The organism is Burkholderia sp. BCC0397, assembly GCF_902832865.1.
Lineage (GTDB): Bacteria > Pseudomonadota > Gammaproteobacteria > Burkholderiales > Burkholderiaceae > Burkholderia.
In genome coordinates, this window is record NZ_CADFDL010000007.1 from 281009 (window position 1) to 335386 (window position 54378).

Consider the following 54378-nt stretch of genomic DNA (forward strand, 5'->3'; position numbering starts at 1 on the left):
CGGGAAATGAGTCGAAGTGGTCATCGAGGAGCCGTGTCGTGCGCGCGGCATGCGCCGCGCATCGGAAAAATCGGAACAGGAAGGGTCATTGTCGCGCAGGCCATGCCGGCAGCAGCGCATCGCGGCCGTTCTCGCGGATCAGCACGAGCGGATAGCCGAACGCGTCGCTCGCGCGCTCGGGCGTCAGCACGTCGTGCACGGGGCCGGCCCACGCATGGCCGCGGCCGTCGAGCAACAGCGCATGCGTCGCGAAACGCCGCGCGAGGTTCAGGTCGTGACACGAAAACATCACCGTGCGCGGGCCTGCCGCGAGCCACTCGGCCAGCGCGGTCAGGCAGTCGATCTGGTGATGCAGGTCGAGATGCGCGAGCGGTTCGTCGAGCAGCATCAGCGGCGCGTCCTGGCACAGCGTCGCGGCCAGCGCGACGCGCTGCCGCTCGCCGCCCGACAGCGACATCACGTCGCGCGACGCGAGCGCGGTCAGGTCGAACGTCGCGAGCGCGTCGCGCGCGGCCGTGCGGTCGCCGTCGCGCTCCCAGCCCCAGCCGCCGAGATACGGAAAGCGGTTCAGCAGCACCGTGTCGAACACGGTCGCGCTGAACGCATCGTGCAATTGCTGCGGCATCAGCGCGCGGCGCTGCGCGAGTTGCTCGGGGCGCCACGCGGCAAGCGGCCGGCCATCGATCTCGACGTGTCCGCCGGCCGGCGGCTGCAATCCCGCGAGCGTGGCGAGCAGCGTCGTCTTGCCCGCGCCGTTCGGGCCGGCGACGCACCAGATCTCGCCGGGGCGGAACGCCTGCGTGAAGCGGTCGAGCAGCGTGCGCGCGCCGGCCTTCAGCGTCAGATCGACGGCCATGTAGTGCATGTCGCCGGCAGCGGCGTGCGGTGCGGCGGTGCCCGTCATCGCATCGGCCTCCTCAGCAACATCCACAGGAACACCGGCACGCCGATCAACGCGGTCATCACGCCCACCGGCAATTGCGCGGGCGCGATCGCGGTGCGCGCGAGCAGGTCGGCCGCCATCACGCCGCCGCCGCCCGCGAGCATCGCGGCCGGCAGCAGCATCCGCTGGTCGTTGCCGAACGCGAGCCGCAACGCATGCGGCACGACGAGCCCGACGAAGCCGATCATGCCGGCCGTCGTCACGGCGGCCGCGGCGGCCAGCGACGCGACGAGATAGATCCGCACGCGCAGGCGCGCGACCGGCACGCCGAGTGCCTGTGCGGTCGCGTCGCCGCGCAGCAGCACGTTCAGTTGCGGCGCGGCCGGCAGCGCGACGCATGCGCTCAGCAACAGCGCGCCCCACGCGAACCACGGCGCCGTCGCGCCGTTCAGGTCGCCCGTCAGCCAGAAGATGATGCCGCGCAGCCGCGCGTCGGGCGCGAGCGACAGCAACAGCGTGACGAGCGCGCCCCACCCCGCCGCGATCACGACGCCGGTGAGCAGCAGCCGCGGCGATGCGTCGCGCGATTCGCCGCGCCACAGCTCGCGCCTTGCGAGACCGAGCACGAGTGCGACCGAGACGAGCGAACCGGCGAACGCCGACGCATCGACGAGCCACCATGCGCCGCCCGCGATCATCGCGACGAGCGCAAAGCCGGCCGCGCCGCCGGACACACCCAGCACGTACGGCTCCGCGAGCGGATTGCGCAGCAGCACCTGCAACAACGCGCCGGCCAGTGCGAGCAGCGCGCCGCACGCGAAACCCGCGAGCGCGCGCGGCACGCGCAGCGTCCGGACGATATCGGCAAACAGGCTATCGCCGCCGTGCGGCACGAGCGACGCAAGCGCTTGCCACGGCGACATCGGCACGCTGCCGATCGACAGCGACGCGACGAACAGCAGCGTGACCACCGCGGCCAGCGCGGCCCAGATCACGGCGGCGCGCGCGGCGCTCATGCCGCGCACGGCCGCGCGCACGACGCGCGGCGCATCCGCTTGCGGGAGCCGGCCGGGCGCGACAGGAGCGCGTGGCGGACGATTGGGGTCGGCATCGAAGAACATTCCGTGAAACATTGCGCGCCCCGCTTCCCCGCAGGCCGCGCGTCATGGAGCCCATGCGGGCTCCCCGTCTCGGCCGGTATCCGGGCTGGCGGCGGTCCGGCTCGCCTTCCCGCGCCATGACGCGCAGTGGCCCGCGCCCGCATGCGACCTGCACGCGAAACGCGCCCGAGCCGGCCTGCGTCACGCGACGCGGCCGCTTACCGTTGCGGGGGCAGCGCAGGTTGGCGCGCTCCTGGAGCCCGCACCCTGCTTCCCGTTTAACCGCGCGTCCTGCGCGCGAGCACCGAGGCGGCGCCAGTTTAGGAGCCGGTCGCACGAGCGTCAAGGAAGCGTCCGGACCCGCACGGGACGCGCTTATTCGCGGCAAGAAGCAGGGGTGTTACGACTGGAAACGTTACAGATGTCGGATTGCACGTTATTCCGCGCTAAAATGCTGGGTCTTTAGAGGACGCAGCAAATGCTCAACGAACTCGAAACTTTATCTCAAAATATTGGCCGTCTGATTTCGCTGAACAAGCGCTATCACTCGGAACGGCTCGCGCTCGAGGAGCAGGTCGCGCAATTGCGCGCGGAAGCGGACACGGTCCGCGCGGAACTCGCGCAGCTGCGCGACGAACGCAATGCGCTCGCGGCCGAGCGCGACACGCTGTCGGCGAAGATCGACGACGCCCAGGTGAAACTGAACGCGATTCTCGAAAAGCTGCCGCGCTCGAAGAGCGCGGAGCAAGCCGACAACCAGCTCGACCTGCTCGATGCGCAGGCGCGCACGGATGGCGATGACGCGGCCAGCCACGGAGAACATGCATGAGCACCAAGCAGATCGAAGTCTCGATTCTCGGTCAGCCCTATCGGCTCGCCTGTTCGGCCGAGACCGAAGCGGCACTGCTCGAAGCGGTCGCGCGCGTCGACGCCGAGATGTCGAAAATCCGCTCGAACAGCTCGGTGCGCGGCACCGATCGCATCGCTGTGATGGCGGCGCTGTCGCTTGCATCGGAATTGCTGCGGCTGCAAACGAGCGTGCGGCACGGTGAAGCATTTCCGGCGGAGGAAATCCGTCGTACAATGCACCAGATGAACGAACAGCTCGGCGCGGTGCTCGCACAGCACGAGACGCAGTAACGTTTTAATCGATACGTCGATTCCCCTTGATCTCGACGGTCAACGGTGGTCAAATTGGCGCATCGAAACACAGTTCAGTCAGCTTCCCTGCCTGGTTCGCCAAGGTCATATATTCCTTGAACCAATGCCATGTGCACGGTTGCGGAAATTTGTAGCACGGGCGCGCGCGTCACTCTGTCTGATGTACCCGAAGTGCTGCTAACTGCGACCAATTCTGAACCTCAGGTTCAGGATGCCGGCCTAGCGGCCAAGGCGGGGGCCTATCCAACGGCATCGGGCAAGTCCCGGTGCCGTTTTCTTTTTCAGGGTCTGTTTGCATGCGGAGCGCGCATGCAAACAGACGCTCACGCCTCTTTCTGCATCGATCACGATCCATGCAATACTGGCTGATGAAGTCCGAACCGGACGAAGCAAGCATCGACGATCTCGCCAACGCACCGCAGCGCTCGCTGCCGTGGACCGGCGTGCGCAACTATCAGGCGCGCAATTTCATGCGCGACACGATGAAGATCGGCGACGGCGTGCTGTTCTATCACTCGAGCTGCCCCGAGCCGGGCATCGCCGGCCTCGCCGAAGTATCGTCGACACCCTACCCCGATCCCACGCAGTTCGATCCGAAAAGCCCCTATTACGACCCGAAATCGACGCAGGAAACACCACGCTGGCTGCTCGTCGACGTGCGCTTCGTGAAGAAGTCGCCGCTCGTGCCGCTCGCCGCGCTGCGCGAGCACGACGAGCTCGCCGACATGCGCGTGCTCGCCCGCGGCAACCGGCTGTCGATCACGCCCGTCACGCGTGCGGAATGGCGATTCATCACTGAGAAGTTGATGAAGTAGGCGCGCGCCAAAGGTCAAATCCGGTCAGTACGCCTGCCGAAACGGAACTCGCGGCGCTTTCGCGCAGCCTAAGCAACCGCTGTCGGTCGATCGGGCCGGCTGTCGTTTTTTTCGCGCGGTACGCCCGCGTCGCGCACGCGTGATCCGCCTGCGCGCCCTCGCACAAGGAGCCAACAATGACCAAGAAATCCGCACTCGCGCTGTCGCTCGCCCTCGCCGCCGCCGTTCCCGTCGCGCTGACGCTCGCGTCGCCCGCCGCGCACGCCCAGGCGGCGAACCCGCACTTTCCGGAGCCGGCGGGTGTGCTGTCGCTGTCGTCGCAGGCCAGCGCCGACGTGCCGCAGGACATCATCCACATCACGCTGTTCTACGAGCAGCAGGCCAAGGATCCGGGCAGCCTCACCGCGCAGTTGAACCAGCGCGCGGACGCGGCCCTGTCGCAGGCGAAGGGCGCGTCGGGCGTCACCGCGCACACTGGCGCGTTCTCCGTGTATCCGAGCACCGATCGCGACGGGAAGATCTCCGCATGGCGCGGCCGCACCGAGGTCGCGCTCGAATCGCGCGATTTCGCCGCGGCGTCGAAGCTGGCAGGCCAGTTGTCGAACCTGATGCAGGTCGCGAACGTCGAGTTCTCGCTGTCGCCGGAAGCGCAGCGCGCGGCCGAGCAGAAGCTCACGACCGAAGCGATCAAGTCGTTCCGCGCCCGCGCGGACGAAGCCGCGAAGGCGTTCGGCTACGGCAGCTACACGATCCGCGACGTGAACGTCGGCAGCGGCCGCAACGTGCAGCCGTACCCGCGCATGATGGCGATGGCCGCGGCGCCGATGGACAGCGCGAAGATGAGCGCGCCGATCGCGGTCGAAGGCGGCAAGGCCACCGTAACGGTCACCGTCAACGGCTCCGTGCAGATGAAGTAACGCGCATCGCGCGACTGTCGGAAACGCAAAACGCCGGCCCGAGGGCCGGCGTTTTTTATGTCCATCCGGGTAGCCGATACACGCGCCGATCACGCGTACATCGATACCGCGTCATGCAGCCGCATTCGCGTTCGCCGCGCGGCGGCGATACGCCCAGACCAGCAAAGCGATACCCGCGAGGATCATCGGCAGCGACAGCCACTGCCCCATCGACAGGCCGAGCGCGAGCAGGCCGAGGAAGTCGTCGGGCTCGCGCGCGAACTCGACCGTGAAACGTGCGAGGCCATAACCGATCAGGAACAGCGCGGATATCGCGCCCATCGGCCGCGGCTTGCGCGCGAACAAGAACAGCACGAAGAACAGCGCGATCCCCTCGAGCGCGATTTCATAGAGCTGCGAAGGATGGCGCGGCAGCATCTGGTATTGCATGAACACGTCGGCGAGATGCCACTTCTCGATGAGCGCCGGATGTTTCGGCAGCCATGCCGCATCGTCGCGCATCGCGCCCGGGAACAGCATCGCCCACGGCGCCGCCGGATCGGTCACGCGGCCCCACAGTTCGCCGTTGATGAAGTTGCCGAGCCGGCCGGCTGCAAGCCCCGTCGGCACCATCGGCGCGACGAAATCGGTGACCTGCAGCCAGTGCCGCTTGCGCTGCCACGCGAACAGCATCATCGCGAGCGTCACGCCGAGAAAACCGCCGTGAAACGACATGCCGCCTTCCCACACCTTGAACACGTCGAGCGGATGCGAGAAGTAGAAATCGGCCTTGTAGAACAGCACATAGCCGAGCCGGCCGCCGAGCACGGTGCCGAGCACGCCGTAGAACATCATGTCGTCGATGTCCTTCGCGGTCCAGCCCTGCGCCGCGACATGCGGCAGCTTCAGGCGGATCCGGCCGACGACGATCGCCGCGATGAAGCCGACGAGATACATGAGGCCGTACCAGCGCACGGCCAGCGGCCCGAGATGGATCGCAACGGGGTCGAAATTCGGGTGAATGATCATGGGTTAGCGAAGAAGTTTTCGAATACGGTACGGCCGTCGCACGCGCGCAGCACCGCGCGTTGGACGGTGCCCGCGCGCCATCGTTCACGTCACGCGGCAAGCCCCTGCGCACGCACGACATCGATGAACCCGGCGAGCACGGGGCTCACGTCACCGGTGCGCCACACGAGGCCCGTCTCGACGACCGGTGCGTGACCAGCGAGCGGCCGGTAGACCACGCCGGTGCGCCGCAGGTTACGCAGCGATTGCGGCACCAGTGCGACGCCCATGCCGGCCGACACGAGGCTGACGATCGTCTGCATCTGGATCGCCTCCTGGCCGATGCGCGGAGTTTCCCCCGCCGCGCCGTAGCAGCCCGTAATGATGTCATAAAAGCCGGGCGCCAAACGGCGCGGAAAGATCACGAGCGGCAACGCGGCGATATCGGCGAGCTGTACGGGCTCGTCCTCGGGCGCATCGGGCGCCGCGCCCGCGGGCATCGCGACCACCAGCGGCTCGCGCACGACGGGCAGGTACGACAGCCCGGCCGCGTGACGCGGCGGCACGGGCGGAATCACGAGCCCCGCATCGATGCGGCCCGCGACGAGTTCGTCGATCTGCACGTCGCTCGTCGCTTCCGCGAGCTGCAGCAGCACCTGCGGATAGCGCGCGCCGAACGCGCGCAGCAACGACGGCAGCAACCCGTAATCGGCGGTCGACACGAATGCGAGCGACAGCGAGCCGGCTTCGCCGCGCGCGAGCCGCCGCGCCAGCGGCGGCAGCGCATCGGCCGACGCCAGCAGCCGACGCACGTCGGGCAGCAGCGCCGCGCCGACCGCCGTCAGCGCCACCGAGCGCTTGGTGCGCACGAACAGCGCGACGCCCAGCGTGTCTTCGAGCGCGCGGATCGCCTGCGACAGCGGCGGCTGCGTCATCGACAGGCGCTCGGCCGCGCGGCCGAAATGGCGCTCGTCGGCGACGGTCGCGAAATAGCGCCACTGGCGCAGGTCGGGGATCGGATCGGCCATGTTCAACTCATTCGCAAAACGACTTAATAGGCGACAAATAATATATTGGACATCCCAATCGGGAAACTCCATGCTTGTTCGATCCGAACCGGCGTGCCCCTCACGAGCGACGCCCCCACAACGATGGAGTCCCCCATGCCGTACAACCGTCGCTCGAAGCACATCACGCAAGGCGTGGCCCGTTCGCCGAACCGCTCGATGTATTACGCCCTCGGCTACCAGAAGGACGATTTCGACAAGCCGATGGTCGGCATCGCGAACGGCCATTCGACCATCACGCCGTGCAATTCCGGTTTGCAGCGCCTGTCGGACGCGGCCGTCGACGCCGTCAAGGCGGCCGGCGCGAACCCGCAGATCTTCGGCACGCCGACGATTTCGGACGGCATGTCGATGGGCACCGAAGGGATGAAGTACTCGCTCGTGTCGCGCGAAGTGATCGCCGATTGCATCGAGACCTGCGTGCAGGGCCAGTGGATGGACGGCGTGGTGGTGGTCGGCGGCTGCGACAAGAACATGCCCGGCGGCATGATCGCGCTCGCGCGCCTGAACGTGCCCGGCATCTACGTGTACGGCGGCACGATCCGCCCCGGCAACTGGAAAGGCCGCGACCTGACGATCGTGTCGTCGTTCGAGGCCGTCGGCGAATTCACCGCGGGCCGGATGTCGCAGGAGGATTTCGAAGGCGTCGAGAAAAACGCGTGTCCGACGTCGGGTTCGTGTGGCGGCATGTACACCGCGAACACGATGAGTTCGTCGTTCGAGGCGCTCGGGATGTCGCTGCTGTATTCGTCGACGATGGCGAACCCCGACCAGGAGAAAGTCGAGTCGGCCGCCGAATCGGCGCGCGTGCTGGTCGAGGCCGTGAAGCGCGACCTGAAGCCGCGCGACATCATCACGAAGGAATCGATCGAGAACGCGGTGTCGGTGATCATGGCCACCGGCGGCTCGACCAACGCGGTGCTGCACTATCTCGCGATCGCGCACGCGGCCGAGGTCGACTGGACGATCGACGACTTCGAGCGCATCCGCAAGCGCGTGCCGGTGATCTGCGACCTGAAGCCGTCGGGACAGTACGTCGCGACCGACCTGCACCGGGCCGGCGGGATTCCGCAGGTGCTGAAGATCCTGCTCGATGCGGGGCTGCTGCACGGCGACTGCATGACGATCACCGGCCGCACGATCGCCGACGAGCTGAAGGACGTGCCGAGTATGCCGCGCGCGGACCAGGACGTGATCTTCCCGATCGACCGCGCACTGTACAAGGAAGGCCACCTCGCGATCCTGAAGGGCAATCTCGCGGAAGACGGCGCGGTCGCGAAGATCACCGGCCTGAAGAACCCGGTGATCACGGGCCCGGCGCGCGTGTTCGACGACGAGCAGAGCGCGATGGACGCGATCCTCGGCGACCGGATCCGCGCGGGCGACATCCTCGTGCTGCGCTACCTCGGCCCGCAGGGCGGCCCCGGCATGCCGGAAATGCTCGCGCCGACTTCCGCGATCATCGGCAAGGGGCTCGGCGAATCGGTCGGCTTCATCACGGACGGCCGCTTCTCGGGCGGCACCTGGGGCATGGTGGTCGGCCACGTCGCGCCGGAGGCGTTCGTCGGCGGCACGATCGCACTGGTGCAGGAAGGCGATTCGATCACGATCGACGCGCACCGGCTGCTGCTGCAGCTGAACGTCGACGACGCGGAACTCGCACACCGCCGCGCCGCGTGGCAGCAGCCCGCGCCGCGCTATACGCGTGGGGTGCTCGCGAAATTCGCGGCGCTCGTCCGACCGGCGAACCAGGGGGCGGTCACGGGGTGATGCAGAGGCACCATGGCATGCGACCCCGATAACCGGGGCCGCCGGGGGAACGCGCAAAACGTGCTTCCCCTTTGCTTCTATAATGCGCGGACCATGAAGCCGGCCGTCCCCGCCGGCGGAGAACCGCATGAAACAGACGATATTGCGCGTGCTGCTCGCCACGCTGCTGACCGGCAGCGCGGCGGCGGTGCGCGCCGACCAGGCCGACGGGCTGGCGCTGGCGCAGCGCAAGAACTGCATGGCCTGCCACGCGATCGGCAAGCCGCTGATGGGTCCGTCGTTCCGCGACATCGCCGGCAAGTACGCGGCGCGCGGCGACGCCGGCGATTATCTGGCGCAATCGATCGTGAAAGGCAGCGTCGGCGTATGGGGCGGCGTGCCGATGCCCGCCAATACGCAACTGACGAGCACCGAGGCCCACACGCTCGCCCAGTGGGTGCTGTCGGTCCGCTGAAGCGGATACCTGCGCGACGCATCCACGTGGTGTGCAGGGCGTCGCAAGAGGACGGCCCTGTACTGACCAGCGCGCCTCCCCGGCGGCTTCGCAGGCGCTTACTGAAGCTGCATCCTCTTTTTCGCCAGCGCGAACGATTAATCGTTCAGCCGGAATGACCGGCGCGACGACGGGCGATCTCTTCATCGACCGCATCGCGCACCCAGTCCATCACCTCGGTTTCCAGCGCGAGTGCGACTTCGCGCGTGACCTGGCCGACCAGCCAGGCCGAATGCTCGTGCAGCGCATCGCGACAACGCGCTTCGATGGCCTCGCGCCCTGCCCCGGTCAGATAGTTCGTCACGCGATTGCGAAGCCGTTCGGCGATGTGCTGCGCATCTTCCGGCGTCAGCGCGACTGCGGCCTGCGCATCCGGCTGCGGCGTTGCGCTCGGCAGGGCCGCCTCCGGCATCGCCGTGTCGGGCGCGTGCGCGGCCGCTTCGTGCGCAATCGCGGCGAACGTGTGGTGCGGCAGGTCGTCGTCGACCAGCGACGAGCGCAGCGGCGCCGTCATCGCCGCCGCGTCTTCGGCGACCACGTGCTCCGCGGCGCCGGGTTCGGCCGGCGCATCGGTTTCGCCCGCAGCGGCGGCAGCCGTCGCCGCGTCGCCCGGCAGCTCGACGGCCGGCACATGCGGCGTCGGCACGGGTTCGACCACGACGGAATCGGGGTCGGCTTCGGTTTGATGGGATTCAGCCGGCGCCGCACCGGCGGCGGCCGGCGCGATCACGTCGGTGAGCACCGGAATCGCCGCGCTGTCGTGCGGCCGGGAGGCGTCGGACGCGGGCGAGCGCGCCGGCGCCGGCTTGCCCGGCACCAGCACATCGGTCAGCGTCGGGATCGAGGATGAATCGGCTTCTGTCACGGGAACACTCCGTCGACGGTTGCGGCTAGCCGCCCTGCTTGTAGTTGTTCAGCGCGTAGCCGCGGTCGCGGTAGAACCGGTAGCGGTCGCGGCCAGCGGCCAGCTCGTCCGGCGCATTGCCGACCACCTCGAGCAGGCGCTCGAAGCGGGCGAACTGCGCGGGCACGGTCGCGCCGAGGTTCAGCAGCACGTGATGATGCGGCGCGCGGTCGAGATCGGCGGCCAGCACGATCGGCGTGCCGGCTGCGTGCTCGCTGTCGACGCCGCAATGCGGGATGAAATCGAGCGGCGAGAACGTCCAGAGCCGCTCGTCGAGCGCGCGCAGGCGCGCGGGCTCGGCGAGCACGACGACCGGCTGCCCGGCCTGATAGGCCTTGCGCAGCAGCCGGCACGCGTACGCGAGCGAATCGCCGACGTTCGAGTGGAAATCGATCCGCGTCATTGCCCGCGCACCCGCAGCGTCGTCAGCCCCGCCATCACTGGCCGGCGCGGTCGATCAGGAACTGCGCGAGCAACGGCACCGGACGGCCCGTCGCGCCCTTCGCGGCACCGCCCTTCCATGCGGTGCCCGCGATGTCGAGGTGGGCCCACGGATAGCTGTCGGTGAAGCGTGACAGGAAGCACGCGGCCGTCACGGCGCCGGCCGGACGCCCGCCGATGTTCGCGAGATCCGCGAAATTCGACTTCAGCTGATCCTGGTACTCGTCGTCGAGCGGCATGCGCCATGCCGGATCGTTCGCCTCGCGCGACGCGTCGAGCAGTTCGCCCGCGAGCGCGTCGTTCGTCGAGAACAGCCCGCTGTTGTGACCGCCCAGCGCGATCACGCACGCGCCCGTCAGCGTCGCGACGTCGATCACGGCGGCCGGCTTGAAGCGCTCGGCATAGGTGAGTGCGTCGCACAGGATCAGGCGGCCTTCCGCGTCGGTGTTCAGCACCTCGATCGTCAGACCCTTCATGCTGGTGACGATGTCGCCCGGCTTCGTCGCGTTGCCGCCCGGCATGTTCTCGCAGGTCGGCACGATCGCGACGACGTTGATCTTCAGGCCCATTTCGGCGACCGCGCGGATCGTGCCGAGCACCGAGCCCGCGCCGCACATGTCGTACTTCATCTCGTCCATGCCCTCGCCCGGCTTCAGCGAGATGCCGCCCGTATCGAACGTGATGCCCTTGCCGACCAGCACGACCGGCGCGGCCTTCGCGGCGGCGCCCTGGTAGTGCAGCACGATGAATTGCGGCGGCTCGACCGACGCGCGCGCGACCGACAGGAACGACCCCATCTTCAGCGCCTGGATCTGCTTGAGCCCGAGGACTTCGGCCTTCAGGCCCCAATCCTTCGCGATCTTCTTCGCGGTGTTGCCGAGATAGGTCGGCGTGCAGACGTTGCCCGGCAGGTTGCCGAGGTCGCGGGTCAGATCCATCCCGTTCGCGAGCGCGACGGCCTGCTTGACCGCGACCTTCGCGGCCTTTTCGTCGGCCGGATCGACGCTGAACACGACGCGCTTGAGCGTGTGCGACGCCGGCTCCGGCTTGCTCTTCATCTGCGTGAAGCGGTAGGTCTCGTTGCGCAGCGCGAGGATCGCGGCACGCACGCCCCAGTCGGAGCTGCGCTCGTCGACCGGCAGTTGCGCGAGCGAGAACGTGACCTGGACGACCTTGGTCGCCAGCAGCGCGCGCCACGCGGCCGTCACGGCGTCGTTATAGGCTTTCTGATTGAAAGCATCCTGCTTGCCGAGCCCGACGAGCAGCACGCGCGACGCGCCGATGCCCGACACTTCGTGCAGGAACAGCGTCTTGCCGCGCTTGCCGTCCATGTCGCCGGCCTTCACCACGCGCGAGATCAGTCCCTTGGTGGCCGTGTCGATGTCGAGCGCCGCGCCCGACAGGGTCTGCGCCTCGAAGATGCCGAGCACGATGCAGTCGGACTTCCCGGTCAGGAACCCCTTGGCCTCGCCTTTGCTCCAATCACAGCCTTTTATGCTAAAGTCCATCGCGCTTGTCCTCGGATAAAATCTGGGCTAAGGATGAAAGCCGCAATTATCCGCTATTTTTCCCGTGGCGGCGCGAGCGCTCCACCACGCGTGCGCCGCCTCCCGCCCTCTTCTCATCAAGAATGATCTTCGAACGCTCCCTCCAGCGCGAGCTTGCGTATACGGCTGGCGCCGTGTTCATGGTGCTGCTCACGATCATGCTCACGACGATGATGATTCGCATCGTCGGCTACGCCGCGTCCGGCGAAATCGATCCGCGCGACGTGCTCGTGCTGATCGGCCTGACCGTGATCGGCTACCTCGCCGTGATGCTCGTCGTCACGCTGTTCGTGTCGATCCTGTTCGTGCTGACCCGGTGGTACCGGGACTCCGAAATGGTGGTGTGGCTCGCGTCGGGCGTGAGCCTCACGCGCCTCATCAAGCCGATCGGCGTGTTCGCCACGCCGATCATCCTGCTGATCACCTTCTTCGCGTTCGTCGGCTGGCCGTGGTCGAACCAGCAGAGCAAGATGATCCGCGCGCGCTTCCAGCAGCGCGACGAGATCTCGCTGCTCGCGCCCGGCCAGTTCCGCGAATCGGCCGCGAACCATCGCGTGTTCTTCATCGAGAAGATGTCGCCCGACCAGAGCAAGGTGCAGAACGTCTTCGTCACGTCGACGGAAAACGGCAAGCTCAACGTGGTCGTGTCGCAGACGGGCCATACGGAAACCTCGAAGGACGGCGATCGTTTCGTCGTCCTCGAAGACGGCCGCCGCTACGACGGCACGCCCGGCCAGCCGAACTTCAAGATCATGGAGTTCGAGCGCTACGGCGTGAAGATCACCAGCAAGCCGGTCGTCAACGTTCAGACCACCAACAGCACGCCCACGCCCGACCTGCTGCGCAACCCGACGCGCGACAACCTCGCGGAATTCGCGTGGCGCGCGGGGCTGCCGCTGATCGCGCTGAACCTGATGGTGCTCGGCATCCCGCTCGCGTACCAGAACCCGCGCCGCAGCCGCACGATCAACCTCGTGATGGCCGTGCTGATCTACCTCACGTACTCGAACCTGCTGAACGTCGTGCAGGCGCAGATCGAGCAGGGCAAGATGTCGTTCGGCGTGGGTCTCGTCGGGCTGCACGTGCTCGTCGCGGCGATCGTCGCGTTCATTTTCTGGTTGCGCGTGCGCAATCGTCCGTTGTTCACACGCGCGCTGTTCGGCCGCTCGGGAGCATGATCGATGCGGCTCTATGAAAAGTACTTCGCGCGGCAGATCTACATCACGTTCATCTTCATCCTGTTCGCGTTCTCTGGTCTGTTCTTCTTCTTCGACCTGATCAGCGAACTGAATTCGGTCGGACACGGCAACTACAAGTTCGGCTACGCGGTGCTGCGCGTCGCGCTGCAGACGCCGTCGCGCTTCTACGAGATCATCCCGGTCGCCGCGCTGATCAGTGCGATCTACGTGTTCGCGCAGATGGCCGCGAACTCGGAATTCACGATCTTCCGCGTGTCGGGCCTCGCGACCAACCAGGCGCTGCGCTCGCTGCTGAAGATCGGCGTGCCGCTCGTGATCGTCACCTACCTGATCGGCGAATTCGTCGGCCCGTACGCCGACCAGTTGTCCGAACGCGTGCGGCTGCAGGCGCTCGGCGCATCGGTGTCGTCGAACTTCCAGTCGGGCGTGTGGGTGAAGGACACGCTCGCGGCCCGCGAAAACGGCGAGCAGGTCACGCGCTTCGTCAACGTCGGCAGCCTGTCGCCCGACTCGACGATCAGCAACGTGCGCATCTACGAATTCGACTCGAAATTCCAGCTGCAAAACGTGCGGATCGCGCAAACCGGCCGCTACGAGCCGCCCGGCCACTGGCTGCTGAAGGGTGTCACCGAGACGGAGCTGACGCCGATCAAGCCGGTCAGCGGCCAGCCGGCCGATGCGCTGAACCCCGTGTACCGGTCGCAGCAGGTGTCGCTGCCCGAATACCGGCTGCGGTCCGACCTGACGCCGCAGATCCTGTCGGTGCTGCTCGTGTCGCCGGAGCGCATGTCGATCATCAACCTGTTCCGCTACATCCAGCACTTGCGCGAGAATCAGCAGGACACGCAGCGCTACGACATCGCGCTGTGGCGCAAGCTGCTGTATCCGTTCGCGGTGTTCGTGATGCTCGTGCTGTCGCTGCCGTTCGCGTACCTGCACACGCGGGCCGGCGTGGTCGGCGTGAAGGTGTTCGGCGGCATCATGCTCGGCATGAGCTTCCAGCTGCTCAACACGCTGTTCTCGCACATCGGTACGCTGAACACGTGGCCCGCGCCGCTCACCGCCGCGACGCCGGGCCTGATCTATCTCGCGCTCGGCCTGTTTGCGCTCAAGTGGGTCGACCGGCACTGAGCGCCGCGTCGCGACGGAGGCTTCGACATGCATTCGCACGGTATCGTCCTGTTCGGCCACGGCGCCCGCGACCCGCGTTGGGCCGAGCCGTTCGAGCGGCTCGCCGCGCGGCTGCGCGGCGCCGGCTCCCCTGCCGCGCAGGTGTCGCTCGCGTTCCTCGAACTGATGACGCCGTCGCTCGCTGAGGCCGTGGCCGCGCAAGTCGCGGCCGGCTGCACGCGCATCACCGTGGTGCCCGTGTTCTTCGGCCAGGGCGGCCATGTCCGCCGCGACCTGCCGCAGCTCGTCGACGCATGCCGCGCCGCGCATCCGGGCGTCGAGATCCGTTGCGCGACGGCCGTCGGCGAAGACGACGGCGTGCTCGACGCGGTCGCACGCTACTGCATCGATCAGGTCGGTCGCGACGCGTAAGCGAATCGGTAGCCCCAAATAAAAAAACGCTGGCTTCGGAAGCCAGCGTTTTTTTTGCCCACGGTCCAGCGGCATGCGATGCGCCGCTCGCCGCGCAGGCCGCTACATCGACTCAAGCCGCATTGCGCAATGCATCGCCCTCTTTCGCCGCGAGCTGCGTGCGTTCGGCGAAGGCATCGCCGATCATCAGCAGGCTCGGTTCCGCGGGATCGAGCCACGCCTGCGCGTCGCCGGCCGCCATCTGCGCGAGCGTCAGCGTCAGCGTGCGTTCGCGCGCGGTGCTGCATGCCTCGACGATCGCCACCGGCGTCGCCGGCGCACGGCCGGCGTCGATCAATTCCTGCGCGATGCCGGGCGCGCTGTCGCGGCCCATGTAGTAGACGATCGAATCGGCGCGCGCGGCTTCGCGGATCTCGTCGCTGCCCGGTGCGCGGCTGTGCGTCGCGAACGCGACGCTGCGCGACACGCCGCGCAACGTGAGCGAACGCTTCAGCGTCGCCGCGCCGGCCAGCGCCGCGGTGATGCCCGGCACGACCTCGTAGTCGATGCCGGCCGCGTCGAGCGCACGCATTTCCTCTTCGGCGCGGCCGAACAGCATCGGGTCGCCGCCCTTCAGCCGCACGACGCACGCATGATCGCGCGCCGCATCGACGATCTGCTTGTTGATGAAATGCTGCGCGGTCGAGCGCTGCCCGCAGCGCTTGCCGACCGCGATCTTCCGCGCGTTCGGCGCATAGTCGAGCATCGCGGGCTCGACCAGCGCGTCGTGCAGCACGACGTCGGCCTGCTCGAGCAACCGCATGCCGCGCACCGTGATGAGGTCCGCGGCGCCTGGCCCTGCTCCGATCAGATATACCTTGCCCATGTTTGTCGCTTCGCTAGGGTCCTGCCGCGGCGGCCGGTTCGCCGCCGCGCAGATTGACGATTACGCCGAGAACGCGCGGATCATGCCCGCGGCGACCGTGTGATGCGTCGCCTCGTCGATCAGCACGAACGCGCCCGTACCGGGGTGCGCATCGTACGTGTCGCAGACGATCGGCTTCTGCAGCGTCAGCGCCACGCGGCCGATGTCGTTCATCTTCAGATCCTGGCGGTCGGTCGCGTGCGACAGCGTATGCACGTCGAGCACCTGCTTGACCGCGCCGATCTTCGCGAACACCGTGCTGGTGGTCTGCTTCAGCAGGTACTTGCGCTGCGGCGACAGCGGCGTCTCGTCAAACCAGCACAGGTCGGCCTCGAGCTTCTTGGCCGGCTCGACCGGCTCGGCGGTCGTGACGAACATGTCGCCGCGCGACACGTCGACGTCCTGTTCGAGACGGATCGTCACCGTCTGGCCCGCGAACGCGTGCGCGACCGATGCGGTGCCGCCCGGCACCGGCGCGACGATCTCGGCGATCGTCGCGGTGCGGTTCGACGGCAGCACGATGATTTCATCGCCGACCTTCACCTCGCCCGACTCGATCCGGCCCATGTAGCCGCGGAAATCGTCGGCCGAGCTGCCGTCCTGGCGCGCGACCCACTGCACCGGGAAGCGCAGCGCGTCGTGCGCCTGCGTCTCGACCGGCAGCGACTCGAGCACGTCGAGGAGCGGCTCGCCCGCATACCACGACATGCGCTCGCTCGCGCCGACGATGTTGTCGCCCTTCAGCGCCGACACCGGCACGAAACGCACGTCGGTCAGGCCGAGCTGCTTCGCGAGCGAAACGTACGCGTCGCGGATCTCGTTGAAGCGCGCCTCGCTGTAGTCGACGAGGTCCATCTTGTTGATCGCGACGATCACGTGCTGCAGCCCGAGCAGCTTGACGATCGCGCTGTGGCGCTTGGTCTGCGGCAGGAGGTGCACGACGCCGTTCTCGACCGTGATGCGGGTCGCGTCGATCAGCACGATCGCCGCGTGCGCGGTCGACGCGCCCGTCACCATGTTGCGCGTGTACTGCTCGTGGCCCGGCGTGTCGGCGATGATGAACTTGCGCTTCGCGGTCGCGAAGTAGCGGTACGCGACGTCGATCGTGATGCCCTGCTCGCGCTCGGCCTCGAGGCCGTCCGTCAGCAGCGCGAGATCCAGCTCGTCGCCGACCGTGCGCTTGTTCTTCGCGCGCGACAGCGCGGACAGCTGGTCGGACAGCACGGCCTTGCTGTCGTACAGCAGGCGGCCGATCAGCGTGCTCTTGCCGTCGTCAACGCTGCCCGCGGTGATGAAGCGCAACACGCCGAGGTCTTCGGTGTTCTCGATGATGCTCATGATGTGAATGTCCTCGTGTGCTTCAGAAATAACCTTGCTTCTTGCGCTGTTCCATCGCGGCTTCGGACGCCTGGTCGTCCATCCGGGTCGCGCCGCGCTCGGTGATCTCGGTCACCGCCGTCTCGGCGATGATCTTCTCGACGTCGTCCGCGTCGCTCTCGACCGGGCACGTGCAGCTGATGTCGCCGACCGTGCGGAAGCGCACCTGCGCCAGCTCGCTCGTCTCGCCGTCACGCATCGGCGTGAGCGGCGTAACCGGCACGAGCAGCCCGTTGCGGCGCACGATCTCGCGCTCGTGAGCGTAGTAGATCGACGGCAGTTCGAGGTTTTCGCGCGCGATGTACTGCCACACGTCGAGTTCGGTCCAGTTCGAGATCGGGAACACGCGCAGATGCTCGCCCTTGTGCAGGCGGGCGTTATACAGGCTCCACAGTTCCGGGCGCTGCGCCTTCGGGTCCCACTGGCCGAATTCGTCGCGGAACGAGAAGATCCGCTCCTTCGCGCGCGCCTTCTCTTCGTCGCGGCGTGCGCCGCCGATCAGCGCCGTGTAGCCGTGCTGTTCGATCGTCTCGAGCAGCGTGACGGCCTGCGCGGCGTTGCGCGAATCGGTTTCGCGGCGCAGCACGACCGTGCCGCGCTTGATCGAATCCTCGACGTGGCCGACCACCAGCTCGGCGCCGAGCTCTTGTGCACGGCGATCGCGGAAGTCGATCACTTCCTCGTAGTTGTGGCCCGTGTCGATATGCACGAGCGGAAACGGCAGCGTCGTCTTGCGGTTCGCGCCGAGGCCGAACGCCTTCAGCGCCAGATGCAGCACGACGACCGAATCCTTGCCGCCCGAGAACAACAGCGCCGGCTTGCTGCATTCGGCAACGAGTTCGCGCAGGATGTGGATCGACTCGGCTTCGAGCCAGTCGAGGTGGCCCATGCGGCTGTCGGCGCCGGTGGGCGGGGCAAAGGCGGATTGCTCGAGCGTCGTGCTCATGATTTCAGTCCTTCTCTTCTGGGTTCGTGCCGCCCGCTGTCGCAGGCGGCGCAATATTCAGTTTCTTATCGGGCGTTCAGTGCGCGGCGCCGGTTTCGGCGCTCGCGGGAATCGGCGTGATCGTGATGTGCAGCCCGCATTCCTTCGTGTCGCGCGACTCCCACCACCAGCGGCCCGCGCGGCTGTCCTCGCCGGGACGGATCGCACGCGTACACGGCTCGCAGCCGATGCTCGGATAGCCGCGCGCATGCAGGGGGTTGACCGGCACGTCAAACGCGTTAAGGTACGCCCACACGTCGGCTTCCGTCCAGTCGGCGAGCGGGTTGTACTTCGCGATCCCGCGCGCGTCGTCCTGTTCTTCCTCGTGCAGCTCCGCGCGCGTGACCGACTGCTCGCGGCGCTGGCCCGTCACCCACGCGCCGACGTCCGCCAGCGCGCGGTTCAGCGGCTCGACCTTGCGGATGTGGCAGCACGACTTGCGCAGCTCGACGCTCTCGTAGAACGCGTTCAGGCCGTGCTCGGCGACGTACTGGTCGACCGCGTCCTGCTGCGGATGGAACTGCTCGATCTGGTAGCCGTAGCGCTCGCGCACGCGGTCGATCATGCCCAGCGTTTCCGCGTGCAGGCGGCCCGTGTTCAGCGAGAAGATGCCGATCGACACGCCCTTCGACAGGATCGCGTGCGTGAGCAGCATGTCTTCCGCGGCGAGGCTGCTCGCGAATTTCACCTTGTCGTGACGCGCGCCGATCTGCGCGAGCAGCGCGTCGAGGCGCTCGACCTTCGCGGCGAGTTCCGGCGTCAGTTCGGTGGCGGTCGCGATGCTCATGCGCTCACCTTGGCGTCGGGCGTCGCTACGTCGGCCGCATCGGCGCGGCGGCGGAACAGCGGTGCCGGCTCGTCGAATGCGCCCTGGTAACGCTGCGTGAATTCCGTGAACGCATTCAGCGCGTCGTGGATGTCCTTGTCGGCACGCACCGCGAATGCGTCGAAACCGCAACGCGACATGTACAGCAACTGGTCGCGCAGCACGTCGCCGATCGCGCGCAGCTCGCCGGTCCAGCCATGGCGTTCGCGCAGCAGGCGCGCGATGCTGTAGCCGCGGCCGTCCGCGAAGCGCGGAAAGTCGACGGCGATCAGCGAGATCGCGCCGAAGTCGGCCACGAGATCCGCCGGTTCGCTGTCCGGCGCGAGCCACACGCCGAGTTCGTCCTTCGTCTTCGCGGCGACGAGCGCCGCACGCTCGGCCTGCCACAACGCGAACGGCACCAGCACCTTGCCGGCCGGCAATGCGTCGACCGCGGGCAGCGCACCGTCTTCCGCCGCGCGCACGACCTGCCATGCGTCGTCGATCACTGCGCGATTCTTGATAATCGAAGCCATCTGCAAATTCCTTCTACCCGGTTGGTTACGCGTTCACTGCCTGGCGCGCCGCATACACGCGCTCCTTGAACGGCGCGATGCCGATGCGGTCGTACGTGTCGACGAAGCGCTCGCCGTCGATGCGCGCCTCGACGAACGTGTCGATCAGCTTTGCGATCACGTCAGGCACTTGTTCCGCCGAGAACGACGGCCCGATCACGCGGCCGAGGCGCGCGCCGTTGCGGCCCGTGCCCTGCTCGCCGCCGAGCGACACCTGGTACCACTCGGCGCCGTCCTTGTCGACGCCCAGGATGCCGATGTTGCCGACGTGGTGGTGACCGCACGAGTTCATGCAACCGGAAATGTTCAGCGACAGGTCGCCGAGGTCGTACACGTAGTCCAGATCGTCGAAACGCTGCTGGATCGCCAGCGCGATCGGGATCGACTTCGCGTTCGCGAGCGAGCAGAAGTCGCCGCCCGGGCACGCGATGATGTCGGTCAGGAGGCCGATGTTCGGCGTCGCGAAACTGGCCGCCTTCGCCTTTTCCCACAACGCGAACAGGTCGCGCTTCTTCACGTTCGCGAGAATCAGGTTCTGCTCGTGCGACACGCGCAGTTCGCCGAGCGAGTACGTGTCGGCCCAGTCGGCGACCAGATCCATCTGCGCGTCGGTCGCGTCGCCCGGGGCCACGCGGTGATCCTTCAGCGACAGCGTGACGGCGGCATAGCCCGCCACCTTGTGCGGCGCGACGTTACGCTCGACCCAGCGCGCGAACGCCTTGTTCTCGAGCAGGTGCTGTTCGAACGACGCGTCGGTGTCGGCCAGCTTCTCGTAGACGGGCGGCTGGAAGTACTGCGACACGCGGTCGATTTCGGCCTGCGTGAGCGTCGACGGGCCGTCCTTCAGGTGCTGCCACTCTTCCTCGACCTGCTGCGCGAACTTCGCCGGCGACAGCGCCTTCACGAGGATCTTGATCCGCGCCTTGTACAGGTTGTCGCGGCGGCCATAACGGTTGTACACGCGCAGCACGGCTTCGCAGTACGTGAGCAGGTGCTGCCACGGCAGGTCTTCCTTGATCACCGCGCCGACGATCGGCGTACGGCCGAGGCCGCCGCCCGCGAGGATGCTCGCGACCACGTCGCCCTGCGCGTTCTTCTTCAGGTACACGCCGAGGTCGTGGATCTGCACGGCCGCGCGGTCATGCTTCGACCCCGACACGGCGATCTTGAACTTGCGCGGCAGCCACGCGAATTCGGGATGGAACGTCGACCACTGGCGCAGGATCTCGGCCCACGGGCGCGGATCGATCTCTTCGTCCTGCGCGACGCCGGCGAACTGGTCGGCGGTGATGTTGCGGATGCAGTTGCCCGACGTCTGGATGCCATGCATCTGCACCGACGCGAGCTTCGCGAGGATCTCGGGCGTGTCTTCCAGCTCGATCCAGTTGAACTGGATGTTCGAGCGGGTCGAGAAGTGGCCGTAGCCGCGGTCGTGTTCGCGGGCGATGCGGGCCAGCATCCGGAGCTGGTCGCTGCGCAGGTTGCCGTACGGAATCGCGATGCGGTGCATGTACGCGTGGCGCTGCATGTACAGGCCGTTCTGCAGGCGCAGCGGACGGAACTCGTCTTCGCTCAACTCACCCGACAGGCGGCGGCGCACCTGATCGCGGTATTGGGCAACACGCTCGTCGACGATCGTCTGATCGTACTGGTCGTACTGGTACATTCGGGGACCCCAGGGTTTTCGTGGTGACCGCGCGACGTCCTAGCCACGCCGCGCTCGAATCTCCGTTTCGCCGCCATCGCCGGCCATCCGCTGCGTGGCTGGATTGCTAATGACGAAAACAGATATCCATATTTGAAAAACTCCGGTGAATCGTAATAAACTCGCCTTATATTTCAAACGACTAAAAAATTCTGTTGATATGCGAAAGGGTTATAAATGAACCTGCACCAATTTCGCTTCGTGCGCGAGGCCGTCCGGCAGAATTTCAACCTCACCGAGGCCGCCAAGGCGCTCTACACGTCGCAACCGGGGGTATCGAAGGCGATCATCGAGCTCGAGGACGAGCTGGGCGTCGAGATCTTCACGCGGCACGGCAAGCGCGTGCGCTCGCTCACCGAGCCGGGCCGGATCATCCTCGCGTCGGTCGAGCGGATTCTTCAGGAGGTTGAAAGCCTCAAAAGGGTCGGGAAAGATTATGCGGCGCAGGATCAGGGCAACCTGACCATCGCGGCGACCCACACGCAGGCCCGCTACTCGCTGCCGGCCGCGATCGCCGAGTTCAAGAAGCGCTTCCCGAAGGTGCACCTGTCGATCCTGCAGGGCAGCCCGACGCAGGTGGCCGAGATGGTGATCCACGACCAGGCCGATCTCGCGATCGCGACCGAGGCGATCTCCGACTACAAGGAACTCGTGTCGCTGCCCTGCTTCCAGTGGCATCACGCGGCCGTGGTGCCGCCCGACCACCCGCTGCTCGAACGCAAGCCGGTCACGCTGGACGATCTCGCGCAGTACCCGCTGATCACGTACGACGACGCGTTCGCGGGCCGCAAGAAGATCAACCATGCGTTCGCGCTGCGCGGGCTGTCGCCGGACATCGTGCTCGAGGCGATCGACGCCGACGTGATCAAGACCTATGTCGAACTCGGCCTCGGCGTCGGCATCATGGCCGACATCGCGTTCAATCCCGAGCGCGATCGCGGCCTGCGGCTGATCCCGGTCGGCCACCTGTTCGGCAGCAACGTGACGCGCGTCGCGCTCAAGCAGGGCGCCTATCTGCGCAGCTATGTGTATACGCTGGTCGAATTGCTGTCGCCGACGCTGAACCGCAAGCTGATCGAACAGGCGCTCAAGGGCGAATCCGAATCGTACGAGCTGTAAGCGCCCCCCAAGAGCTGCGCCAGGCCCCCGAGGGGGCCTGGAAATTTGGCGCGGCCCGGCGTTTTCTTGAGCCCGCGTGTATAAACCCAGGGGCGCCTATCGCGCCCCTTTTTGTTGCCCGACGGAGATTCCCGCATGACGCTTCCCGCCCTGCTGCGCCGCGCCGCCGGCGCCGCCCTCGTGCTGGCCTGCGCGGCCGCGCATGCCGACCTGAAGGTCGGCGTCGACCTGTCGTCGACCGGCCCGGCCGCCGCGATCGGCATCACGAGCAAGAACGCGATCCTGATGTGGCCGAAGACGATCGCCGGGCAGCCGGTGCAGGTCACGGTGCTCGACGACGCGTCCGACCCGGGCGCCGCGGTGCGCAACATCCGCAAGCTGGTCGACGAGGATCACGTCGACGTCGTGGTCGGGCCGAACATCACGCCAGCCGCGCTCGCGGCGCTCGACGCGGTGGCCGCCGCGCAGACGCCGATGGTCACGCTGGTCGGCTCGGGCGCGATCGTCGAGCCGCAGGAAGGCGCGCGGACCTGGGCGTTCAAGATGGCGCAGAGCGACCGCGCGATGGCCGACGTGATGACGCGCTACATGGCCAACCACGGCGTGAAGACGGTCGGCTTCATCGGCTTCGCGGACAGCTACGGCGACAGCTGGCTCAACGAATTCACGCGCTTCGCGGAGCTGCGCAAGATCCGCGTGGTCGCGACCGAGCGCTTCAACCGCACCGACGCGAGCGTGACGGGCCAGGCGCTGAAGCTGATCGCGGCGAAACCCGATGCGATCCTGATCGCGGGCTCCGGCACGCCGGCCGTGCTGCCGCAGCGCACGCTGATCGAGCGTGGCTACAAGGGTGCGGTCTACCAGACGCACGGCATCGCGACGCCGGAATTCATCAAGCTCGGCGGCAAGGACGTCGACGGGACGCTGTTCCCGACCCAGCCGGTGGTCGTCGCGCGCACGCTGCCGGCCGACCACCCGGCCCGCAAGGCCGCGCTCGCGTTCGTCGATGCGTACGAGGCGAAGTACGGCACCGGCACGGTCACGCAGTTCGCGGGCGATGCGGCGGGTGTCTATCCGCGCCTCGCCGATGCGGTCGGCCGCGCGCTGAAAGCCGCGCAGCCCGGCACGCCCGCCTTCCGCGCGGCGCTACGGCGCGAGCTCGAACGCGCGCACGAGCTCGTCGTGCCGAACGGCGTCGTCAATACGAGCGACAAGGATCACGTGGGGCTCGACCAGCGCGCGAGCGTGATGGGAATCGTGAAGCAGGGCCGGTTCGTCTACCTGAGCCAGTGACGAACGGTCGGACGGCTTGCCCGGTCCCTCGTTTTCAGCCATAATCCGCGTTTCGCTGCGCACGACTACGTGCGCAGCCAGAAACAAGCCCAGGTGGTGAAATTGGTAGACGCAGGGGACTCAAAATCCCCCGCCGCAAGGCGTGCCGGTTCGATTCCGGCCCTGGGCACCAGTATTTCGCAGCGTCATGCGCTGCAACTGTCGAAACCCGCGCAAGCTCGCCGCTTCGCGGGTTTTTTGTTTTGCGTCGCGTTCGCCGCAACAGGTGCTCCGCCCGGCAGTCCAAGCATCATGGATGCCGAGCACGGAGGCCGCCCATGTCGATGCGCACGATTTCATACCGGATGGGCCGCGGCGTGCTCGCGGCAGTGCTGGGGTTCATGCTCGGTGGCTGCGACGTGCTGAGCGCGCCGCCCGTCCCCGACTGGCCGGGGCCGCATGCGCCCTATCCGTTCCCGGACAACATTCCCCATCGCACCGAATGACCCGACGGTCGCCCTTCTCTCCCAGCAGACTCAGGCCATCAGTTCGCGGACGAAGTCGAGAAACACCCTCACCTTCGCGGCAACGAGGTTCGACGCGTGGTGATACGCGTAGAGCGGAAATGTCTCGTCCGCCCACTCCGGCAGCAGCAGGACCAGCTTCCCGTCGGCAACGATGTCCCGCGCGTAGAGTTCCAGCAATTGCGCGATACCGGCGCCGCCCAGGCACGCGCCGAGCAGGCCGCCCGTATCGTTGACCATCAATTGTCCACCGGCATCGAACGGCACCACTTCCTTGCCCCGATGAAACTCCCATTCGTACGGCCGCCCCGTCACCGGGTCGCGGATCAGCACGCACCGGTGACCGTCCACGAGATCCCGAGGGTGCCGCGGTTCGCCATGACGCGCGACGTAGGCCGGCGACGCGCAGGTCAGCACGCGCGTCTCGAGCAGTAGCCGCGCACGATATGACGACGGCTCCGGGATGCCGAAGCGCACTGCCACGTCGAAGCCGTCGGCGACGAGGTCGCCCATCCGGTCCCGCACGCTGATTTCGACCGACAGGTCGGGAAAGCGGTCGAGAAATTCCGCCATCCGCGGCGCCAGCACGTAGTGGCCGAACGTGCCGTCCACGTTGACCCGCAGCCGCCCCCTCACGCGCGCCTTCGACTGACCGGCGTCGAGCGCCGCCTCCTCGATGCCGGCCAGCAGCGGCGCGACCGTCTCGTAAAAGCGCCGCCCTTCGTCGGTCAACGTGATCGCGCGCGCCGTCCGGTTGAAGATCCGGATGCCGACCCGCTCTTCCAGCCGGGCGACGGCGCGGCTCACCGCCGGCTGCGTCAGCCCCATCGCCTCCCCCGCGCGCGCGAAGGTGCCGGCCTCGATCACCGCGGAGAGCACCCCGATACCGCTGAGCAGCCTGCTGTCGAATCCCATGAGACATACTTTCAGTCATTCATTGACTGATCATTATTCATTATTTTTATCGATCGCAGAAGCCTACATTTGTCCTGTCGCCGGATCAACCGGCACTCACGAACCAAGGAGCAGGACATGAGCACATCGGAACAGGTCGCCCTCGTCACGGGTTCGTCGCGCGGCATTGGCGCGGAAATCGCCCGCCAACTCGCCCGGGACGGCTTCCGGGTCGTCGTCAACTATGCCGGAAGCGCCGGCCCAGCCCGCGAAGTGGTCGACGCGATCGTCGCCGACGGCGGCCATGCCGTCGCGGTGCAGGCGAACGTCGCCGACCCGGCGGCCGTGGCCGCGCTGTTCGACGCCGCCCGCGATGCATTCGGCGGCATCGACGTGGTGGTCAACTCCGCGGGCGTGATGAAGCTGGCGACCATCGCCGACTGCGACGATGCGCTCTTCGACGAAACGATCGCCATCAACGTGAAAGGCACGTTCAACGTATGCCGCGAAGCGGCAAGGCGGGTGCACGACGGCGGACGCATCATCAACCTGTCGACCAGCGTGATCGGCATGCGCATGCCGACTTACGGCGTGTACGTCGCCAGCAAGGCGGCGGTCGAAAGCCTCACTCAGGTGCTCGCGCAGGAAATGCGCGGGCGCGGGGTCCGCGTGAATGCCGTCGCGCCGGGACCGGTCGCGACCGAGTTGTTCCTGCAGGGCAAGAGCCCCGAACTCGTCGATCGGCTCGCGAAGCTGAACCCGCTCGAGCGGCTCGGCCAGCCCGACGACATCGCGCGCGTCGTCGCGTTCCTCGCGGGCCCGGACGGCGCGTGGATCAACGGCCAGATCCTGCGCGCCAACGGCGGCATGTGCTGACGGACCGCTCGCCGCCACCTCATCTTTCCGCCAGGAGATTGCTCATGAAGGAAGTCGTCCTCGTCACCGGCGCGTCCAGCGGCTTCGGCTTGCTGACGGCCCAGGCGCTCGCCCGCGCCGGTCACACGGTCTACGCATCGATGCGTGAGAGCGCCGGGCGCAATGCGCCGCGCGTCGCCGCCGTCGCCGCCTATGCGCAGCAACACGGCGTGGACCTGCGCACCGTCGAACTCGACGTCGGCGACGACGCATCGGTCGACGCCGCAATCGATCGCGTGATCGCCGACCACGGCCGCCTCGACGTCGTGATCCACAACGCCGGCCACATGGTGTTCGGGCCGGCCGAAGCGTTCACGCCCGAGCAGTTGGCGCAGCTCTATGACATCAACGTCGTGTCGACCCAGCGCGTGAACCGCGCGGCGCTGCCGCACCTGCGCGGCCAGGGCCGCGGCCTGCTCGTGTGGGTTTCGTCCTCGTCGGCGCGCGGCGGCACCCCGCCGTTCCTGGCGCCCTACTTCGCCGCGAAAGCCGCGATGGATTCGCTCGCGGTGTCCTACGCTGCCGAACTCGCCCGCTGGGGCATCGAAACGTCGATCGTCGTGCCGGGCGCGTTCACCCGAGGCACGAATCACTTCCTCCATGCGGGCAAGCCGGCCGATACCGCCGTGCAGGCTGCCTACGACAGCGGGCCGTACGCGGGCGTCGCCGATCAGGCGCTGAAGGGCCTCGCCGCGCTCGAACCCGCGGACGCCGATGCCGGCGCGGTCGCGACGGCGATCGTCGATATCGTCGCCACGCCGCCCGGCAAGCGCCCGTACCGCGTGTTCGTCGATCCGTCGCAGGACGGCGCGGAGGAAGTGTTCCGCGTCGGCGATCGCATCCGCCGCGAAATGTTCAGGAATATCGGGCTCGCCGACCTGCTCGCGCCGCGCGTCGACGGCTGATCCTTCCCGCGCCGGGCCGGCCGGCGCGGGTCAACCCCGCTCGCAGAACCCGAGAATCGCGTCCGCGACCGCCGCTGGGGATTCGCGCTGCGGGAAGTGCCCGACTCCATCGAGCACCTGTCGCTCGTAACGCCCGGCGAAGAACCGTTCACGCCCGGCCGAGCTGTCCGGATGATTGCAGGTGTCCGCACCGCCATGCAGCACGAGCGTCGGCACCGTCAGCACGGGCGCCGGGTTCAGCCGCGCGTCGTCGTCGGCATAGGCCGGCGTGCCCGCCGCGAAGCCCCAGCGCTGCCGGTACGAATGCAGCACGACGTCGATCCAGTCGGGTCCGTCGAACGCAACGGCCGCCGCGTCGAAATCGCTGTCGCGATACCAGCCCGGCGGCGACCACGTCTCCCACATCAGGCGCGCAAACGCACGGCGGTCGTCGCGTAGCGCCTGCTCGCCGCGCGGCGTCGCCATGAACCAGTGATACCAGTAGTTGCGCGCCTGCTGCAGCGACAGCGGCTGAGCGGGATCGTTGGTGCCGTACCCGACCGACAGCATCACGAGCTGCGATGCGGCATCGTCGCGCAGCCCGCACGCGTTCGCGGCCGCGCGGGCGCCCCAGTCGTGCCCGACCAGCACGGGCCGCTCGATACCGAGCACGTCGACGAATTCGAGCAGGTCGCGCCCGAGCGCCGCGAGCTGGCCGCTGCGCGGCATGGACGCATCGCGAAAGCGGGTCGGCGCGAAGCCGCGCAATGCCGGCGCCAGCACGCGATAGCCGCCCGCAGCGAGCGCCGATGCCACCGCCTCCCAGCCGACCGGGCTGTCCGGCCAGCCGTGCAGCAGCACGGCCACGCGTTCGCCGCGCGGGTTCCATTCGAGATAGGCAATGTCGAGCGACGCGGTCGTCGCATGCGCATAGGTCGTCATCGGGTACTCCGTCAGGTCAGCGTGAACCTACGATGGTAGGTCGGCCTTTCATCACGATTCACGGAGTATCATGATTCATCCTTCATATATTGCGTTGAATCGATCCATGGAACCGCCGCCCGACCCCGCGTCGACCGCGCTCGACATCGCGCTGCTGCGCACCTTTCTCGAAGTCGTCGACAGCCGCGGGTTCGCGCCGGCCGCGGAACGCCTCGCGCTGACGCCGTCCGCCGTCAGCGGCCACATCAAGCGGCTCGAACAGGCAGCCGGCACCGTGCTGCTCGCGCGCACGACACGCCGTATCGCGCTGACGCCGGCCGGCGACACGCTGTACGCGTACGCGCGCAACATCGTCGACATGGAGCGCGAGGTGCGCGCGCGGCTGCGCGGCGCGCCGGCGCACGGGCCGCTGCGGGTCGGCGCGTCGGAGGATTTCGCGGGCACGTGGCTGCCGCAGGTGCTGCGCACGTTCCGCGACAGCCATCCGTGCACATCGATCGAACTGAAGGTCGGCATCACCGCGTCGCTGCTGCGGGAGCAGACGCTCGGCCGGCTCGACGTCGTGTTCGGCAAGCAGTGTCAACAGGTCGACACGCCAGGCGAACTGCTGTGGGAGGAACCGCTCGTGTGGGCATTCGCGGCCGATACGGCGCTCGACGCCGAAGAAGGCGTGCCGCTCGCGCTGTTTCCGGAACCGTGCGTGTATCGGCAAGCCGCGGTGTCCGCGCTCGCCGCCGCGCTGCGGCCCTTTCGCGTGCTGTTCGAAAGCGCGAGCATGGCCGGCTGCATGTCGGCCGCGCTCGCCGGCTTCGCGGTCACGGCGCTCGCGCGCAGCCAGTTGCGCGACGGCCTGCGCGAGTGCGGGCCGCACGACGGCCTGCCGGCATTGCCGGCCGCACGCTTTTACGCATTCGCGTCGAAGCCCGACGGCGCCGGCGCCGCGCTGATCGACGCGGTACGGGCCACCGGGCGCACGCGGCAGTTCGCCGCCTGAGCACGCGCAGCGCAGTCGAGCGCGGCCGCATAGCACCGATGCCGATCGAGCGGCGTCACGGGCCGGCGAACGGCGGGACGGCCCGCGGATACCGGCACGATGCCGCGTTCAGTCGTCGCTGCCGCTCGCGCCCTCGTCGTTCAATGCATCCGCCATCAGCTCCCCGAACCACTCGATGAACGCGTTGAGCCGCCTCGAGCGATGCCGGCGGTGCGGATACACGGCCGCCACGTCCATCGGCTCGGCGCGGTGGCCGGGCATCACGTCGACGAGTGCGCCGCTTGCCAGCAGATGCTCGACGTCGAAGCGCGGAATCTGGATCAGCCCCATTCCCGCGATACAGCTGGCGATATAGGTTTCGGCGTTGTTGACGATCACGCGGCTCGGCAGCGTCAGCATGTGCCGCTGTCCGTCCGCGCAGTATTCCCAGCCGAGCTCGCGCCCCGTCGTCGGCGACGCATAGCCGATCGCCCAGTGCCCGTGCGCGAGCGCATCCGGATGCTCGGGCACGCCGCATTCGCGCAGGTAATCGGGGCTCGCGCAGTTGATCAGCGTGAACTGCCCGAGCGGCCGCACGACGAGGCTGCTGTCCGCGAGCCGCCCGACGCGGATCGCGCAATCGACGCCCTCCTGCACGAGGTCGATCGTGCGGTCCGTCGAGCCGAGCGACAGTTGCAGCTTCGGGTGGCGGCGAAACAGCGACGGCAGCGCGGGCGCCACGACGCGGCGCGCGATCCGGCTCGGCACGTCGACGTTCAGCCGCCCGACCACGTCGCGGTCGCGGCGCCGAAACAGGCGGTCGAGTTCGTCGGCCTCCGCGAGCAGGCGCCGGCCGCGTTCGAGCAGCAGCGCGCCGTCGGCGGTCAGCTGCACCTGGCGCGTCGTGCGATGCAACAGCCGCGTGCCGAGCGCCGTCTCGAGCTGCTGGACGGCCGCCGATACGGTCGCACGCGGCACGTCGAGCGCATGCGCGGCCTTGATGAAGCTGCCCATCTCGGCAACCTGCAGGAAGATCCTGACCTGATCCAGCTTGTCCATCGGCGGGAAACCCGGGTTCGAACGACGGTCGGCGCCGGCCGCCGCGCATCGCGGCCGGCTTCGGCGACACAGAGAAAACGGGCGCGCGGCCTCGTGGCTGCGCGCCCGTTCATTGTCCACGCAAACGCGCCATTGCGGTGCGCCGCGCGGCCCGCAAGCGGCCCGGTTACTTGGTCGTATAGCCGCCGTTGATCAGGATCGTCTGCCCCGTGATCCACCAGCCATCGGTCACGAGATGGCGGATGAACGGCACGACGTCCTCGATGTCGGTCAGCCCGGTCTTGCTGAACGGCGACAGCGCGGCGGCCGTCTTGTGGTACGCGACCGCATCGGCGCCTTCGGCCGGATAGAAGAACGGCGTGTCCATCGGGCCCGGCCCGACGGCCGTCACCGAGATCCCGCGCGCGCCGTATTCCTTCGACGCCGCGCGCGTGAAGTGCTCGACCGGCGCCTTCGACCCTTCGTACGCCGCGTAGAACGGCGTGAACGCGCCGAGCAGCGACGTCACCAGCGTGACGAGCTTGCCGTGATCCTCGAGGTGCCGCCCGGCTTCCTTGATGAAGAAGAACGCCGACTTGCTGTTGACAGCGAACATCTCGTCGTACTCGGCTTCGCTGATCTCGGTGAACGGCTTCTTCAGCACCTTGCCGACCGTGTTGATCGCGATGTCGATCTTGCCGAAGCGCTGCTTCGCGTCGTCGAACAGCTTCTCGACCGCGGCGGCCGTCGTGAGGTCCGCCTGGAACGTCGCGGCTTCCGCGCCGGCCGCGCGCACCGCGGCGGCCGTCTCCTCGGCCTGCGCCTGCGACGCCGCGCTGTTGTAGTGAATCGCCACCGCCTTCGCGCCGTGGCCCGCCAGGTCCCGGGCGATCAGGCCGCCGAGATTCTTTGCGCCGCCTGCGATCAGGACGACCTTGTCTGCGAGCGTATGAGTTGCCACGGTTGACTCCTTGTTTCGTTGGACGAAGCTAGGAGTGTAGGCATGCGCGACCCGCCGGTCAGCCGGCTGCGGCTGGATGGATTATCCAGAAAACCGATCCAATCGAAGCCACGCAAGGTGGCCTGCCGCACCGACGGCGGCGCCGGATTCTGCAGTCGATTACGCGGCCGCCGGCCGGCTCAGCGCGCGTATAGCGCCGCGTCGATCTTGCCGAGCAGCCACTGCATGCCGGCCAGGTGCTGCTGGTCGTGGCTGCACAGGTAATGGACGAGCCCGCGCACGGTCAGCGAACCGTAGCCGTCGAACTCGCCGGTCCGCTCGAACTGTTCGGGCGTGAGGCGCGACAGCAACTCCAGCGTCTCGCGTCGCGCGTCGCGAATCGCCGCGAGCACGTCGGACGCATAGGCGTCGTTGTAGCGCCGCTCGGTCGCGAGCGCATCGCCGTCGATCGAGACGAGCAGCGGCCGGTCTTCGTCGAGCATGCGCCGCAGCCGCACGTGATAGCCGTCGATCTCGATGTCGCGCACGTGGCAGAGCTGCCCGAGCGGCGAGAAATGCTCGCTCGGGATGCCGGCCCAGTCGTCGGGTGTCCAGCGCGCATAGCCGTCGGGCACGGCCGCGAAATGCGCTTCGATCTGACGGGGGAAATCGGCGAGTGCGTCGAGCGTCGTCGGATTCATGCGGGAGACTCCCTGTCGGATAAAGGCGGGCGGCAACCCTGGCACGGGCCTGCCGCCGCCGTTGCGTCACTTCACGCTGAAGCCGTACGCGCCCTGCGTGCGATGCCCGTCGGTCGCGACGGCCACCCACTTCACCGTGTACGCGCCCGTGCCGAGCGCCGCGAGCGGCACCGTCATCCGCTTGCGGTTCGACGCGTCGATGCGCGCGCGGTCGTTCGACACCGTCTTGCCGTCGCCGTCGACGACGACGATCGAGCTGAATGCCGGCTCCAGCGGCTCGGTGAAGTCGATCGTGACGGCCGCCGGTGCGGCAGCCACCGCCGCGCCCGCCGCCGGGTCGCTGTTCGCGAGATGCGCGTGCGCGAACGCGGCCGACGAAACGGTCGCGGCGACGATGACGGCGGCAGCGTGGCGGCCGAACGGGAATGAATCGAAAGGCATGGACTTTCCGTGAAGAATGAACGGGCGCCGCGCGGCGCAGCGTTCCGGCAGCTTACCAGCGCATGCGCGTTCATGCCGGTCAGGCGCCGCCGCTTGATAGAATGCGCGCGCTATGGATCTCGAAAGCATTCTCTACACCCAGGGCTTCGGCTCGCGCCGCCAGTGCCGCGGCCTGATCAAAGCAGGCCGCGTCGCCGTCGCTGGCGCTGCCGCGACCGACCCGGACGCCACCTTCGACACCGACGGCCTCGTGTTCACGGTCGACGATACGGCATGGCCGTTCCATGCGCGCGCGTATCTCGCGCTCAACAAGCCGGCCGGCTACGAGTGTTCGCGCGATCCGCAGCACCATGCGAGCGTGTTCAGCCTGCTGCCCGCGCCGCTCGTCGCGCGCGGCGTGCAGTGCGTCGGCCGGCTCGACCAGGACACGACCGGCCTGCTGCTGCTGTCCGACGACGGCCAGTTCGTGCACGCGTACACGTCGCCGAAGCGCAAGGTGCCGAAGACCTACGTCGCGACCGTGCGCCACCCGCTCGACGACGCGCAACTGCACGCGCTGCGCACCGGCGTGCAGTTGCATGGCGAGCCGAAGCCGATCGCGGCCGTCGCCGCCGACGCCCGCGACACGCACGCGCTCGCGCTGACCGTGCTCGAAGGCAAGTACCACCAGGTCAAGCGGATGGTCGCGGCGGCGAGTAACCGCGTCGAATTGCTGCACCGCGAAAGCATCGGCGGCTTCGCGCTGCCGGCCGACCTCGCGCCCGGCGCATGGCGGTGGCTCGACGAAGCCGACCTTGCCGCGCTGCGCAATCCCGTCGAAACCCTGTAAGGGAAAATCCGCACGACCGTTCGGTGTCCGGCCACGTCTCGGCCGCAGGTTCCCCCGCTATACTCAAATCACAAGCTGCAAGAGCAGCGATGCAGGGGGAGACATCATGAACATCAACCATTCTTTCGAACTGTCGTCGGCGATGATCGCGTTCGCGGTCATCGGTGTGATCGTGATCGGCGGCCTGCTGGCCACGATGCACCTGAAGCACAAATATCATCCGAACCTGATCGGCGCGCTGATCGGTGCGCTGCTGTGCTTCCTGCTGATCGAGGCGTTACCGGCGCTCACCTGACGCACTGCCCGGCGCGAGCGTTTGAAGGAAATCGTCTACGGTCGGATAGCGCAGCGTCACGCACAATTCGGCCTTGAGCCGTGCGTTGGACAGGCGCCGCGACTCGCGCATGAACGACAGCAGCGTCGGCTCCAGCAGGCGCTCCGCGTCCGCGCGGCTGACGCGCGGCGGCCTCGGCAGGCCGAGCACCTGCGCGACCCGGTCGAAATACTCTCCCATCCGCAGTTCGGTGTCGTCCGACGCGTGCACGACGCGCGCCGGCTTGCCACGCTCGGCCGCACGACGCAGGATCGCCGCGAGATCGTCCGCGTGGATGTGGTTCGTGTACACGTCGTCGGCCGGCTCGAGCGCCGGGGTGCCGCGCTCGAGCCGCGCGATCGGCAGGCGGTTCGCCGCGTAGATGCCGGGAATGCGCACGATGCGCGCGGACAGCACGCCGCGCACCGTCGCCGCACGCAGTTGCCGCTCGGCCGACACGCGCCGGAATGCGCGCGGGTTCGCGGGGCGCAGCGGGTGCGTTTCGTCGATGCGCGCGCCGCCGCAGTCGCCGTAGACGCCCGTCGTGCTGGCGTAGACCAGCCTCGGCACGCGAAGACCGTCGGGTACAATACGCGCTGCCCGAACGGGCGCGCCGGCCTGTCGCGCCGCGCTGCGCAGCGTTCGGAGCCGGCCGACCGCCGGTGCCGGCGGTGCCGCCGGCCGACGCGCGGGCATGGACGTTGCGGCGATCAGCGCACGCGTGCGCCGGTCGTCGCGGCCGTCGGATGGCGGCGGCGCGAGATGCAGGATCGTGCGGGCGAGGCCCGCGAGACGGCCGAGCGTCGCCGGGCGATCGAGGTCGCCGACGATCGGCGTCGCGCCTGCGGCGCGCAGTTCGTCGCGGCGGGCCGGGTGGCTCGTCAGCGCGAGGATGCGCAGGTTGCGGCGCGCGTCACGCCATTGCGCGACGCAGCGCATGCCGACGTCGCCGCAGCCGACGATCAGTACGCGCGGCCGGCGCAGGATTCGTGTCGCGATCATGTTGGTTGCGAAATCAGTAGCCGCCGTTGCGCGACGCGCAACGGTTTTGCATTGTAGCTGCCGTGCGCGACATGCACGGTCCCCCCATTTTGTTCTAGTTTGGTTCTATGGCATTCAACGTCACTCTCAAGCAAAGCGGCCGGCAATTCCAGGTCGAGTCGGACGAAACCGTGCTGGCGGCCGCGCTGCGCCAGAACGTCCATCTGCCGTACGGCTGCAAGAACGGCGCGTGCGGCTCCTGCAAGGGCCAGATCGTGTCGGGCCAGATCGAACAGGGCCCGCACGCCGCGTCGGCGCTGTCCAACGACGAACGCACGCGCGGCCTCGCGCTGCTGTGCTGCTCGAAGGCGCAATGCGATCTCGAGATCGACGTGCGCGAGATCGCCGGCGTCGACGGCGTGCAGGTCAAGAAGCTGCCGTGCCGGATCGCCGCGCTCGAACGCAAGGCGGACGACGTGATGGTCGTGAAGCTGCAGTTGCCCGCCAACGAACGCCTGCAATACCTCGCGGGCCAGTACGTCGAATTCATCCTGAAGGACGGCTCGCGCCGCAGCTACTCGATGGCGAACGCGCCGCACGAGGAAGGCCCGATCGAGCTGCACATCCGCCACATGCCGGGCGGCAAGTTCACCGATCACGTGTTCGGTGCGATGAAGGAGCGCGACATCCTGCGCTTCGAAGGCCCGCTCGGCACGTTCTTCCTGCGCGAGGATTCGGACAAGCCGATCGTGCTGCTCGCGTCGGGCACCGGCTTCGCGCCGATCAAGGCGATCATCGAGCACGTGAAGCACTCGGGCATCACGCGCCCGATGACGCTCTACTGGGGCGCGCGCCGCAAGAAGGACCTCTACCTCGGCGAGCTCGCCGAGCAGTGGGCGCGCGAGATCCCGAACTTCACGTACGTGCCGGTGCTCTCCGAGCCGGACGACGCCGACCAGTGGACGGGCCGTACGGGCTTCGTCCACCGCGCGGTGATCGAGGACCTGCCCGATCTGTCCGGCCACCAGGTGTACGCGTGCGGCGCGCCGGTGATGGTCGAATCCGCGCAGCGCGACTTCACGCAGCACCACGCGCTGCCGGCCGACGAGTTCTACGCGGACTCGTTCACGAGCGCCGCCGATCTCGCGCATCCGGTCTGAGCACCGGGCGCGCCCGCGTCCCCGCTGCGCGCCGCCCGTGTCACATCCGTGGCATCGCGGCGGTTTACAGTGGGGCGCGGGATGCCTTATGCTTGCGCACATGAACCGCTTCCTGTCCGCTCTCCGACGTCGCCGCTCGCCGCTCCGCCCGGATGCCGCCGGCTCGTCACGGACTCGCGCGTAACCCTCCTCCGCTTCACCGGTTACGCACAAGCTGTTCGACCCACCAGCCACGGCCTTCCGTGGCTTTTTTATTGCCCGTTTCCCTTTCAACGCCCGCTGGAGTCTGCTGCCATGCCCTTGAACGATTATCCGATCGACTCGCTGATGTACATCACGAACCGCCCCGACATCGTGTTTACGCACGGCAAGGGTTCGTGGCTCTACGATCACACGGGCAAGCGCTATCTCGACTTCATCCAGGGTTGGGCCGTCAACAGCCTCGGCCACTGCAACGACGGCATCGTCGAAGCGCTGAAGAGCCAGGCCGAAAAGCTGCTGAACCCGTCGCCGGCGTTCTACAACGAGCCGATGGCGAAGCTCGCGGGCCTGCTCACGCAGCACAGCGTGTTCGACAAGGTGTTCTTCACGAACAGCGGCGCCGAAGCGAACGAAGGCGCGATCAAGCTCGCGCGCAAGTGGGGCCGCAAGTTCAAGAACGGCGCGTACGAAATCATCACGTTCGACCACAGCTTCCACGGCCGCACGCTCGCGACGATGTCGGCCAGCGGCAAGCCGGGCTGGGACACGATCTACGCACCGCAGGTGCCGGGCTTCCCGAAGGCCGAGCTGAACAACATCAACTCGGTCGAGAAGCTGATCACCGACAAGACCGTCGCGGTGATGCTCGAACCGATCCAGGGCGAAGGCGGCGTGATCCCGGCCACGCGCGAATTCATGCAGGCGCTGCGCGCGCTGACGAAGCAGCACAACCTGCTGCTGATCGTCGACGAAGTGCAGAGCGGTTGCGGCCGCGCGGGCACGCTGTTCGCGTACGAGCTGTCCGGCATCGAGCCGGACGTCATGACGCTCGCGAAGGGCATCGGCGGCGGCGCACCGCTCGGCGCGCTGCTGTCGAAGGCCGATGTCGCGGTGTTCGAGGCCGGCGACCAGGGCGGCACGTACAACGGCAACCCGCTGATGACGGCGGTCGGCTATTCGGTGATCTCGCAGCTCGTCGCACCCGGCTTCCTCGAAGGTGTGCGTGCGCGCAGCGAGTATCTGAAGCGCAAGCTGCTCGAGCTGTCGGAGGAGCGCGGCTTCGAGGGCGAACGCGGCGAAGGCCTGCTGCGCGCGCTGCTGCTCGGCAAGGACATCGGCCCGCAGATCGTCGAGAAGGCTCGCGACATGCAGCCCGACGGCCTGCTGCTGAACGCCGCACGGCCGAACCTGCTGCGCTTCATGCCCGCGCTGAACGTGACGACCGAAGAGATCGACCAGATGATGGCGATGCTGCGGTCGATCCTCGATACGCTGTAAGGAGCCCGCCGCGATGGATGCCGCCGCCGATGCTGTCGCGATCCGCCCGTTCGAACGCGCCGATACCGATGCGGTGCTCGCGGTATGGCGCGACGCGTTCCCGCAGTACGACGAAGCCGGTGCGCCGCCGCACCGCGATCCGCTGCGATCGATCGAGCTGAAGCTCGCGACGCAGCCGGAACTGTTCTTCGTCGCGACCAGCGGGGCGCGCGTCGTCGGCACGCTGATGGCCGGTTTCGACGGACATCGCGGCTGGCTCTACTCGTTCGGCGTCGCGAACGACGCGCGCCGGCTCGGCGTCGGCCGCGCGCTGATTGCGCATGCGGAACGCGCGCTCGCCGCGCGCGGCTGCCTGAAGATCAACCTGCAGGTGCTGCCCGGCAACGACGACGCGTGCCGCTTCTACGCGGCGCTCGGCTATCGCGTCGAGGAACGCATCTCGTTCGGCAAGACGCTGCCCGCCGCGTAACACGGCCGCCGGCAGCGGCGCGGCTCAGCGCGTGATCGGCCCCGCGCCCGGCAGCGGATTGCCGAGCGCGTCGGTCGGCACGGCCTGCTGCTCGAACGCCGCGAAATACGCGGCCCATTGCGCGTCGCTCACGCGCACGATCAGCGCGCCGTCCTGCCACACGTCGTTGTGGTCGTTGTGGTCGTCGCCCGCGCGATGCAGGTAGTTCGGGCCCGTCGAGCCCTGGTTCATGTGCGTGTCGTGGATGCCGTTGCCTTCCGAATACGTGCGGCCGAACACGACGACGTCGAGCCCCTGCGACTGCGCGGCGTTCACGAGCCGCAACAGCGACGGGATCGGCTCCGGATGCTCGGTGCCGTCCATCACCGCACTCGCGCGCCATGCACCCGTGTCGTTCAGGATGTCGCTGCGCAGGTAGTCGAGCGCGGGCAGCGCGGCCTGCCCCGTGAGATCGGTATAGCCTTCGGCCGCGGCGGCGAGCGTCTGCGTGACCGGATGGTGGAAATCGTAGACGAGCTTGTAGTTCAGCAGGTCGTCCGCGTCGCTGGTGCCGACGTTGATCGCGACGTCCCAGTCGCCGGTGGGCAGCGCCAGCGTCAGGTGAATGTGATACTGGATCTCGCTGCCGTGCGGCGAGCCCTTCAGCTTCGCCACCGACGTCACCTTCGCCTTCACGAAACCGTAGTCCAGACTCATGCGTGTTCTCCGTGTCCCGATGGGTCATCGATGCTACGCGGCCCGTGTGTCGGTTTGCGGGCGACCGGCTGCGGGCGACCGGCTGCGAACAACCGCACGCCAGCCGCATGCGCGGTGCAACAGTCGAATGGAGTCGCCTTGGCGCGCATAGTTCGACGCGAATCGCACACTACGAAAAAAAGCCGTCACGGTCGCCCGTGACGGCTTTTCGAAAGCCCGGGTGCGACATGCGCAACCGGGCCCGTTCATTCGATCGCTTACTCGCCCAGATACGCGGCGCGCACCTTCGGATCGTCGAGCATCTGCTTCGCGTCGCCTTCCATCGTGACCGTGCCCGAATCCATCACGTAGGCGCGGTCGGCCGCCTGCAGCGCGAGGCGTGCGTTCTGCTCGACCAGCAGCACCGTGATGCCCTCCTTCGAGATCTCGCGCACCACTTCGAAGATCTTCTCGACCATGATCGGCGACAGGCCCATCGACGGCTCGTCGAGCAGCAGCAGCTTCGGCTTCGACAGGATCGCGCGCGACATCGCCAGCATCTGCTGCTCGCCGCCCGACAGCGTGCCCGCGAGCTGCGTCGCCCGTTCCTTCAGGCGCGGGAAGAAGCCGAACATCCGGTCGACGTCCTTCTTGATCTGCTCGTTGTCGTTGCGCAGGTACGCGCCCATCTGCATGTTCTCGATGATCGACATCCGCGCGAAGATCCCGCGGCCTTCCGGCACCATCGCGAGGCCGCGCTTGAGCAGTTCATGCGACGGCACGCCCTTGATCGACTTGCCGTCGTACTCGATGTCGCCCGCCGAGTACGGTTTCAGGCCGGTGATCGCCTTCATCGTCGTGGTCTTGCCGGCGCCGTTCGCGCCGATCAGCGTCACGAGCTCGCCCTGGCGAACTTCCATGTCAACGCCCTTGACGGCCTGGATGCCGCCGTAGTTGACCTGCAAGCCCTTGATTTTCAACATTGCCGCTGCCATCAGTGCACCCCTGCGCCGAGATATGCCTCAATCACCTTCGGATTCTTCTGCACGTCCTGCGGCAGACCCTCGGCGATTACCTTGCCGTAATCGAGCACCGTCATCCGGTTGCACAGCCCCATCACGAGCTTCACGTCGTGCTCGATCAGCAGGATCGTGCGGCCGTCCGAGCGGATCTTGTCGAGCAGGCGCGTGAGTTCGACCTTCTCGGTCGCGTTCATCCCGGCGGCCGGCTCGTCGAGCGCGAGCAGCTTCGGGTCGGTCGCCAGGGCCCGTGCGATTTCCAGACGACGCTGGTGACCGTACGACAGGTTGCGCGACGTGTAGTCCGCATACTGCAGCACGCCGACGTATTCGAGCAGCTCGATCGCGCGTTCCTTGATCTCGCGCTCTTCCTTGCGCTCGGCCGGCGTCTGGAACACCGCGCCGAGCAGCCCGTGCTTGGTGCGCACGTGGCGGCCCACCATCACGTTCTCGAGCGCCGTCATGCCGCCGAAGAGGCGGATGTTCTGGAACGTGCGCGCGATGCCGGCCTTGGCCACCTGGTGCACGGCCGTCGGCGTGTAGTTCGTGCCGTCCAGCTTGAAGTCGCCGGAGTCCGGCGTGTAGAGGCCCGTGATCACGTTGAAGAACGTCGTCTTGCCGGCGCCGTTCGGGCCGATCAGGCCGTAGATCTCGCCTTCGCGGATCTGCAGGCCGACGTCGGACAGTGCCTGCAGCCCGCCGAAGCGCTTGTTCACGCCCTGCACGGACAGTCGGATTTGCTTGTCGCTCATGTGTGTATCCCCTTGTCCGTAGGTTAAGCGCGCACCGGCTTCTTGCTGTTGCGCTTCGCCAGTTTCGCGATCTTGTCCTCATGCTTCGGCGCGGGCCACAGGCCTTCCGAGCGGTACAGCATGATGATCACCATCGCGAGGCCGTACAGCGCCTGACGGATCACTTCCGTATCGACGATGTCATGACCGAACAGCGCATGCTGCAGCGGGCTCATCGTCGAGCGCAGGAATTCCGGGAAGATCGCGAGCAGCACCGCACCCAGGATCACGCCCGGGATATGGCCCATGCCGCCGAGCACCACGCAGGCGAGCACGACGATCGATTCCCAGAACGTGAACGACTCGGGCGACACGAAGCCCTGGAACGCGCCGAACATCGAGCCCGACAGGCCGCCGAACGACGCGCCCATCGCGAACGCGAGCAGCTTCACGTTACGGGTGTTGATGCCCATCGCCTTCGCCGCGATCTCGTCTTCGCGGATCGCTGCCCACGCGCGGCCGATACGCGAGTGCTGCAGACGCGTACACACCCAGATCACCAGCAGCGAGCAGAGCACGAACAGGTAGTAGTACATGTACACCGACGGCAGCTGGAAGCCGAACAGCGAGTGCGTCTGCGACAGGTTGAAGCCGCCGACGTGCACCGGATCGATGCCCGTGATCCCCTTCGGGCCGTTGGTGATGTTCACCGGACGGTCGAGGTTGTTCATGAAGATCCGGACGATTTCACCGAAGCCGAGCGTGACGATCGCCAGGTAGTCGCCGCGCAGGCGCAGCGTCGGCGCGCCGAGCAGGATCCCGAAGGTCGCCGCCAGCGCCATCGCGATCGGCACGATCAGCAGGAACGGGATGTGCAGCCCGTTCGGCGCGAGCGCCGCGATCCACTCGAACTGCGAGGTCAGGTGCGGCGAGCTCAGGAGCGCCGCCGTGTACGCGCCCACCGCGTAGAACGCGATGTAGCCGAGGTCGAGCAGGCCGGCGAAGCCGACCACCACGTTCAGGCCCAGCGCGAGCATCACGTACAGCATCGCGAAGTCGAGCACGCGGACCCAGTAGTTGCCGCCGGCCGAGCCGATCACGATCGGCGCGGCGATCACGAGGACCGCGGTGAGGAGGCCGATGACGACGGTCTTGGCGGTGTTGCGCTCTTCGACGAGCGACGTCGACGATTCGATCGGTTGAATGGATGTCATGTTGTTTGCTCCCCTTCCGTTACGCGCGATCCGCGACCCGTTCGCCCAGCAGGCCCGACGGACGGAACACCAGCACGATGATCAGCACGACGAAGGCGAACACGTCCTGGTAGTTACTGCCGAATACGCCGCCCGTGAGATTGCCGATGTAGCCGGCCCCGAGCTGCTCGATCAGGCCGAGCAGCACGCCGCCGACCATCGCGCCGCCGAGGTTGCCGATCCCGCCGAGCACCGCGGCGGTGAACGCCTTCATGCCGGGGATGAAGCCCATGTAGAAGTGCACGTTGCCGTATTCGGACGCGATCATCACGCCGGCCAGCGCGGCGAGCGCGGAGCCGATCATGAACGTCGCGGAGATCACGAAGTTCGGGTTCACGCCCATCAGGCTTGCCGTATTCGGGCTTTCGGCGATCGCGCGCATCGCGCGGCCGAGCTTGGTCTTGTGCACGAGCAGCAGCAGGCCGGCCATCACGAGGAACGCGACCGCGATGATCACGATTTCAGTGACCGAGATCACGGCGCCGGGCGTCGTGTCGGTGGCCTTGATCACGTTGATCGGGTCGGTCGGCAGCAATTGCGGGAACGGCAGCGGGTTGCGCGACCAGATGATCATCGCAGCCGTCTGCAGCAGGATCGACACGCCGATCGCGGTGATCAGCGGCGCGAGGCGCGGCGCGCGGCGCAGCGGCCGGTACGCGACCCGTTCGATCGTGAAGCCGACGAACGCACAGACGACCGCGGCGATGCCCAGGCCGATCGTCAGCGTCGCGACGTTGCCGAGTCCGGGAAAGTGGTTCTGCAGCACGGTGATGGCCGACAGCGCGACCATCGCGCCGATCATCAGCACGTCGCCGTGCGCGAAGTTGATGATGCCGAGAATGCCGTACACCATCGTGTATCCCAACGCGATGATGGCGTACACACTGCCGAGCACCAGCCCGTTGAGAACCTGCTGGACGAAAATATCCATTTAAAGCTCCTTGGCCCATGCTGCCGGAGGACGTTGCGCCCCGCGGGTAAGCGAGGAATCGCGCCTTCTCGGCGACACTGCGGGTACTAGTCGATACCGGTAAGGGTGGATCGTCCCGGCGCGCGCCGCCCGGCCTGTACGGCCGGACCTGCCGCCGGAGCGGATACAAGAACGGCACCGCACTGTTTCGGTGCCGTCATGAGTCCCGTCGCTAAATCGTCACGACATCGAGGACGGTGTTCGTGGCCTCCTTGAAGTCGTGGGGCAGCATGCCGAGACGGCCGTCGTCCGGTTTCCCGGCATCCGTGCGTTGGCCCGTCCAGTACCATGCAAGCATCGTGCCCGGACGGATCGGATTCCGCGCCGCGTCGCCCGGCAAGGCGTTGCGGCAGCCGCGCCCGACTTTCGTCAGGACTGCATCGGAATCCATCGTACGAATCAGGCTGCGCGCCACGACACGGGCGGTCGCGGCGGCGCGCTGTTTCGTCGAATCGAATTGAAGGGGGGACAGTGGCCTCGGTACGCTGCCGGCAACGCCGCGATCGCCCGGCATCCGTCGACCGGCCGCTTGCCGCGACGCAGCCTGCATGCCCGCTGCCGGCCCGGTCGTCGGGCCAAGCGCGTTGATTTCCTCGATCGTCAAACGTGCCCCGTGTTCCTTGTCCCTGCCCAGTTGCGCGATACGGCGCGCCGATGGCGCCGCACGTCCTGCTCCGGCGGCGCGCACGCCGCTGGCCGATGGTGCCGCGAACCCCGCAGCCTCCCTGCCCGCCCCGTCGTCGCTCTTTTTCCTGCAGCCGGCAAGCATTGCAACCGGTGCGGCGACGGACACGGCGTAAGCCAACTTCACATGCATTGAATGGTCTCCCGCGCCTTGCCAAAACCCGATTTCAAAGCCATTCCGGCTTGAAAACGGGCGCATTGTAACTCCATTTATAGGACGCCAATATTCCTGATTCGATGGGGTTTTCCTGCATTGCAACCAATTTTGAGACAAGACTGGACGCACCGGGAGCAACCGGGTTGCACCATGATTGGGAATAATGGTTGCGATTGCAATTTCGACGCACGAAAAAAAGCGCGCCGGGCGGCGCGCTTCGGTGTTCCGCGGATGCGATGCGGCAATCAGGCGGCGGGCGGCAGGTTCAACCCGCGCGGCAGCGGAAACGACACGTTTTCCTCGATGCCGTCGAGTGCGCGGACGTTGCGCACGCCGAGTTCGCGCAGCCGCGCGATCACGGCCTGGGCGAGCACCTCGGGCGCCGACGCGCCGGCCGTCACGCCGATGCGGCGCTTGCCGGCGACCCAGGCCGGATCGATCTGGTCGGGTGCATCGACCATGTATGCGGCCACGCCGCGCTTTTCGGCCACTTCGCGCAGCCGGCTCGAGTTCGAGCTGTTCGGACTCCCGACCACGATCACGACATCGCATTGCGGCGCCATGAACTTCACCGCGTCCTGGCGGTTCTGCGTCGCATAGCAGATGTCCTGCTTCTTCGGTTCGCGGATCTTCGGATACTTCGCCTTCAGCGCGCCGATGATCTCGGCCGCGTCGTCGACGGACAGCGTCGTCTGCGTGACGAGCGCGATGCGCTCGGGATCGGCGAGCTCGAGCTTCTGCACGTCCTCGACGCTTTCGACGAGGTGCATGCCGCGCTCGACCTGGCCCATCGTGCCTTCGACTTCGGGATGGCCCTTGTGCCCGATCATGACGATGTCGACGCCGTCCTGGCGCATCTTCGCCACTTCGACGTGCACCTTCGTGACGAGCGGGCAGGTTGCGTCGTAAATGCGCAACCCGCGCACGTCGGCCTCGTCGCGCACGGCTTTCGACACGCCGTGCGCACTGAAGATCACGGTGTTGCCGGCCGGCACTTCCTCGAGTTCCTCGACGAAGATCGCGCCCTTCTTCTTCAGATCCTCGACCACGTACTTGTTGTGGACGATTTCGTGACGCACGTAGATCGGCGCACCGTGCATCGCGATGGCGCGCTCGACGATCTCGATCGCGCGGTCGACGCCCGCGCAGAAACCGCGCGGCTGGGCCAGCAGGATTTCGGCGTCGGCGGCGACGGTCTGCCCGGACAGCGTATCGGTGGTACTCATGATTACAGGATTCCGATGATTTTCACTTCGAACGTGAGCGCCTGGCCCGCGAGCGGATGATTGAAGTCGAACAGCGCCGAGGTCTCGCTGACTTCCTTCAGCACCCCCGCGTAGCGGCCGCCATCCGGTGCATTGAACTCGATGAGTTCGCCCGGCGTGAAATCGTCGCCGACCATCCCGTTCTCGCGCAGCGTCGACAGCGTCACGCGCTGGAGCATGTCGGGATTGCGGGGACCGAACCCCTGATCGGGGGCTAGCTGAAAAGTCGAGTGGTCGCCGACCCTGAGCCCGAGCAGAATCTGTTCCAGCGACGGCGCCAGCTGCCCCGCGCCCAGCAACAGCGTGGCCGGCTTGTCCGAGAAGGTGTTGACGATGTCGGCGCCGTCGGCCAGTGCCAGCCGGTAATGCAACGTGACGTGGGAACCGGGCTTCACTTCGGATAGATCGATGAGGCTCATGAATTACTCGTTCAGTCGGCGCCCGATACGGCCGAATGGCCCGGCGCAAAGCCAATATTGTAAGTCACCTGAGCGTGCAAGGCGGAAAGTGCGACGACGTTGCGCACACCGCCCGCCGCCAATGGAGTTCCGACCATGCCGTCACCCTGCCTCATCCTGCCGTCGGCCGAATGCCGCGACACCGCCGACGCGCCGGCCGATCCGCCCGCCCGCGTCATCCCGATCAACCGGCGCAGGCGCCGCCCGGGCGACTGGCGGCCCGAGCGGCCACGCGAGCGGCTGCTGGAGCGCGGGCCGGCCGCGCTGACCGACGACGAGCTGATCGCGCTGCTGCTCGGCACCGGCAAGCCCGGTCACGATGTATTCGTCACCGCCCGCGAACTGGTCGAGCAGTTCGGCACGTTGCACGGGCTGCTCGAGGCGACCACCGACGATTTCGAGGCGCACCCCGGCATCGGCCCCGCACGCTCCGCGCGGCTCGTCGCGGTCACCGAGATCGCGCGGCGCATGCTGGTGGAGAAAGCGGAAGAACGGATGCAGATCGACTCGCCCGGCGCGGTCGAGGATTGCCTGCGACTGAAGATCGGCACGCGCCAGTACGAAGTGTTCATCGCGGTCTATCTGGACGCGCGCAACCGCCTGATCGACATGGAGGAAATCGCGCGCGGCTCGCTCACGCGCATGGCCGTCTATCCGCGCGAGATCGTGCGCCGCGCGATGAAGCAGAACGCCGCGGCGCTGATCGTCGCGCACAACCATCCGTCGGGTGCGGTGCAGCCGAGCGCGGAAGACCGCCGCCTGACCCGCGTGCTGAAAGACGCGCTCGAACTCGTCGACGTGCGGCTGCTCGATCACGTCGTCGTCGGCGTCAGCGATACTTTCTCGTTCGCGCGGGCTGGTTGGCTGTAGACTGTGGCGCGGCGGCCCATCCCCGGGCGCCGCAACGGCGAAGTGAAATTAGGTTTGATTTTTCTGAACTTTTTCTGCTAGAATCGCCGTCTGTATTTTTTCCAACCAGTTCTAGCCATCGAAGGGCCTTGTCTGTAAGGGCTACGGCGTTCTGAGTGCAGCCATGGATCACGTGGCGGTGCGATGGAACCTTCACCGGCGATCGAACCCCGAATTTAGCGTATTAGGAGTGCTCTCATGGCACGCGTATGCCAAGTAACTGGGAAAGCGCCGATGAGCGGCAACAACGTTTCCCACGCCAACAACAAGACCAAGCGTCGCTTCCTGCCGAACCTGCAAAACCGCCGGTTCTGGGTAGAGAGCGAAAACCGCTGGGTGCGCCTGCGCGTCTCGAACGCCGGCCTGCGCCTGATCGACAAGAACGGCATCGATTCCGTGCTCGCTGACCTGCGCGCACGCGGCGAAGCCTAAGCCCAAGGAGCACAATCATGGCAAAAGGCGCCCGCGACAAGATCAAGCTCGAGTCGACCGCTGGTACGGGTCACTTCTACACGACCACGAAGAACAAGCGCAACATGCCGGAAAAGATGGCGATCAAGAAGTTCGATCCCGTCGTCCGCAAGCATGTGGAATACAAAGAAACCAAGATCAAGTAATCCCCTGGTTTCTGCAGCCTGACGGCGACCGAAAAGCCCCGCACATGCGGGGCTTTTCGTTTTGGCGCGCACGCGCGAGCCCGACGCGGTATGCTCTCCTCTTTCCGCGGCCACGACCGACGGAACGCACCAGACTAAAAGCGTAACGATGGAGATGCAGCATGAAATTCGACGTGGCGATCGTCGGCAGCGGCCTGGCAGGGCTGTCGGTCGCACTCAACCTGGCCAGCACGCGACGCGTCGCGCTGATCGCGAAACGTTCGATGATGGAGGGGGCGAGCGATAACGCGCAGGGCGGCATCGCGGCCGTCCTCGACTCGGCGGACAGCATCGAGAACCACGTCGACGACACGCTGGTCGCCGGTGGCGGCCTGTGCGACGAAGGCGCGACGCGCTACATCGTCGAGCACGGCCGCGAAGCAATCGAATGGCTGATCTCGCAAGGCGTGCCGTTCACGAAGGACGACGCGGCCGAACTCGGCTTTCACCTGACGCGCGAAGGCGGCCACAGCCACCGCCGCATCATCCACGCGGCCGATGCGACCGGCCATGCGGTGCTCGCGACGCTGTCGGAGCGCGCGCGCCAGCATCCGAACATCACGTTCTTCGAAAACCACCATGCGATCGACCTGATCACGTCGGACCGGCTCGGCCTGCCCGGCCGTCGCTGTCACGGCCTGTATGCGCTCGACGTCGACAACGACCGCACGATCACGATCGAGGCGCCGCATACGGTGCTCGCCACCGGCGGCGCCGGCAAGGTCTACCTGTACACGACGAACCCCGACACCGCGACCGGCGACGGCATCGCGATGGCGTGGCGGGCGGGCTGCCGCGTGTCGAACATGGAATTCATCCAGTTCCACCCGACCTGCCTGTTCCATCCGTACGCGAAGTCGTTCCTGATTTCGGAAGCCGTGCGCGGCGAAGGCGGCCTGCTGAAGCTGCCCGACGGCACGCGCTTCATGCCCGCGCACGATCCTCGCGCGGAACTCGCGCCGCGCGACATCGTCGCGCGCGCGATCGACTTCGAGATCAAGAAGCGCGGGATCGACTGCGTGTATCTCGACATCAGCCATCAGCCGGAAGCGTTCCTGCGCGAACATTTCCCGACGATCCATGCGCGCTGCCTCGAATTCGGCATCGACATCGCGAAACAGCCGATCCCCGTCGTGCCGGCCGCGCACTATACGTGCGGCGGCGTCGTCACCGATCTCGCGGGGCGCACCGATCTCGCGGGCCTGTATGCAGTCGGCGAAACATCGTATACGGGGCTGCACGGCGCGAACCGGCTCGCGAGCAACTCGCTGCTCGAATGTCTCGTGATCGGCCGCGCGGCGGCCGAGGCGATCGAAGCGGCCGGCTTCGAGGCCCAGACGCCCACCGCACTGCCCGCGTGGGACGAAAGCCGCGTGTCGGATGCGGACGAGGAAGTCGTCGTGGCACACAACTGGGACGAACTGCGCCGCCTGATGTGGAACTACGTCGGCATCGTGCGCACCGACAAGCGCCTCGAGCGCGCGAAGCACCGGCTGTCGCTGCTGCGCGACGAGATCCACGAGTACTACGCGAATTTCCGCGTGACGCGCGATCTGCTCGAACTGCGCAACCTCGTCGACGTGGCCACGCTGATCGTGAAGAGCGCGCACTCGCGCCGCGAAAGCCGCGGGCTGCACTACAGCCGCGACTGGCCGCATACGCTGCCGAAGGCGTTGCCCAGCGTGCTCACGCCGCGCGTGCGCCGCTGAGCGGCGCGCCGCCCTTCCCGGCGGCGGCGGCGGCCGCGGCACAAGAAAAAAGCCGTTGGCGTTTGCGCGCCAACGGCTTTTTGTCTGACAGACGACGTTCGATCAGTCGACGATCCGCATCGAATAGTCCGTCGCCCGCACGTCCTTCGTCAGCGCGCCGATCGAGATGCGATCGACGCCCGTCTCCGCGAACGCGCGCACCGTATCTAAATTGACGCCGCCCGATACTTCGAGCACGGCCTTGCCATCCGCCACGCGCACCGCTTCGCGCATCATGTCGAGCGTGAAGTTATCGAGCAGCACCGACTGCGCGCGATGCGCGAGCGCCGTGTCGAGCTGCGCGAGCGTCTCGACCTCGACCTGCACGGGCACGCCCGACTCCAGCGCGAACGCCGCATCGAGCGCCTCGCCGACACCGCCTGCCGCCGCGATGTGGTTCTCCTTGATCAGGATGCCGTCGTACAGCGCGAGACGCTGGTTCTCGCCGCCGCCCACGCGCACGGCGTACTTCTGCGCGAGCCGCAGCCCCGGCAGCGTCTTGCGCGTATCGAGGATCTTCGCGCGCGTGCCTTCGACGCGATCGACGTAACGGCGCGTCGCGGTCGCGACGCCCGACAGCAGCTGCAGGAAGTTGAGCCCGTTGCGCTCGGCCGTCAGCAGCGCGCGCGCCGGCCCTTCGAGTTCGCACACGGTCGAATCGGCCGTCATCCGGTCGCCTTCGCGATAGCGCCATTGCACGACGATCGACGGATCGATCCGCGCGATCACGGCCTCGAACCACGGCACGCCGCACAGCACGGCTTCCTCGCGCACGATGATCCGCGCGCGGCGGCGCTCGCCGGCCGGCACGAGCCGCCCGGTCTGGTCGCCGGTGCCGACGTCTTCGGCGATCGCATCGGCCACGTTGCGCGCGATCGCTTCGTCGAATGCCGCGCCGTATTGGGCGCGGACGCTGTCGAACAGCGGGGATACGGCGTTGCTCATGCAGGCCCCACGTTCGCAAACAGTTGCTGGTCGCGCTGCAAGTCGCCGCTCGCCTGCACGCGCTTCTTGTGCGCAGCCGCGAATTCGAGCATCCGGTCGATCGGCAAACGCGCGCGCTCGCCGATCGCGGGATCGACGAAGATCTCGTTGTGACCGCGTTCGAGCACGTCGGCGAGGTTCGCGAGGCCGTTCATCGCCATCCACGGGCAGTGCGCGCAGCTCTTGCAGGTCGCGCTGTTGCCGGCCGTCGGCGCCGCGATGAAGGTCTTGCCGGGCGCGGCAAGCTGCATCTTGTGCAGGATGCCGAGATCGGTCGCGACGATGAAGCGCTTCGCGTCGAACTTGACGGCCGCGTCGATCAGTTGCGTGGTCGAGCCGACGACATCGGCCTGCGCCACGACGTTTTCCGGCGACTCCGGATGGACGAGCACCTTCGCGTCCGGATATTCGGCGCGCAGCAGGTCGAGCTCGATACCTTTGAACTCGTCGTGAACGAGACACGAGCCCTGCCACAGCAGCATGTCCGCGCCGGTTTTCTTCTGGATATAGCTGCCCAGATGGCGGTCCGGCGCCCAGATGATCTTTTCGCCGCGCGCGTGCAGATCGGCCACGATCTCGAGGCCGATCGACGACGTGACCATCCAGTCCGCGCGCGCCTTCACGGCCGCGCTCGTGTTCGCGTAGACGACGACGGTACGGTCCGGATGCGCATCGCAGAATGCCGAGAATTCGTCGACGGGGCAGCCGAGGTCGAGCGAACAGGTCGCGTCGAGATCGGGCATCAGGATCCGTTTGTTCGGGCTGAGGATCTTCGCGGTTTCGCCCATGAAGCGCACACCGGCGACGACCAGCGTCTGCGCGTCATGATCACGGCCGAAGCGGGCCATTTCGAGCGAATCGGCCACGCAGCCGCCCGTTTCGTCGGCCAGTTCCTGCAGTTCGGCATCCACGTAGTAGTGGGCGACGAGCACGGCCTTTTCACGGGCGAGCAACGCCTTGATGCGTGCCTTCAGCGCAGCGCGCTCCTCGGCGGACGGCGCCTCGGGCACCTTGGCCCATGCCTGTCCCACGCCGCACACGGTCCCTGCTGCGGCGGGCCGGTCGTACTCGACGGGTTTGATCGTCGATTGCATCTCCATATCTCCTGTCGATCAGAGTTAGCGCTTTAGCGCTTACTCTGATCCCATGCTTCGCGGTCGATCAGCGTTAGTGCTTCAACACTACTCCGATCCCATCCTCTTCGCTCGCCCCGGGGCACCGTTGCGCCGCCGCCCCAAGCCTCACACAAATTCCGGCCCTGCCGATCGCGTCCCGCAAAAACCGGCGGCCCAAATGAAAAAACCCCGCCAACGCGGGGTTTGTGACGTCCTGAGATTCTAATCGATTTCGAATCAGGCGTAGCGACGCAGGCGCGTCGCGAATTCCTGCAGCGCCTTGATGCCGCTTTGTTCTGCGCGATGGCACCAATCCTGCAATTGCGCGAGAAGCTGTTCGCGCGACGCGGTCGAACGATCCCAGATCGCGGCGAGATCCTGGCGCAGCTGGAAGTACGTATGCAGCTTCTGGCTGTTCGCGAAGATTTCCGGCAGCAGCTTCTTCTGCGGCTCGTCGAGGCCGTCGGCGTCCTTGTGGAACCACTTGCGCGCGCCGCGCATCAGCTGGTACTTCTCGCTCGAACCGAGTTCCTTCAGGTGCGCGAGCTCCTGGCGGTACGCACGCTTCACGGCCTTGCCGTAGCGCGCCATCACCTCGTAGCGGTTCGACAGCACGGCCTGCAGCGTTTCCTGGTCGAGCACCGTCTTCGGCTTGTTCAGGCGCGGCGTCGGCGCGACCTTCTTCACCTTCGCGAGACCGAATGCCGACATGATGCGGATGTACATCCAGCCGATGTCGAACTCGTACCACTTGTTCGACAGCTTCGCCGACGTCGCGAACGTGTGGTGGTTGTTGTGCAGCTCTTCGCCGCCGATCACGATGCCCCACGGGAACAGGTTCGTGCTCGCGTCGGCCGAGTTGAAGTTGCGATAGCCCCAGAAGTGACCGAAGCCGTTCACGACGCCGGCCGCCCAGAACGGGATCCACACCATCTGCACGGCCCACACGGTCAGGCCGAGCACGCCGAACAGCGCGACGTCGATCACCATCATCATGCTGATGCCGAGGATCGGGTACTTCGAGTAGAGATTGCGCTCGAGCCAGTCGTTCGGCGTGCCGTGACTGAACTTGCGCATCGTCTCTTCATTCTTCGCTTCCGCGCGGTACAGCTCCGCGCCCTCGAGGAACACCTTCCAGATGCCGCGCGTCTGCGGGCTGTGCGGATCTTCCTCGGTTTCACACTTCGCGTGGTGCTTGCGATGGATCGCGGCCCACTGGCCGGTCAGCATCCCGGTGGTCATCCACAGCCAGAAGCGGAAAAAATGGCTCGCGATCGGATGCAGCTCCAGCGCGCGGTGCGCCTGGCAGCGGTGCAGGTAGACCGTCACGCCGATGATCGTGACGTGCGTGACGGCGAGCGCGAACAGCGCGACCTGCCACCACGAAAAACGCAGGAGCCCGTGGGAAAGAAAATCGAGCAGGGAATTCAACAAGGCAGTTACCCGTGATGAGAGCGACGCCGGCTCACGCCCGCGTCAGAAAAATGAAAGCATACCGCGTGTAGACCAGAATTTTACTTCAACCGTTCCAAGTCTTTGTAAAAAATGAACATTTTCTTGCCCTGACGCAATCCGCGCGGTCCACGGGCGGACTGGGAAAGGCCCGCGATCCGGTTTCGACCGTGGAATCGGTACGATTGACCGCGCGCGCCCGCTACGCCGCCGGCGTATGCCCGTCCAGCGCACCGTTGGGGGCCGCCGGATCGAGCCCGGCCGCCACGCTCGCCGCGGGAAAGCCGTCCGGCAATCCGACCACGCGCACTTCGCGCTGCGGAAACGGAATCGAGATCCCGTGCTCGCTGAACAGCCGCCAGATGTTGCGGTTCACGGCCGAGCGCACACCCGACGTGCCTTTCGCCGAATCCTCGATCCAGAAGCCGAGCTCCAGGTCGATCCCGTCCGCGCCGAAACTCACGAGGTACGGGGTCGGCGCCGGCTCGTCCAGCACGCGCGGCACGTCCTTCGCGGCGTCGGCGAGCAACGCGAGCGCCTGCTCGACGTCGCTCGTGTACGCGACCTGCACCGCGACCTTCGCATAGCCGCGCGTCAGGTACGACGACTGGTTCTGCACGACGTCGGTGATCAGCTTCTCGTTCGGGATCAGCGTCTCGTTGCCGTCGAGGCCGCGCACGACCGTGTAGCGCGTGCGGATCTGCGTGACGACGCCCTGCAGCCCGCCGACGCTGATCGCATCGCCGAGCCGCAGCGAGCGGTCGAGCAGGATGATGAAGCCCGACACGTAGTTGCTCGCGATCTTCTGCAGCCCGAAACCGAGGCCGACGCCCACCGCGCCGCCGAACACGCCGAGCACCGTCACGTCGATACCGACGAGCGACAGCCCGATCAGGATCGCCGCGAACACGAGCAGCGCGCGGCCGACCCGCGACAGCACGACCTTCAGGTTCGCGTCGAGCGTGCTCGCGCGCGACAGGCGATCCTCGAGCACCGAGCCGAGCCACATCGCGACCATCAGCGTCACGCACACCCACAGCGCGCCGGAGATCACCGACAGCAGCGTGAGATGCGCCGTCGCGACCCGGAACTGCACGCTGTCGAGCCAGCCGAGCACGTCGCGCTGGATACCGAGCACGGTCATCACCATCGCGGCCCACACGACGGTCGACACGATCTTCTCGACGATCGACAGCCATGCGTGCGTGTGGCCGTCGCGCGCGAACACGCGCCGCGCGAAGAAGAACAGCACGTAGATCAGCCCGATGCCGAACAGCGGCACGAGCGCGAGCGCCAGCAGCGACGTCGACATGAACGGGTCGAACGCGAGCTCCGCGCCGCCGACGAACACGCTGCCGAACAGCGGAAACAGCGCACGCTTCAGGCTTTGCGCGCCCGCGCCGGGCGCGCGTCCGGCCGCCCGCCGCCGCGCATCGATCCGGCCGTGCACGAAGCGCGCGGCCACCCACGCGAAACCCAGCGCGCCGACCAGGATCGCCGCCTGCCAGATCATCACCGGCTGGTGGAAATCGCGAATCACCGATGCCAGCCGGTGCGACAGCAGGCGGCTCTGCAGGTTCTCCATCGTCCGTCCGGGCAGCCGTTACTGCGCGGCGCGGCGTTCGAGCACCGCGGCGAAGAAGCCGTCGGTCGCGTGACGGTGCGGCCACAGCGACAGATAGTCGCCCGTCTCGAGCTCGATGCGCTGGTCGGCCAGCACCTGCTGCGCCGGCACCAGCACGAACTCGGGATGATCGGCCAGGAACTGTTCGACGATGCGCTCGTTCTCGGCGTCGAGCACGCTGCAGGTCGCGTAGATGAGCCGGCCGCCCTTCTTCACGAGCCGCGCGGCGCTCGCGAGGATCGACGCCTGCTTCGGCGCGAGCTCGTCGATCGCCGTGCGCGTCTGGCGCCACTTCAGGTCCGGATTGCGGCGCAGCGTGCCGAGGCCGCTGCACGGCGCATCGACCAGCACGCGGTCGATCTTGCCGGCGAGCCGCTTGATCTTCGCGTCGTGCTCGCTGTCGATCAGCACCGGGTTCACGTTCGACAGCCCGCTGCGCGCGAGGCGCGGCTTCAGCTTCGCGAGACGCTTCTCCGAGATGTCGAACGCATAGAGGCGCCCGGTCGAGCGCATCATCGCGCCGAGCGCGAGCGTCTTGCCGCCCGCGCCCGCGCAGAAATCGACGACCATCTCGCCGCGCCGCGGCGCGACCAGCGAGCACAGCAGCTGGCTGCCTTCGTCCTGCACCTCGATCGCGCCTTCCTCGAACAGCTTCAGGCGCGTCAGCGCCGGCTTGCCGACCACGCGCACGCCGAACGGCGCGAACGGCGTCGCGCCCGCATCGATGCCGCTCACGCGCAGCGCTTCGATCACCTGGTCGCGGGTCGCCTTCTGCGCGTTGGCACGCAGGTCGAGCGGCGCCGGGTAGTTCAGCGCGGCGGCGAGCTGCGCGAGCTCGTCGGCGTCGAAACGGGCCGACAGCGCCTGGTGAATCCAGTCGGGCAGGTTCGTGCGAATGCGCACGGGCAGGCTCGCCGGATCGATCTTCGACACGTGTTCGAGCCACGCGGACTCGGTGTCGGACAGGAACGGCTTCAGCGCATTGCGACCGACCGTCTGCATCAGGCCGAGCAGCGTGAGGCGCCGCGCGGGCGTGCCCGTGCCGCTCTCGGCCAGATGCGAAAACTCCATCTTCCGGCGCAGCACCGCGAACACGGCCTCGGCGATCACGCCGCGCTCCGCATGCCCGAGCTTCGGGTGCGCGCGGAAGAACCGGCTCGTGGTTGCATCGGCGGGGCCGGCGAACTTCAGCACCTCGGCCAGCAAAGTCTCGGTCTGGCCGATCAGGAATCCGTGCAGCTTCATACGCCCTCACTCGTTTCGGTATGCGGTTGATCCGCGAAAATCCAGCGCGCCTCTTCGGGCGCCACCACTGCACGGCCGTTCTCGAGGCGCAGGCGCTCCTCGACGAACCAGCGCACCGCGCGCGGATACAGCACGTGCTCGACCGTCAGCACACGCTGCGCGAGCGCGGCCGCGTCGTCGCCGGCGCGCACGGGCACCGCGCCCTGCGCGACGATCGCGCCGCTGTCGAGCTCGGGAATGACGAAATGCACGCTCGCGCCATGCAGCGCGACGCCGGCATCCAGCGCCTGCTGGTGCGTGTGGATGCCCTTGAAGCTCGGCAGCAGCGACGGATGGATGTTCAGCAGCCGGCCCTCGTATCGTCTGACGAATGTGGGCGTGA

Annotated in this window: 59 protein-coding genes, 1 tRNA gene, 1 other RNA gene and 1 riboswitch (2 of these 62 only partly in view); of the genes, 26 read left to right on the forward strand and 35 right to left on the reverse strand. The window is 67.2% G+C overall.

Annotation, left to right across the window (positions count from 1 at the left end; genetic code table 11):
* The 3 genes from cobT to HWX03_RS22700 form a co-directional block, all read right to left on the reverse strand.
* Positions 1–24, reverse strand: partial view of a nicotinate-nucleotide--dimethylbenzimidazole phosphoribosyltransferase gene (gene cobT / locus HWX03_RS22690; RefSeq protein WP_175872738.1) — the 5' portion only. Its footprint begins 1032 nt before the window's first position; only the first 24 of its 1056 coding nucleotides appear in the window; its start codon is at positions 22–24; its stop codon lies beyond the left edge, outside the window.
* Positions 25–85: 61 nt separating this feature from the next.
* A complete protein-coding gene (locus HWX03_RS22695; protein WP_175872739.1) occupies positions 86–904 on the reverse strand; it encodes an ABC transporter ATP-binding protein in 819 nt (272 codons plus the stop codon).
* Complete coding sequence (locus HWX03_RS22700) at positions 901–1899, reverse strand: iron ABC transporter permease (RefSeq protein WP_244132748.1); 999 nt, start codon at positions 1897–1899, stop codon at positions 901–903. Before HWX03_RS22700 ends, HWX03_RS22695 begins: the two co-directional genes overlap by 4 nt.
* A gap of 158 nt (positions 1900–2057) precedes the next feature.
* Positions 2058–2307, reverse strand: a riboswitch (cobalamin riboswitch).
* A gap of 154 nt (positions 2308–2461) precedes the next feature.
* Here HWX03_RS22700 and HWX03_RS22705 point away from each other — a divergent pair.
* The 5 genes from HWX03_RS22705 (at position 2462) to HWX03_RS22725 (ending at position 4876) form a co-directional block, all read left to right on the forward strand.
* Positions 2462–2812: an ATPase gene (locus HWX03_RS22705; protein WP_006478092.1), complete on the forward strand. Its 351-nt coding sequence runs from the start codon at positions 2462–2464 to the stop codon at positions 2810–2812.
* Positions 2809–3123, forward strand: a complete 315-nt coding sequence (locus HWX03_RS22710; protein ID WP_006478091.1) for a cell division protein ZapA — start codon at positions 2809–2811, stop codon at positions 3121–3123. Before HWX03_RS22705 ends, HWX03_RS22710 begins: the two co-directional genes overlap by 4 nt.
* A gap of 81 nt (positions 3124–3204) precedes the next feature.
* A non-coding RNA gene (gene ssrS, locus HWX03_RS22715) (6S RNA) lies at positions 3205–3386 on the forward strand.
* Positions 3387–3497: 111 nt separating this feature from the next.
* Positions 3498–3959: an EVE domain-containing protein gene (locus HWX03_RS22720; RefSeq protein ID WP_124827290.1), complete on the forward strand. Its 462-nt coding sequence runs from the start codon at positions 3498–3500 to the stop codon at positions 3957–3959.
* Positions 3960–4135: 176 nt separating this feature from the next.
* Positions 4136–4876, forward strand: a complete 741-nt coding sequence (locus HWX03_RS22725; protein WP_175872741.1) for an SIMPL domain-containing protein — start codon at positions 4136–4138, stop codon at positions 4874–4876.
* Between the two features lie 111 nt (positions 4877–4987).
* On the opposite strand, the gene lgt is transcribed toward HWX03_RS22725, so the two are convergent.
* Both lgt and HWX03_RS22735 read right to left on the reverse strand, forming a co-directional pair.
* Complete coding sequence (lgt, locus tag HWX03_RS22730; protein ID WP_175872742.1) at positions 4988–5884, reverse strand: prolipoprotein diacylglyceryl transferase; 897 nt, start codon at positions 5882–5884, stop codon at positions 4988–4990.
* An 89-nt stretch (positions 5885–5973) separates the two neighbouring features.
* Positions 5974–6891 (reverse strand): LysR substrate-binding domain-containing protein, encoded by a 918-nt coding sequence (locus HWX03_RS22735; RefSeq protein WP_175872743.1) that lies wholly within the window; start codon positions 6889–6891, stop codon positions 5974–5976.
* 135 nt (positions 6892–7026) lie between these two features.
* On the opposite strand from HWX03_RS22735, the gene ilvD reads away from it, so the two are divergent.
* Both ilvD and HWX03_RS22745 read left to right on the forward strand, forming a co-directional pair.
* Complete coding sequence (ilvD, locus tag HWX03_RS22740; protein WP_175872744.1) at positions 7027–8700, forward strand: dihydroxy-acid dehydratase; 1674 nt, start codon at positions 7027–7029, stop codon at positions 8698–8700.
* Between the two features lie 127 nt (positions 8701–8827).
* A complete protein-coding gene (locus HWX03_RS22745) occupies positions 8828–9154 on the forward strand; it encodes a c-type cytochrome (RefSeq protein WP_175872745.1) in 327 nt (108 codons plus the stop codon).
* A gap of 145 nt (positions 9155–9299) precedes the next feature.
* On the opposite strand, the gene HWX03_RS22750 is transcribed toward HWX03_RS22745, so the two are convergent.
* The 3 genes from HWX03_RS22750 to HWX03_RS22760 are packed head-to-tail and all read right to left on the reverse strand — an operon-like array spanning position 9300 to position 12046.
* Positions 9300–10058 carry a DUF2486 family protein gene (locus HWX03_RS22750; protein ID WP_175872746.1) on the reverse strand — a complete coding sequence of 253 codons (759 nt, stop codon included), beginning with the start codon at positions 10056–10058 and terminating at the stop codon, positions 9300–9302.
* A gap of 25 nt (positions 10059–10083) precedes the next feature.
* A complete protein-coding gene (locus HWX03_RS22755) occupies positions 10084–10500 on the reverse strand; it encodes a DNA polymerase III subunit chi (RefSeq protein WP_006484796.1) in 417 nt (138 codons plus the stop codon).
* Positions 10501–10534: 34 nt separating this feature from the next.
* Positions 10535–12046: a leucyl aminopeptidase gene (locus tag HWX03_RS22760; RefSeq protein ID WP_175822226.1), complete on the reverse strand. Its 1512-nt coding sequence runs from the start codon at positions 12044–12046 to the stop codon at positions 10535–10537.
* A gap of 122 nt (positions 12047–12168) precedes the next feature.
* On the opposite strand from HWX03_RS22760, the gene lptF reads away from it, so the two are divergent.
* From lptF to HWX03_RS22775, 3 genes are read left to right on the forward strand one after another with little or no spacing between them, the layout of a single operon-like run.
* Positions 12169–13263 (forward strand): LPS export ABC transporter permease LptF, encoded by a 1095-nt coding sequence (gene lptF, locus HWX03_RS22765; RefSeq protein ID WP_175872747.1) that lies wholly within the window; start codon positions 12169–12171, stop codon positions 13261–13263.
* A 3-nt stretch (positions 13264–13266) separates the two neighbouring features.
* A complete protein-coding gene (lptG, locus tag HWX03_RS22770) occupies positions 13267–14415 on the forward strand; it encodes an LPS export ABC transporter permease LptG (RefSeq protein ID WP_034208149.1) in 1149 nt (382 codons plus the stop codon).
* 27 nt (positions 14416–14442) lie between these two features.
* Positions 14443–14826 carry a CbiX/SirB N-terminal domain-containing protein gene (locus tag HWX03_RS22775; protein WP_174432519.1) on the forward strand — a complete coding sequence of 128 codons (384 nt, stop codon included), beginning with the start codon at positions 14443–14445 and terminating at the stop codon, positions 14824–14826.
* 112 nt (positions 14827–14938) lie between these two features.
* Here the strand turns inward: HWX03_RS22775 and cobA are convergent, their stop codons facing one another.
* The 6 genes from cobA to HWX03_RS22805 form a co-directional block, all read right to left on the reverse strand.
* The gene (cobA, locus tag HWX03_RS22780) at positions 14939–15691 is read right to left on the reverse strand and encodes a uroporphyrinogen-III C-methyltransferase (RefSeq protein WP_175872748.1); all 753 of its coding nucleotides are present in this window, start codon (positions 15689–15691) and stop codon (positions 14939–14941) included.
* 60 nt (positions 15692–15751) lie between these two features.
* Positions 15752–17068 carry a sulfate adenylyltransferase subunit 1 gene (locus tag HWX03_RS22785; RefSeq protein ID WP_175872749.1) on the reverse strand — a complete coding sequence of 439 codons (1317 nt, stop codon included), beginning with the start codon at positions 17066–17068 and terminating at the stop codon, positions 15752–15754.
* Positions 17069–17090: 22 nt separating this feature from the next.
* Positions 17091–18053 carry a sulfate adenylyltransferase subunit CysD gene (gene cysD, locus HWX03_RS22790; protein ID WP_175822221.1) on the reverse strand — a complete coding sequence of 321 codons (963 nt, stop codon included), beginning with the start codon at positions 18051–18053 and terminating at the stop codon, positions 17091–17093.
* Between the two features lie 76 nt (positions 18054–18129).
* Positions 18130–18879: a phosphoadenylyl-sulfate reductase gene (locus HWX03_RS22795; RefSeq protein WP_175872750.1), complete on the reverse strand. Its 750-nt coding sequence runs from the start codon at positions 18877–18879 to the stop codon at positions 18130–18132.
* On the reverse strand, positions 18876–19433 hold the full coding sequence (locus HWX03_RS22800) for a DUF934 domain-containing protein (protein ID WP_175872751.1): 558 nt from the start codon (positions 19431–19433) through the stop codon (positions 18876–18878). Before HWX03_RS22800 ends, HWX03_RS22795 begins: the two co-directional genes overlap by 4 nt.
* A gap of 25 nt (positions 19434–19458) precedes the next feature.
* The gene (locus HWX03_RS22805) at positions 19459–21138 is read right to left on the reverse strand and encodes a nitrite/sulfite reductase (protein WP_175872752.1); all 1680 of its coding nucleotides are present in this window, start codon (positions 21136–21138) and stop codon (positions 19459–19461) included.
* A gap of 216 nt (positions 21139–21354) precedes the next feature.
* Between HWX03_RS22805 and HWX03_RS22810 the strand changes: the two genes are divergently transcribed.
* The 4 genes from HWX03_RS22810 (at position 21355) to HWX03_RS22825 (ending at position 24074) form a co-directional block, all read left to right on the forward strand.
* Positions 21355–22296 carry a CysB family HTH-type transcriptional regulator gene (locus tag HWX03_RS22810; protein WP_174432512.1) on the forward strand — a complete coding sequence of 314 codons (942 nt, stop codon included), beginning with the start codon at positions 21355–21357 and terminating at the stop codon, positions 22294–22296.
* A gap of 135 nt (positions 22297–22431) precedes the next feature.
* Positions 22432–23589 (forward strand): ABC transporter substrate-binding protein, encoded by a 1158-nt coding sequence (locus tag HWX03_RS22815; RefSeq protein WP_175872753.1) that lies wholly within the window; start codon positions 22432–22434, stop codon positions 23587–23589.
* Between the two features lie 87 nt (positions 23590–23676).
* A tRNA-Leu gene (locus tag HWX03_RS22820) sits at positions 23677–23761 on the forward strand.
* Positions 23762–23906: 145 nt separating this feature from the next.
* Positions 23907–24074, forward strand: coding sequence for a hypothetical protein (locus HWX03_RS22825; RefSeq protein WP_175872754.1), 168 nt, complete (start codon positions 23907–23909; stop codon positions 24072–24074).
* A 30-nt stretch (positions 24075–24104) separates the two neighbouring features.
* Here the strand turns inward: HWX03_RS22825 and HWX03_RS22830 are convergent, their stop codons facing one another.
* Positions 24105–25007, reverse strand: a complete 903-nt coding sequence (locus tag HWX03_RS22830) for a LysR family transcriptional regulator (protein ID WP_175872755.1) — start codon at positions 25005–25007, stop codon at positions 24105–24107.
* 117 nt (positions 25008–25124) lie between these two features.
* On the opposite strand from HWX03_RS22830, the gene HWX03_RS22835 reads away from it, so the two are divergent.
* Complete coding sequence (locus HWX03_RS22835; protein WP_175872756.1) at positions 25125–25862, forward strand: SDR family oxidoreductase; 738 nt, start codon at positions 25125–25127, stop codon at positions 25860–25862.
* 44 nt (positions 25863–25906) lie between these two features.
* Complete coding sequence (locus tag HWX03_RS22840; RefSeq protein ID WP_175872757.1) at positions 25907–26806, forward strand: SDR family oxidoreductase; 900 nt, start codon at positions 25907–25909, stop codon at positions 26804–26806.
* A 30-nt stretch (positions 26807–26836) separates the two neighbouring features.
* Here the strand turns inward: HWX03_RS22840 and HWX03_RS22845 are convergent, their stop codons facing one another.
* Positions 26837–27727, reverse strand: a complete 891-nt coding sequence (locus tag HWX03_RS22845; protein WP_175872758.1) for an alpha/beta hydrolase — start codon at positions 27725–27727, stop codon at positions 26837–26839.
* Between the two features lie 106 nt (positions 27728–27833).
* Here HWX03_RS22845 and HWX03_RS22850 point away from each other — a divergent pair, with 106 nt between their 5' ends.
* Entirely contained in the window at positions 27834–28721 is an 888-nt protein-coding gene (locus tag HWX03_RS22850) for a LysR family transcriptional regulator (protein WP_175872759.1), read from the forward strand.
* A 108-nt stretch (positions 28722–28829) separates the two neighbouring features.
* Here HWX03_RS22850 and HWX03_RS22855 read toward each other — a convergent pair whose 3' ends face one another.
* The 4 genes from HWX03_RS22855 to copC form a co-directional block, all read right to left on the reverse strand.
* A complete protein-coding gene (locus tag HWX03_RS22855; protein WP_175872760.1) occupies positions 28830–29759 on the reverse strand; it encodes a LysR family transcriptional regulator in 930 nt (309 codons plus the stop codon).
* Positions 29760–29925: 166 nt separating this feature from the next.
* Positions 29926–30699 (reverse strand): SDR family oxidoreductase, encoded by a 774-nt coding sequence (locus HWX03_RS22860; RefSeq protein ID WP_006478064.1) that lies wholly within the window; start codon positions 30697–30699, stop codon positions 29926–29928.
* A 179-nt stretch (positions 30700–30878) separates the two neighbouring features.
* Entirely contained in the window at positions 30879–31379 is a 501-nt protein-coding gene (locus HWX03_RS22865) for a DinB family protein (RefSeq protein WP_175872761.1), read from the reverse strand.
* Positions 31380–31445: 66 nt separating this feature from the next.
* On the reverse strand, positions 31446–31820 hold the full coding sequence (copC, locus tag HWX03_RS22870; protein WP_175872762.1) for a copper homeostasis periplasmic binding protein CopC: 375 nt from the start codon (positions 31818–31820) through the stop codon (positions 31446–31448).
* 112 nt (positions 31821–31932) lie between these two features.
* Here copC and HWX03_RS22875 point away from each other — a divergent pair, with 112 nt between their 5' ends.
* Together HWX03_RS22875 and HWX03_RS22880 are read left to right on the forward strand one after the other, a co-directional pair.
* Entirely contained in the window at positions 31933–32649 is a 717-nt protein-coding gene (locus HWX03_RS22875) for a 16S rRNA pseudouridine(516) synthase (protein ID WP_175872763.1), read from the forward strand.
* Between the two features lie 106 nt (positions 32650–32755).
* Entirely contained in the window at positions 32756–32944 is a 189-nt protein-coding gene (locus HWX03_RS22880; RefSeq protein WP_175822147.1) for a hypothetical protein, read from the forward strand.
* Here HWX03_RS22880 and HWX03_RS22885 read toward each other — a convergent pair.
* On the reverse strand, positions 32927–33964 hold the full coding sequence (locus HWX03_RS22885; RefSeq protein WP_175872764.1) for an NAD-dependent epimerase/dehydratase family protein: 1038 nt from the start codon (positions 33962–33964) through the stop codon (positions 32927–32929). The two genes, HWX03_RS22880 and HWX03_RS22885, sit on opposite strands and share 18 nt — an antisense overlap.
* Before the next feature lie 107 nt (positions 33965–34071).
* Here HWX03_RS22885 and HWX03_RS22890 point away from each other — a divergent pair, with 107 nt between their 5' ends.
* The 3 genes from HWX03_RS22890 (at position 34072) to HWX03_RS22900 (ending at position 37051) form a co-directional block, all read left to right on the forward strand.
* Positions 34072–35103 (forward strand): CDP-6-deoxy-delta-3,4-glucoseen reductase, encoded by a 1032-nt coding sequence (locus HWX03_RS22890; RefSeq protein WP_175872765.1) that lies wholly within the window; start codon positions 34072–34074, stop codon positions 35101–35103.
* Between the two features lie 294 nt (positions 35104–35397).
* Positions 35398–36582 carry an acetylornithine transaminase gene (locus tag HWX03_RS22895; protein ID WP_175872766.1) on the forward strand — a complete coding sequence of 395 codons (1185 nt, stop codon included), beginning with the start codon at positions 35398–35400 and terminating at the stop codon, positions 36580–36582.
* Between the two features lie 13 nt (positions 36583–36595).
* Positions 36596–37051 carry a GNAT family acetyltransferase gene (locus HWX03_RS22900; protein WP_059576818.1) on the forward strand — a complete coding sequence of 152 codons (456 nt, stop codon included), beginning with the start codon at positions 36596–36598 and terminating at the stop codon, positions 37049–37051.
* A 24-nt stretch (positions 37052–37075) separates the two neighbouring features.
* On the opposite strand, the gene HWX03_RS22905 is transcribed toward HWX03_RS22900, so the two are convergent.
* The 8 genes from HWX03_RS22905 to HWX03_RS22940 all read right to left on the reverse strand — a co-directional run bounded on the left by HWX03_RS22905 (position 37076) and on the right by HWX03_RS22940 (position 44224).
* Positions 37076–37747 (reverse strand): DUF2278 family protein, encoded by a 672-nt coding sequence (locus HWX03_RS22905; protein WP_175872767.1) that lies wholly within the window; start codon positions 37745–37747, stop codon positions 37076–37078.
* Between the two features lie 257 nt (positions 37748–38004).
* Positions 38005–38721 (reverse strand): ABC transporter ATP-binding protein, encoded by a 717-nt coding sequence (locus HWX03_RS22910; RefSeq protein WP_174432496.1) that lies wholly within the window; start codon positions 38719–38721, stop codon positions 38005–38007.
* Positions 38721–39497, reverse strand: a complete 777-nt coding sequence (locus HWX03_RS22915) for an ABC transporter ATP-binding protein (protein ID WP_174391175.1) — start codon at positions 39495–39497, stop codon at positions 38721–38723. Before HWX03_RS22915 ends, HWX03_RS22910 begins: the two co-directional genes overlap by 1 nt.
* 23 nt (positions 39498–39520) lie before the next feature.
* On the reverse strand, positions 39521–40690 hold the full coding sequence (locus tag HWX03_RS22920; RefSeq protein ID WP_126362938.1) for an ABC transporter ATP-binding protein: 1170 nt from the start codon (positions 40688–40690) through the stop codon (positions 39521–39523).
* Between the two features lie 19 nt (positions 40691–40709).
* Positions 40710–41660, reverse strand: a complete 951-nt coding sequence (locus HWX03_RS22925; protein WP_174391173.1) for a branched-chain amino acid ABC transporter permease — start codon at positions 41658–41660, stop codon at positions 40710–40712.
* A gap of 211 nt (positions 41661–41871) precedes the next feature.
* The gene (locus tag HWX03_RS22930) at positions 41872–42516 is read right to left on the reverse strand and encodes an amino acid-binding protein (protein WP_244132749.1); all 645 of its coding nucleotides are present in this window, start codon (positions 42514–42516) and stop codon (positions 41872–41874) included.
* A 269-nt stretch (positions 42517–42785) separates the two neighbouring features.
* Positions 42786–43766: a 4-hydroxy-3-methylbut-2-enyl diphosphate reductase gene (gene ispH / locus HWX03_RS22935; protein ID WP_006488968.1), complete on the reverse strand. Its 981-nt coding sequence runs from the start codon at positions 43764–43766 to the stop codon at positions 42786–42788.
* A 2-nt stretch (positions 43767–43768) separates the two neighbouring features.
* Complete coding sequence (locus HWX03_RS22940; RefSeq protein WP_006488950.1) at positions 43769–44224, reverse strand: peptidylprolyl isomerase; 456 nt, start codon at positions 44222–44224, stop codon at positions 43769–43771.
* A gap of 135 nt (positions 44225–44359) precedes the next feature.
* On the opposite strand from HWX03_RS22940, the gene radC reads away from it, so the two are divergent.
* The 4 genes from radC (at position 44360) to nadB (ending at position 47537) form a co-directional block, all read left to right on the forward strand.
* Entirely contained in the window at positions 44360–45133 is a 774-nt protein-coding gene (gene radC / locus HWX03_RS22945) for a DNA repair protein RadC (RefSeq protein WP_175872769.1), read from the forward strand.
* Positions 45134–45370: 237 nt separating this feature from the next.
* Positions 45371–45604, forward strand: a complete 234-nt coding sequence (gene rpmB, locus HWX03_RS22950) for a 50S ribosomal protein L28 (RefSeq protein WP_004186391.1) — start codon at positions 45371–45373, stop codon at positions 45602–45604.
* Positions 45605–45621: 17 nt separating this feature from the next.
* On the forward strand, positions 45622–45789 hold the full coding sequence (gene rpmG, locus HWX03_RS22955) for a 50S ribosomal protein L33 (protein WP_006478046.1): 168 nt from the start codon (positions 45622–45624) through the stop codon (positions 45787–45789).
* 161 nt (positions 45790–45950) lie between these two features.
* Complete coding sequence (gene nadB, locus HWX03_RS22960) at positions 45951–47537, forward strand: L-aspartate oxidase (protein WP_174432493.1); 1587 nt, start codon at positions 45951–45953, stop codon at positions 47535–47537.
* Positions 47538–47639: 102 nt separating this feature from the next.
* On the opposite strand, the gene nadC is transcribed toward nadB, so the two are convergent.
* The 6 genes from nadC to purN all read right to left on the reverse strand — a co-directional run.
* Positions 47640–48521, reverse strand: coding sequence for a carboxylating nicotinate-nucleotide diphosphorylase (gene nadC, locus HWX03_RS22965; RefSeq protein WP_175872770.1), 882 nt, complete (start codon positions 48519–48521; stop codon positions 47640–47642).
* Positions 48518–49654 carry a quinolinate synthase NadA gene (nadA, locus tag HWX03_RS22970; protein ID WP_175872771.1) on the reverse strand — a complete coding sequence of 379 codons (1137 nt, stop codon included), beginning with the start codon at positions 49652–49654 and terminating at the stop codon, positions 48518–48520. The genes nadC and nadA overlap by 4 nt, the downstream gene beginning before the upstream one ends.
* Positions 49655–49912: 258 nt before the next feature.
* Complete coding sequence (locus tag HWX03_RS22975) at positions 49913–51109, reverse strand: acyl-CoA desaturase (protein WP_174432490.1); 1197 nt, start codon at positions 51107–51109, stop codon at positions 49913–49915.
* A 220-nt stretch (positions 51110–51329) separates the two neighbouring features.
* Positions 51330–52712, reverse strand: coding sequence for a mechanosensitive ion channel domain-containing protein (locus tag HWX03_RS22980; RefSeq protein ID WP_175872772.1), 1383 nt, complete (start codon positions 52710–52712; stop codon positions 51330–51332).
* Positions 52713–52730: 18 nt separating this feature from the next.
* A complete protein-coding gene (locus tag HWX03_RS22985; RefSeq protein ID WP_175822139.1) occupies positions 52731–53996 on the reverse strand; it encodes an RsmB/NOP family class I SAM-dependent RNA methyltransferase in 1266 nt (421 codons plus the stop codon).
* A protein-coding gene (gene purN / locus HWX03_RS22990) for a phosphoribosylglycinamide formyltransferase (RefSeq protein ID WP_175822138.1) crosses the window boundary here: on the reverse strand, positions 53993–54378 show its 3' portion. Its footprint extends 277 nt past the window's final position; the window shows 386 of its 663 coding nt (coding positions 278–663); its start codon lies beyond the right edge, outside the window — the gene reads right to left on this strand; it ends in the stop codon at positions 53993–53995. The genes HWX03_RS22985 and purN overlap by 4 nt, the downstream gene beginning before the upstream one ends.

Bases quoted from the DNA above. Each gene is read 5' to 3' on its own strand.
- rpmG (WP_006478046.1), top strand. From the start codon at position 45,622: ATGGCAAAAGGCGCCCGCGACAAGATCAAGCTCGAGTCGACCGCTGGT.
- HWX03_RS22910 (WP_174432496.1), bottom strand. From the start codon at position 38,721: ATGGCAGCGGCAATGTTGAAAATCAAGGGCTTGCAGGTCAACTACGGC.
- HWX03_RS22755 (WP_006484796.1), bottom strand. From the start codon at position 10,500: ATGACGCGGATCGATTTCCACTCGAACGTCGGCGATTCGCTCGCGTAC.
- HWX03_RS22845 (WP_175872758.1), bottom strand. From the start codon at position 27,727: ATGACGACCTATGCGCATGCGACGACCGCGTCGCTCGACATTGCCTAT.
- copC (WP_175872762.1), bottom strand. From the start codon at position 31,820: ATGCCTTTCGATTCATTCCCGTTCGGCCGCCACGCTGCCGCCGTCATC.
- HWX03_RS22830 (WP_175872755.1), bottom strand. From the start codon at position 25,007: ATGGGATTCGACAGCAGGCTGCTCAGCGGTATCGGGGTGCTCTCCGCG.
- HWX03_RS22895 (WP_175872766.1), top strand. From the start codon at position 35,398: ATGCCCTTGAACGATTATCCGATCGACTCGCTGATGTACATCACGAAC.
- lptG (WP_034208149.1), top strand. From the start codon at position 13,267: ATGCGGCTCTATGAAAAGTACTTCGCGCGGCAGATCTACATCACGTTC.
- HWX03_RS22840 (WP_175872757.1), top strand. From the start codon at position 25,907: ATGAAGGAAGTCGTCCTCGTCACCGGCGCGTCCAGCGGCTTCGGCTTG.
- HWX03_RS22795 (WP_175872750.1), bottom strand. From the start codon at position 18,879: ATGAGCATCGCGACCGCCACCGAACTGACGCCGGAACTCGCCGCGAAG.
- HWX03_RS22775 (WP_174432519.1), top strand. From the start codon at position 14,443: ATGCATTCGCACGGTATCGTCCTGTTCGGCCACGGCGCCCGCGACCCG.
- HWX03_RS22985 (WP_175822139.1), bottom strand. From the start codon at position 53,996: ATGAAGCTGCACGGATTCCTGATCGGCCAGACCGAGACTTTGCTGGCC.
- rpmB (WP_004186391.1), top strand. From the start codon at position 45,371: ATGGCACGCGTATGCCAAGTAACTGGGAAAGCGCCGATGAGCGGCAAC.
- HWX03_RS22850 (WP_175872759.1), top strand. From the start codon at position 27,834: ATGGAACCGCCGCCCGACCCCGCGTCGACCGCGCTCGACATCGCGCTG.
- lptF (WP_175872747.1), top strand. From the start codon at position 12,169: ATGATCTTCGAACGCTCCCTCCAGCGCGAGCTTGCGTATACGGCTGGC.
- HWX03_RS22915 (WP_174391175.1), bottom strand. From the start codon at position 39,497: ATGAGCGACAAGCAAATCCGACTGTCCGTGCAGGGCGTGAACAAGCGC.
- HWX03_RS22725 (WP_175872741.1), top strand. From the start codon at position 4,136: ATGACCAAGAAATCCGCACTCGCGCTGTCGCTCGCCCTCGCCGCCGCC.
- ispH (WP_006488968.1), bottom strand. From the start codon at position 43,766: ATGAGTACCACCGATACGCTGTCCGGGCAGACCGTCGCCGCCGACGCC.
- nadB (WP_174432493.1), top strand. From the start codon at position 45,951: ATGAAATTCGACGTGGCGATCGTCGGCAGCGGCCTGGCAGGGCTGTCG.
- HWX03_RS22890 (WP_175872765.1), top strand. From the start codon at position 34,072: ATGGCATTCAACGTCACTCTCAAGCAAAGCGGCCGGCAATTCCAGGTC.
- HWX03_RS22815 (WP_175872753.1), top strand. From the start codon at position 22,432: ATGACGCTTCCCGCCCTGCTGCGCCGCGCCGCCGGCGCCGCCCTCGTG.
- HWX03_RS22825 (WP_175872754.1), top strand. From the start codon at position 23,907: ATGTCGATGCGCACGATTTCATACCGGATGGGCCGCGGCGTGCTCGCG.
- HWX03_RS22930 (WP_244132749.1), bottom strand. From the start codon at position 42,516: ATGCATGTGAAGTTGGCTTACGCCGTGTCCGTCGCCGCACCGGTTGCA.
- HWX03_RS22980 (WP_175872772.1), bottom strand. From the start codon at position 52,712: ATGGAGAACCTGCAGAGCCGCCTGCTGTCGCACCGGCTGGCATCGGTG.
- HWX03_RS22810 (WP_174432512.1), top strand. From the start codon at position 21,355: ATGAACCTGCACCAATTTCGCTTCGTGCGCGAGGCCGTCCGGCAGAAT.
- HWX03_RS22805 (WP_175872752.1), bottom strand. From the start codon at position 21,138: ATGTACCAGTACGACCAGTACGATCAGACGATCGTCGACGAGCGTGTT.
- cobA (WP_175872748.1), bottom strand. From the start codon at position 15,691: ATGGGCAAGGTATATCTGATCGGAGCAGGGCCAGGCGCCGCGGACCTC.
- lgt (WP_175872742.1), bottom strand. From the start codon at position 5,884: ATGATCATTCACCCGAATTTCGACCCCGTTGCGATCCATCTCGGGCCG.
- nadA (WP_175872771.1), bottom strand. From the start codon at position 49,654: ATGCAATCGACGATCAAACCCGTCGAGTACGACCGGCCCGCCGCAGCA.
- HWX03_RS22875 (WP_175872763.1), top strand. From the start codon at position 31,933: ATGGATCTCGAAAGCATTCTCTACACCCAGGGCTTCGGCTCGCGCCGC.
- HWX03_RS22720 (WP_124827290.1), top strand. From the start codon at position 3,498: ATGCAATACTGGCTGATGAAGTCCGAACCGGACGAAGCAAGCATCGAC.
- HWX03_RS22700 (WP_244132748.1), bottom strand. From the start codon at position 1,899: ATGAGCGCCGCGCGCGCCGCCGTGATCTGGGCCGCGCTGGCCGCGGTG.
- HWX03_RS22880 (WP_175822147.1), top strand. From the start codon at position 32,756: ATGAACATCAACCATTCTTTCGAACTGTCGTCGGCGATGATCGCGTTC.
- HWX03_RS22800 (WP_175872751.1), bottom strand. From the start codon at position 19,433: ATGGCTTCGATTATCAAGAATCGCGCAGTGATCGACGACGCATGGCAG.
- HWX03_RS22695 (WP_175872739.1), bottom strand. From the start codon at position 904: ATGACGGGCACCGCCGCACCGCACGCCGCTGCCGGCGACATGCACTAC.
- HWX03_RS22710 (WP_006478091.1), top strand. From the start codon at position 2,809: ATGAGCACCAAGCAGATCGAAGTCTCGATTCTCGGTCAGCCCTATCGG.
- HWX03_RS22855 (WP_175872760.1), bottom strand. From the start codon at position 29,759: ATGGACAAGCTGGATCAGGTCAGGATCTTCCTGCAGGTTGCCGAGATG.
- ilvD (WP_175872744.1), top strand. From the start codon at position 7,027: ATGCCGTACAACCGTCGCTCGAAGCACATCACGCAAGGCGTGGCCCGT.
- HWX03_RS22735 (WP_175872743.1), bottom strand. From the start codon at position 6,891: ATGGCCGATCCGATCCCCGACCTGCGCCAGTGGCGCTATTTCGCGACC.
- radC (WP_175872769.1), top strand. From the start codon at position 44,360: ATGCCGTCACCCTGCCTCATCCTGCCGTCGGCCGAATGCCGCGACACC.
- HWX03_RS22760 (WP_175822226.1), bottom strand. From the start codon at position 12,046: ATGGACTTTAGCATAAAAGGCTGTGATTGGAGCAAAGGCGAGGCCAAG.
- HWX03_RS22920 (WP_126362938.1), bottom strand. From the start codon at position 40,690: ATGACATCCATTCAACCGATCGAATCGTCGACGTCGCTCGTCGAAGAG.
- HWX03_RS22925 (WP_174391173.1), bottom strand. From the start codon at position 41,660: ATGGATATTTTCGTCCAGCAGGTTCTCAACGGGCTGGTGCTCGGCAGT.
- HWX03_RS22940 (WP_006488950.1), bottom strand. From the start codon at position 44,224: ATGAGCCTCATCGATCTATCCGAAGTGAAGCCCGGTTCCCACGTCACG.
- nadC (WP_175872770.1), bottom strand. From the start codon at position 48,521: ATGAGCAACGCCGTATCCCCGCTGTTCGACAGCGTCCGCGCCCAATAC.
- HWX03_RS22785 (WP_175872749.1), bottom strand. From the start codon at position 17,068: ATGAGCATCATCGAGAACACCGAAGACCTCGGCGTGTTGCGCTTCATC.
- HWX03_RS22745 (WP_175872745.1), top strand. From the start codon at position 8,828: ATGAAACAGACGATATTGCGCGTGCTGCTCGCCACGCTGCTGACCGGC.
- HWX03_RS22900 (WP_059576818.1), top strand. From the start codon at position 36,596: ATGGATGCCGCCGCCGATGCTGTCGCGATCCGCCCGTTCGAACGCGCC.
- HWX03_RS22885 (WP_175872764.1), bottom strand. From the start codon at position 33,964: ATGATCGCGACACGAATCCTGCGCCGGCCGCGCGTACTGATCGTCGGC.
- HWX03_RS22905 (WP_175872767.1), bottom strand. From the start codon at position 37,747: ATGAGTCTGGACTACGGTTTCGTGAAGGCGAAGGTGACGTCGGTGGCG.
- HWX03_RS22835 (WP_175872756.1), top strand. From the start codon at position 25,125: ATGAGCACATCGGAACAGGTCGCCCTCGTCACGGGTTCGTCGCGCGGC.
- HWX03_RS22705 (WP_006478092.1), top strand. From the start codon at position 2,462: ATGCTCAACGAACTCGAAACTTTATCTCAAAATATTGGCCGTCTGATT.
- HWX03_RS22865 (WP_175872761.1), bottom strand. From the start codon at position 31,379: ATGAATCCGACGACGCTCGACGCACTCGCCGATTTCCCCCGTCAGATC.
- cysD (WP_175822221.1), bottom strand. From the start codon at position 18,053: ATGAGCACGACGCTCGAGCAATCCGCCTTTGCCCCGCCCACCGGCGCC.